We start from the raw sequence: 53,716 nt of genomic DNA on the forward strand, positions 1-53,716 counted from the left end.
GAAAACGTGATAGTGATAGTAGTGGGAGCAACGGTAAACGGCGGGATAAAGAAAAAAAACGAAGCAAAGATAAAAGCCGGGAAAAGGGAAAGTATCATGGAAAAAAAGGGCGTTAGCCTACCCCCACAGCCAACTGCTGAAATTGGGCTAAATCCATAATCCAAGCTGAGGAGGAGCTACTTTGTTAGCAATGGAGAAACAATATGAAAGTACTAATTATCTGGCGCCTGCTAACAGTTGGTGGAGTTAATGCCGGTTGGCGGAATCGCGCCATTTATTTTAAGCAACATGGAATTGAAACGGAATTTCTTTACACCACTGATCACGGTGGTTTGCACATCATGCAGGATGTAGCTCCTGTTTATTTAACGAAGGATGAAAAGTCCATCATTAATTTGATTAAGAAAAATGGGTACGATGCCATTATTGTTGTGGACACAGGGGCTGCTTTCAAATGGATAAAAAAAGCAAAATTTAAAGGGCCCGTCATTGTTGAAGCGCGCACACCAGAACTCATCAAACTGCAGCCGCATTTAAAAAATTTCAGAGGTATCCAACTAGTATCCATTATCGTCCCTTCCCACTATCAAAAGCGATTAGTATCCATCCTGACGGAAGATATCCCCATCCAAGTAATATACAATGGAGTAGATACTTCCTTCTTTCGACCCTTAGCAATAGAGGAGATTGATTATTCCACTCCACCTTTACCGACCACCAATAAAAAAATCATCGGATGGATTGGCCGAGTGGATAAGCGTAAAAACTGGCCGATGCTGCTAGAAGTCGCCAAAACGATTAAAAGCGAACGCGATGATGTAGAAATTTGGCTCATTGGTGGTGCACATAGCGTGCAACGTGAAGAATTTGCAGCGGCATGGCAAGAGGAGCAGCTTACAGATATTATTAAGTGGTTCCCAGTCATCCCATATCAGCAAATGCCTCATGTCTATTCGAAAATCCGCCAATCAGGAGGCTGTACCCTTGCCACCACCAAAACCGAATCCTTTGGAAATACCTTTATAGAATCGATGATATGCGGTGTACCTGTTGTCGCTTCTCATTTCATGCCAATCTCAGAAATCGTTGTCCATGAAAAGACCGGATTGCTCTTTCAAGGGCACAATGTCCAAGAGGCAGTCGAACAGCTGTACCAAATCTTAGATAACCGAAATCTCTATCAACAAATGTCAGAAGCAGCGATTCAGCATGTCCAACAAAAGTTTGCCATTCATGTTGTTGCGGATCAATACGTCGACTTTTTAAAAAAGCTTATAGATAACGATAACGAAACAGATCGTGAGGTGAATTCTCCGTGATCGAACCAATTGCTTATGTAAGGCGGCTGGAGGGGAAATCGAATGCTCACCTGATTAGATTTAATGACGGAAAAGAATATGCAGTTAAATATTTTCAACCTGGTTTCGAAAAATCTCTACCGAATGAGTGGATTGCATACTGCTTAGCGCGATACCTAGGTCTCCCGATTCCCTTCGCCCGATTAGTAGAAATACCAGAAGAATTCTCCTCCGATGTCCCACAACTCGCACAGCTGAATTTTTCTAAAACACAGTTTGCCTCCCTCTTCGTTCCAAACTGTTCTAATGGCCATCAGGTGCGTAAAGTGGCCGAAATTAGCAATCACCGCTCTCTAGCTGCCATCATTTTATTCGACTATTGGCTGTACAATCGCGATCGCACACTCAAAAACATCCTTTTACACGAAGAAAATCAAAATTCCTATCATCTACGAGTCATCGATCATGCAGAAATATTTGGTTCTTACTGTTGGACGCTGCCCTATTTGTCCAAGCTCCCTGCAAAAGTGATGAAAAGCCGTACACACCAACTAATGGCACTATTTATTGAAGACAAGGAAGCCTTCGGCGAAGGGCTTGAAATCATTCAGAGGATTCCAACCTTTTTAATTGAAGAAATCGTTTCCTTAATACCTGAGGACTGGAATGTGCCACAGGAGGAAAAAAGGGCAATCGTTAACGCGCTGGTTCACCGGCGGAAAAAATACCTTCCCCGATTAATCGATAAATTCATCCAAAAGGTCTATTTGCCGCTACATGAAAAAAATGAATGAATTACACTACTTTCCTATTGAGGTAAAGGATTTTTTTTACTAGTGATAGAATTAGATTGAATCCGTACGTATTTTACAAGTTTTTCAAGATAAAATGGGATTTCTTAAAGCAACAGTGCACTTAGCCCTGCTTAGGAAGAAGAAATGGTTGTCTACTTAAAAGAATTAATAAACAACCAAAAATTAATTTGATAGTGTCAGGCACCATTCGTGTGACACACAAAAAAGAGATCCACATCCCCTCTAGGGTTTTGGATCTCTTCTAAATTCTATTGCATAATAATGACTTTTACTGTTCTTCTGCCCCATGCTAAAGCTTGAGATTGGGTTGGCATAAACACGTCGATTTTGTGTCCTTTAATAGCACCGCCCGTATCGCCTGCAATGGCTTCGCCATAGCCTTCTACCCATACTTTACTGCCTAGAGGGATGACACTTGGGTCAACGGCAATTATTTTCAGGTTTGGATTGGCCTTTAAATTGTAGCCCATAGTAGTTACACCTGAACATCCCGCACAGGAAGCAGTATATGCGGATGCCGATACATACATCTCTTTACCCTTGACCGCTGCCGCTGGTTTGCTTTGAGCTGGAGCTGATACTGGCTGCGCTTTTGCCGTTGCTGCTTCGCTGGCAATCTTCGCTTGCATGTCTTTCATCTGTGATTCAATGCCGGCCTTTTCCTGCTCGGCTAGTGCCATTTGCTGTACAATTTGACTTAATTTTTGCTGCATGGCTGTTAAAGCTTGCTGTCTCTTTTGAAGATTTTGATTAAGCTCTGCCTGTTGCTTCGCAAGTACGTTTTGGTCTTCTTCTAATCTCTGTTCTTGTCTATCAATCTCTTTTTTATCGTCTTCAATCTTCTGAAGATCTTCTTTTTGTGCTGTTAAAATATCTTTATCCGCATCCATCAAAGCAGACGCTGCACTTGCACGCTGAATGAATTCAGAGATGCTGTCAGATTCGAAGAAAAGGTTAATCACAAGGCTCAAGCTATCGTTCTGCTGAAGCGCAACTGCCCTTTGCTTCATAATCCCTTTGCGGGCAAGAATTTTATCCTCAAGGGCGACGATTTCTTCTTTCTTCTTTTCAATCAACTGGTTGGTTGCATCTATTTTCTTTTGTGTATTAGCCATTGATTCTTTGTTTTGTGTAATAAATGTATATAGAGATTGCAATTCTTGCTGAATTTGTTCGATTTCTTTATTAACGGTTTGCTTTTCTTGTGCTTTTTGCTCTACTAATTTTTGTTGCTGCTGAAGCTGCTGCTTAGCATTATGTAGGGCTTGGCTATTGGTTTGTGCATATGTAACTATTGTACCAGTTTCACATAACACCAATGTAAGTAACACGAGAATGATACGCTTTATTGTCGTTTGCATACGTTTTCTCCCTTCCTTAGTACTATAGTTATACCAGAACAATGTACCAGTTATGTTACAAATAGATTAAAAGAGTATCACAAATTGTCATAATACAAAGGAAGGTGTCAATTCTGTGTCATAACAGTGTCATCTTTTCGAACTTGGAAATTTAAATAAATGTATCTTCGACTTCCTCCTCCTTCAGTTCCTTCTCCTCCGACAAAACGCGCACCTTTTTTCTCTTTCGTGCACTTGTTTTTTCACTCGGGAAAAAGCTCAAAAAGGACACCTTATCACCTTCTTTGACGGCAAAGTGGTGAAAAAGGTCAAATACTTCTGTTTCAGTTAACTGGCGGTGACAGGAAAAAATTTTTAGTGATTGCTTTTGGTAGATAAGATGAATGTTGGAATCATAGAAGTGGAATTGAATGTTTGCCTTGCTGTCGAGCGGGATAGATTGGTAGGATGGGGCCTTGGGTGATTGCGGTGACTGATTTGAAAGCAGGATGGCATCGTAAAAGCTGGGTTTTCTTGTGAACTGCAGGTTTTTCTTACTCTTTTTTTCTCCGATAAAAATTAATGAATTTCTACTCTTCAAACAAAATCCCCCTAAATATTACATTTGTATACATTATTCGACGATAATTTCTCTCTTTCCTTCCATGTGCCTGCAAAAAGTTGAAAAAAAACATCAAAGAAGCCGCTGACACGTGTTCAGCGGCTTCTTCTAAAAAAACAGGGGGGTTTTTCATTTAGTTTGCCCAAAGGAATATTTTTTATACAAAAAAAATTCCGGCAATCAACGGCTGCCGGAATTCAGAATTGGGGATGGCCTCGAAGACATGATTGATTTTCTTATACTGGGGAAATCGGGTTGGTTAGCTTATGGGAAAAGGAATGTTTTTCGAGCTTTTATGCGGGTAATTGGAGTGGATTCTAAGGGGGCCTCTTTCCCTGATTTCAAGCTGCTCCTCCATAATGAGGCATTCCAGCTGACTAACGCGCTTTTGCAGGCTGTCGACATTTTGATTGGCCTTTCCAACCATTTTGATCAAACTTTCCAGCAGCTGCTCTAAGTTGGCAGCATTTTTATTGTTAAAATCCAATGGAGACTTCCTCCCTTTTTTGCTCTGGCTTAGGTTCATGTCTTTGTTCCGGAACAAACTCATGTCTTGGCTCTGGGGCTGAACCACGGCCTTGATCAGGCACAAACTCATGTCTTGGCTCTGGAACTGTATCGCGCCTTTGTTCCGGCGCAGCTTCACGTCTTTGCTCAGGTACCACCTCATGCTGGGGCTTGGCGCTTAAAAAGCGTACGGACTCCGCAATCACTTCAGTAACGTAGACTTTCTTTCCCTCTTTTTCATAATGGCGGGTCTGCAGCCGGCCGGTTACCCCCAATACGGCTCCCTTTCGACAATATTTGCACGTATTTTCGGCAGCATTCCGCCAAAGGGTGCACTGGACAAAATCGGCTTCAATCTCTCCATTGTGGTTGCGATAGTGGCGATTTACCGCCAGCGTGATATGCGCTACATGCGTCCCTTCCGTCGTCGTCCTTAATTCCGGATCCCTCGTCAGCCTGCCGACAAGAGTGACTTGATTGATCATGCCTTCAACTCCTTCGCATTTGATGGTTTCATCATACGCTCCGGGCCCGCCGACTGTAAAACCGCCTTAAGGGCTTTTTCGAGACTGCTTTTGCTCGAAAAACTGTTTTTCAAGGGGTTTTTTGTCAAGGAAAGCTGTTGGTTTTTCAAAAAAAAATGATATTCCTCATTTCGACAAATATTTTTCGACATTTGCTTTCTTTTAGCGTATGTTATAATTAGGAAAAATAAACACAGGAGGTCAAGATGAAATCGTTTAAGTTATTCTCGTTGGAAGTTGTGGAAGATGACACTTCGGTTGAAGTCCCGTTAGAAGATGGCTTGATTCTCAATAAAGAAGACGACCGCTCCACCTGGCTGATGGAGGCTTATACCGATCTCTCCCTCTATGATTATTTCAAAAACATTTTCGAGCAAAAACGCGACATTATTGTCGAAGCAGTTATCACCAAAAAGGAGAACGCACCTGCGTTTTTCCAAACAAAAATTAGCTCGTTAACGAAATTTGAAAAGCACATCAGCGTCCTATTTGAAGGCCATCTTCGCCGCAATAAAAGCGACTATTCCGAGCTCTTGCTCGAAAATCTGCTCCAAAAAGGACTTTCAGGCCAGGCCCTTCTTAACGAATTCAAGGAAAATATGAAGAGCAAGCCGAAGCTTAAAGTGAAGAGCACCTAGACTAAGACCAGCCCTCGGACTGGTTTTTAAAGGGAAAGAAGGGACAAGCCGCTCGGGCTGTCCCTTCTTCTTATTCGTCTTTATTATCAGCGTCGTGGCGGTCAATATCATCCTCGATTATTTCTTCTCGTGGAGTATTATTGTCCTTGCCTGGGTCTTTGTCCGTAGGTCTGTTTTTATCCTCAGATTCCGGATAGTGATCTCGGTCAATGATATTATTGTCGTTTAAATCATTGTTACGGTTATTCAAGTTATTGTTTAAATTATTGTTACGGTTATTCATATTATTTCTTTCATATCTGTCATTAACCCCATCATTGTCCAAATCGTTATCAATTCTGTTATTGGTTGGCGGCGGAGGATTTATATCATTTTTGGTATTGGTATTACAACCAGTTAAACCAACCAACATCGCAGATAGGATAGACCCTGAAAGCAGTAATGAAATCCTTTTCTTCAAGGCAAAAAGCCCCTTTCAACTAAAATTTGACCTTTCCATGGTCTGCTTTTAGTTTCCCCAAGGGGCCAAAAATCTTTTGTGGGATTTTTTTGAAAAAAAAAGGCCTGGAACCAAGTCCGGCCTATTCCTTTTTGTCCCCCAACGCAAAAGTGATTTCCGCTTCGCAGGCGACTTCGCCATCAACGGATGCAACAGCTTTTCCTTTTCCAATCGGCCCACGCAGACGGATGATTTCCACTTCAAGACGAAGCTGGTCGCCAGGTTTTACCTGCTTTTTAAAGCGGCAGCCGTCTATTCCTGCAAAAAAGGCTAACCGTCCGCGGTTTTCTTCTTTTTTCAACATGGCCACGGCTCCGACCTGTGCAAGTGCTTCGACAATTAAGACACCAGGCATAACTGGATAATCAGGAAAATGGCCATTGAAAAACTCTTCATTGGCGGAAACATTTTTAATGCCCACCGCACGAACGCCTTCTTCCACTTCCAAAATGCGGTCTACCAACAAAAATGGGTATCGGTGCGGAATAATTTCTTTAATTTGATCGATATCAAGCATAGAATTAGTACCTCCTACTAGTAGCTCGTATTTATTTTCTATTCTATACTTAAGGTACACAAAAAGGAAGGGAATTAGCTCCCTTCCTTTCATTTATTTTTTATCAACTAAATCGCGGATATGTGTCCAAGTGGATTCTTTAAATACATCTGCTGCCTTCCCGCCTCCAAGTACGCCGTAACCGACGACCGCTCCAGCCATGAGGCTGATAAAGACGAACACGACCAACAGAACTAGACGAAGCCAAATCGGAATTAGACGGATCCTGACCCGTTCCTTCCCTTTTGGGGCTGCGGCTTTTGTATTCTGCGGTTTCACTTCTGTCTTTTCTTCCTTTACTTTTTGAACCGCTTTTTTATATTCTTCTCTCGTTCGCACTTGATGTTGGTTTAGATTATTTACAGACATGCTTTATTTCCCCTTTAACCGAATTCCGCCATTCGCCTTCGGAATCAGTGAGTTAATACATATTATGTCACATTTATTCTATTATAAAAAATTATTCATCATTACACATTAACTTTTTACAGGAAAAAGTCAATTCATGTTAAAAAAACGCGAAAAATGGGGAATTTAATTATAATTTTCGTTGAATTGCGCTCAAGGCACTTCGCGAACCTTAGGGTGTGCCGGGGAGCCTCCTCGGCGCTTAAGCGCCTGTGTGGTCTCCCCTGCCCCTTACTCCCATAGTAGTCTTCGTGCCTTCCACTCCAATCAATTGTTAAAAATTCAACAAATGACTTTATAAACAAAATAAAAAAGTCCAATGAATGAGGCTTTTTTCCAGCCTGCACATTAGACTTTTCATGGTAAGATGTCATACAACCTAAATTGAAAAAACACCAATTATCGGTCGTGGTCAGTATCCGATTATCCAAATTTCCGGTTCGAAATCCGATCGATGTTATCAAGCATGATGCCCGTTCCGATTGCAACGCAGTCCATTGGATTTTCAGCCACAAGAACTGGAACCTTTAGTTCATCCGCAAGCAGCATATCGATGCCGTGCAGCAATGCTCCACCACCGGTCAGAATGACACCGCGGTCAATGATGTCGGCAGAAAGTTCTGGCGGTGTACGCTCAAGGACACTTTTGGCAGCCTGAACGATAACGGCCACGGATTCGCGCAAAGAGCCTTCAATTTCTTCAGAACGAACAGTAATCGTGCGCGGCAAACCGCTTACCATGTCACGGCCGCGAATTTCCATTTCTTCCGAACGTGAACCTGGGAATACAGTACCGATGTTGATTTTAATATTTTCCGCTGTGCGCTCACCGATCAACAGCTTGTACTCGCGCTTAATGTAGTTGAGGATCTCCATATCGAACTTGTCGCCAGCCATTTTGATGGAGGAAGAAGTCACGATATCGCCCATTGAAAGCACTGCAACATCTGTCGTTCCTCCCCCGATGTCCACTACCATATTGCCGCTTGGCTGGAAGATGTCCATCCCTGCGCCAATTGCAGCCACCTTAGGCTCCTCTTCTAGATAGACCTTTTTCCCGCCGCTTTTTTCAGCAGCCTCACGGATCGCTTTTTGCTCAACACTTGTAATATTGGTAGGGCAGCAAATCAAGATGCGCGGCTTAGATAAAAAGCCTTTTACGTTAAGTTTATTAATAAAATGTTTTAACATTGCTTCTGTAACGTCAAAGTCAGCAATAACGCCATCCTTAAGCGGGCGAATCGCGACTATATTTCCTGGTGTACGTCCGACCATACGGCGGGCTTCTTCACCGACGGCAAGAACCTTGTTTGTATTTTTGTCAATGGCAACGACAGAAGGCTCGTTTAATACGATTCCACGGCCTTTTACGTGAATCAGCACGTTAGCCGTTCCTAAATCAATCCCAATATCCCTTGCAAACATTCTCTTTTCTTTCCTCCTCAGAGCGGAATTCCACATTCTTTTCCTAATTGTCTATTGTATCATATTCATTACAATTTCCATAACAATATAAAAAAATAACGTAGAATTTTGCAGAAATATGACAGCTAGGGGAAGAATACAAGAGAACACCTTGAAATACGTTCGTTTCTTGTGAAAATCTCGTTAGAAAATTTAATCTCCTTTAAAACAAAAGTGATGTTTGAAACGAGGTTCAAACATCAAGAAATTAGCTATTTTCGAAAAGGATCATGGCTTACTTGACAGCCTCTCCTTCCTTTTCTTCTTTTTGATACTTCATTTTTGTCGCCTCGCCGCCCCGGAGATGACGAATCGATTTATGATAATCTAATATTTCCTTTACTTCGTTTGCCAGCTCTGGATTAATTTCAGGTAGTCTCTCTGTCAAATCCTTATGGACTGTACTTTTGGATACGCCAAACTCCTTCGCAATCACGCGAACCGTTTTCCTCGTCTCCACGATATACTTTCCAATCTTGATAGTTCTCTCTTTGATGTAATCGTGCACACTCTCGCCCTCCCTAAATTGGATGTGAGTAGTGTGAAATGAGACCCGCTTATCACTTCGACCAATTCTGCTTCCGCATGTGTGTTTTTTTGTGGTGTCAGGCACCACAAAAAGACATTTTTGCCATTTTGTCCACCTGTGGCGGACGCCCACTTATTAAGAAGAGGCACCATGCGGCAGAAAGTAATGTACCTTCTGATCATACAATGAATAATCATGTCCCCGGCTGAATTCCCGCTAACTTCAAACGACTCTTCACCTCAAACACTCTCTTTGTAAAGGTTTGTAACAGTTTATTAGCTTGGATACGGGTTTATGCACAAAATCCCCAATCGGTACAAGGCTTTTCGGAAATTTTTTGAAAAATAGGACACCTTCCACTTTTTCGACAAACTTGTTGTATTGCCCAAAACCGCTTGTTACCAAGGTTTTTTAAGGAAATACAATTATTGATGGCATTATTTCCTGAGAAATTTGTCGAGAAAAAATTATTCAAAAGTGGCAATTTTGTAGTCAGAAACGGTGTTTCTCTCTAATTTTCTACCCCAAAATCCCTCATTTTTTTTGCCATTACCTTCGACCACTTCGACCAAAATGATAAAAACTCTTATATAATATGTTTATGCTGCCTTAGAAAGGAATATTGCCGTGACTCCATTCACAGAAAATGTCGTAAAAATCATTCGAAATATCCCTGCTGGAAAAGTTATGACCTATGGACAAATTGCCGCGCTGGCCGGCAGTCCCAGAGCAGCGCGGCAAGTCGTCCGCATCCTTCATTCCATGAGTAAAAAACATCGCCTGCCCTGGCACCGTGTCATCAATGCCAAAGGGCAAATCGGCCTGCAGAATGAGGAATCCTACCAGGAGCAATTGTGGTCGCTCGAAGCCGAAGGGGTAGAAGTAGGCTTGAATGGAATAATCGACTTGAAAATATATCAATATAAGCCGGTTGAAACATAGCCCCCAAAAATTCACACAGGTGGTTTCGCCTGTGTGGATATTTCACCGGCATAGCGGCATAGCGGCTTACGGTGCAGGCAACAAAAAAACCAACCCGCAGCACGGATTGGTTTTTGGCCAACTCACTTCATTTTCATAAAAATGTTTTTCACCTTTTTCACCGGCACCTGTGAACCGCCCCGGCCCTGCACTCCCTCAACCAGCATCGCCACCATCAGGCTCGGAGAATTGGTGTTGTAGGCGATAAACCATCCGTTTTCAGTACCAGTTTCGCCTTGCTTCTGCTTGATCTCAGCCGTGCCCGTTTTTCCAGCCAACGGATAGTCGGCCATATCGGCCGTATGCCCCGTACCTCCTGTATCGGTCACAACCTTCCTTAAATCAGCCGCGACCATCCCTGCATGCTCACTCGAGACCACTGCTTCCCGCCATACCTGGCTCCGCTGCTCTTCATCCAATAGAATCGGCTTAATCATATTGCCACCATTCATAAATGGAGTATAAGAAGCCATTAAATGAACAATGCTCATTTGAATCTGCCCTTGTCCGTAGCCCGTATCGCCTAGCGATATGTCGCTTTCAAGCGCACCAATTCTCGAGGTTTCAAGCGGATACGGATATGCTAGTTCTTCCTCAAAGCCAAACTTCTTCAGCCCGCTTGCAAACGCATCCTTGCCCGTTTTCAACGCCGCCTGGGCGAAATATATATTATCCGAAAACACGAACGCCTTCTCCAAATTAATCGGACTGCCCTCGTGCACCCGTGTAACGAAATAGCCTCCCCAAGAGGCATCCTTTTGCCATTTCTTCCCGAGGATTGGCACCTCCTCCTCCGGCTTTAAAGAACCGCTCTCGAGTGCGACAGATGCCGTCAGGGCCTTCATGACCGAACCTGGTGCATAAGCCTGCTTGAACCGTGTCGTCAGCGGTTTTTTGGCATCCTCCTGCAGCGCCTTCCACTCATCCGCTGAAAACCCCAGCGTCGCTTGGTTCGGGTCAAACGACGGGCTGCTGACTAACGCCAGCGTCTCCCCATTAACCGGATTCATCGCTGCGGCTGCTCCGGCTTCCCCGCCCATCTCGTCAAAGATCGCCTTCTGTGTCCCGCCGTCGATCGTCAGCTTAACATTCTTCCCATCCAGCACTGGCTTTTCGGCAAGCACTTCCTCCGGACCTGAGCCGGAGCCCGTGCTGGTACCACCAGTCTTCTTTTTAATCACGATTTTAACACCGCTCGTACCCTTCAACTGCTCATCGAATACCTGCTCGAGCCCTCGCTTGCCAATTACATCACGGCTTGTATAACCTTTGTCCTTTCGCTTCTCCAGCTCATCTGCCGTAATCGGCCCGACATACCCGATTAGCTGTGCTGCAGCCTGCCCAAAAGGATAAATTCTCGCATCTACTTTCCGCGTTTTGACTGGCTCAAGTGCGACCAGCTGGGTAATCCGCTCCGTGTCATCCATCGACACTTTCCTCAGCGGCACAAACAACCCGGGCTTCACCCAGCTCGCACTCATTGCCTTATTGATCTGATCCGGCGTCATTTTCAACAGAGGAGAAAGCTGCGCCATCACTGGCTCAGTTACCTCCCCGGCCATCACGCCCACCTCATACACCTGGCCGTTCATCGCCAGCCCGTTGCCGTTCCGATCGAGAATCTCCCCGCGTTTCGGGGTAACCGTGCTCAGGCCAATCGTGTCGCCGTCCTTTAATTTTGGAAATATATACTCTGTATTCCAGTCTACATACCAGTTGGTTTTTTCGTTTCTGTCTTCCTTCTGCAACTTAGCAGTGTGGGTAAATTGAATAGGTCCGGCAATACTGCTCATTTTAGCGGTAAAAGAATATTGGGCCTTCTCCTTGTCGGCCTGTTTATCCTCTTTTGGTTTTTTGAAGTCAATCTTGAGGTCTTTAATCTGAAGGTCTTGGTAGATTTTTTGATAGCGGCTGGTGAATTCCTCTTTGGTGATTTTCTGTTTCGCATCATTTGAAAGATAATCATACATCTTATCAAACTTCTGCTGATTCCATAGAGCTATGTAGTCGGAGAATCTGTCCTGGGGCGTCGGTTCCTTACTGCAACCAGTAATAAACAGAGCAACGATCAAAAATGCGAGCATGACTCCCACTAATCTTTTCAAAAAAATCCCTCCTTTAACTACTATTCTAACATGGTGTCAGGCACCACAAAAAGACATTTCTACTGATTTGTCCATCACTGGAGGACACGTACGTTCGTATATCAACGATAAGAAAAAAATCCAGTTTTATTCACTGGATTTTGGTTTTGATATGAATAGTAGAAATCCGTAGAGTGAGAGTGCGAAGCTTAGGGTTGTGTACAAAAGTTGCTTGGGTGTAATCCTGGTTAATTTATAAAGCCCTAGTTTTTCAAACAATGTATTGAGAGGATATAAGAGTACTGTATCCATGAAAAGATTGATCAAACCGTATAACCAAAATCTCCCGAAGCTCAAATGAAATATCCAGATCGTGCCGACAAAATACGGACCAAAAATAAAGCTAAAGTCATGGAAGATTTTTTTAGAGACGCCGCCTCTGACTCTCCACCATTTAAACCGAAAGGATAAAATACTTAGAACCAAAACCAATATGGATGAAAAAGTGGCCACCGGTGTATATTTTTTTACTGATTCTTTTGGTAGATAAAAGATGGTCAACCAAGAAATAATGAGTAAACCCAAGCGAATAATTGCTGGCATGTTATTACCGCCATGAAGAAATTCTTCGTGAGGAAAGTTTTTCAAAAAAATGAATTTTTATCCTTAAAAACAAAAAAAAGAGGAGAGTTCCCTCTTCCCCCTTTATAACAAAATTAAGAGTTTTTCTTGTCTTTTGAATCAGTAGATTGGTCTTCTTTATCAGAAGGAGTGTCATCAGAAGCAGGATCGTCAATCATTTGATCATCTTGCTTTTGTTTTGGCATTTCCACTGACTCTGTGCTATCGTTCGATTGTGTATCTTCCTGTAAAGCACTCAACGATTTGTTAAAGTAGTTTGTTGGGTTTACAGCCACGCCATCTTTACGAATTTCAAAATGTACATGTGTTCCAGCTTTTTCATTGAACAAGCTTTGTCCAGCCTTGGCAAGAACTTGTCCTTGTTTTACTTCGTCGCCAACCTTGACCTTAATATCTTTTACGGATTGATATTGTGTTACAACCCCATTGTCGTGCTCGATTTCAATCACGTTACCGAGAACAGCATCTTCTTCAACACGAGTTACAGTTCCGCTTAATGAAGCTAAAACGTCGAACGCTTCGCCATTTTTCACGGTAATGTCGACACCTGTGCTTTGGTTATAGGTGTTATCGTAATATACTAAAGCTGCTTCCTGGTCTTCTGGTTTTGCATTGAAATCATAGAATTTCGTTTTGATAACTGGAGCATTTTCCATGGCCACTGGCATTTTGAAGTTTTCTAAAGCTTTGTTAACTTCAACGGCTGGTGCCTGGTTCTTTTTACCAGCGATATCAGTAGACTTGTAGTCGTACTTATCTGTTTTACTGCCGCTCGCTTGATACCAAAGAACTCCGGTTAAAATGATTGCTGCACTTGCGATATAGATGGCTGGAAAGACCCAACGCTTCTTAAAAAAGCGTTTTGCACTGGAACTTTGAGAAGATCGTTTGTTTTCTTCCTCTCTCATTTTCATCACCTCAGCAATCATTCTGAACAGATAAGTAGAATTATATACACTAGTCTGAAAAAATTTTTAAAACTTATTTTTCGACAATGAAGGAGTTTTTATGCATGAATGGGAGAAATTTTTTTTTGGTATTACTCAGGAGCTTGTCCGCGTTCGGGGAATGCAGCCGTTTTTTGGAAAGTAAATTTTACTCTTCTTCCTCCCTGAAAAAGTTAAGTCCATTTTTTTTAGAAGTTTATTTGCCACACTAGGGGAATTGATATGTAATAATTGCCGAAGTTCCGAGTTTGTAATCGAGGGTTTTATTAGCAAGAAATGATCGTAGATGGCTTGGATGTGAGCGGTCTTTGATTTGAATTGGCAGTTTGGACAAATCCACGTACCATACTCATATTTCATTGGAATAAAGTTGCATGGTGGCGGACATTGAACTCCGGAGGGGATATCATTCGGCAAAAGATGAAAGTGATTTAGTATCTCAAAATCTTCAGGTGTGTGATTTGTTAATATAAGACGTTTCATTTTTCGTATTTCTTTTAAATCTAGTATTTCTTTTTTATTGTAATTTGCGATTTGCGTAATTTTTTCAATTAAGCTTTCACTATTACAGATATTTTGAAGAATTTGTTCGTTCCCTCGCTCCACTCTAATTGTGGCTTTTCCATTACTATTAACAAATAGATGATAAACAGGAATATCAGGACAATTATGCTTCTGCAGCCATTTTTTAAGTTTCATAGCCTGCAGCCTAGCTTGCAGTACCGGATTCTTAACTCTTTCATCCTGCCCATTATATTTTAGGGTTGCTTGATTTAAGTATTTTTCAAAAAAGTACTCTCCTATTCGATTTTTCACTTCAAGAACAAGTACAAATGCCTCGCAGAGGATTAGGTAATCAATTTGGAAAAAATACTTTCCTAATAGAAGCCGGATGTTGTGGAAAATTAGATATTTTGGATCTGGAAGCATACTTAAGTAGAATACAAGTGATTTTTCTCCTTTGTAACCTGCCAGCCAAGTTTTATATTCTGCTAATACAGTTGGCAGAATTGGATGATTAGGTTGTAATCTCGCCAGCAATGCCTCATATTTTTGGATTCTCTCTGAAATCTCGCACTCTTTTGCAAACAATTTTATCAATCCTTTCCTTTTTTTGAAAAACTTCTCCTTTCTAATCTATATTCCTGCAAAAATCGACTTCATTCTATGTCCATTTTATGAATTTAAAGTTACCTTTTTAAAGCCCATTCAAGTTATCGACCGGTTTTTGGGTTTTATCGACGGCTTTGATGGCTTTATCGATCACTTTTTGAAATTTATCGACCGCTTTTCACCTTTTATCAACTACTTCTCCAATCCCCAAGCAAAAACACCAAAAAGCCAGGCATCCGCACGCCTGGCCCCAAATACTATTTCTGCGCCGTAATCGTCGCCAGCATGTTTTCTGCTGAGGTGATTTCGACTCCCTTATAGTAATGCTTCACAATCTCCTTATAATCCGAACCTTCCTCTGCCATTCCATTCGCTCCGTACTGACTCATCCCGACGCCATGTCCGAAGCCCTTTGTTGTAATAACAATGTTATTGCCCTTTCGCTCCCAGGCGAAGTCGGAGGATTTTAAATCCAATTTGTCGCGAATTTCTTTCCCGCTGAAAACCTTACCGTTAAAATTCACCTTGCCTACCCTTTTTCCTGTTGTCCGTTCCACAATTTTACCAATCGTCCCGCTGGAACCAATCTTTACCCCCAGCTTCGCTTCAAACTCCCGAACTGTCATCACCTTCTGGTTATTAAACTTAGGCGAATTTTTATCCCATGGACTCGATACACTTCTTAAATAAGGAATGCTGCCGGACCAGTAGTCCTCAGAGTTTTCCGTATAGCCATTACTGGTGGAGAAAAACAACGCATCAATTGGTTTGCCATCATAAGTCAGAATTTGCCCGCTCGTTGACCGGACCGCCTCTAAAACCTTTTTCTTCTTCCAGTCATAGTCCTTGCCCCAAGATTTTCTCTGCTCATCATCATTCATATAAACTTGATGGTTTTGGGTGTCATTGACCTGAGCACCTTTTGGGACGCCAAGCGTATCCTTCGTTATTAATCTGTGAACGATATAGGTCCTTGCCGTCAACGCCTGGGCCTTGAGTGCCTCCTCCTCGAAATCAGCCGGCATCTCAGCCGCAACAACTCCGACGAGGTAATCCTCTAATTGGACCTTTTCGATTTTTGACTTTGAAAATCGAAAGACTGCCACCTCAACCGCAGGATCTTTAGATGTGGACGTCACATCTGTGACCTTTCCCGGTGACTTGGCCAGATTCTCGCCTAATTTTCCACTTGCCTTATGTTCATCTGAAAAGGGTAATACAAGTACAGCGGGGATAATTAGCGTCAAGGCAATGAGGAATGCTGCTAGTGCGATGAATGGTTTGATTTTTTTCATGATTGTGCCTCCAGTTTGTAATTTGCAGCCGGACACACCGCCCGAATACATCTCACTTAAACATATGGAAGCGGACAAGCATTTATTACAAAATTTTTGGTGCGATCACACAGTGTCCACCACAGGAAACCAAACGTCCACAGGTGGTGCCTCACAGGTGGTGCCTGACACCACAAAAAGACAAATGTCCGCGAACGGTGCCTGACACCACACTAACACCACACTAACACCACAAAAACCATTAAGAACAGAAAAAACCGAAGATTGCCACGGTGGTCAGATATCAGACCACCGTACTCCAATCTTCGGTTTCCACCAAACTCAAACTGAATCTCAATTCAATATAATAAACCTAAGCATTCATATCCGAAACGTATTTCTGAACTTCGATGAAGTTCTCGTCGACTTCTTTCACGCGCTCGATGTCTGCGCCTAACCCAGCCAATTTGCCGTGGAAATCCACGTAGCCGCGGTCTAAGTGCTTCAGCTCAGTCACACGTGTCACGCCTTCAGAAACCAAACCAGTTAAAATCAATGCAGCTGCGGCTCTTAAATCCGTCGCAGACACTTCTGCACCCTGTAAATTCGAAGGACCATTTAAGATAACAGAACGGCCTTCAATTTTAATATCGGCATTCATGCGGCGGAATTCTTCAACGTGCATGAAACGATTCTCAAACACCGTTTCTGTAATCATCGAAGTTCCTTCAGCACGAAGCAATAAAGCCATCATTTGTGATTGCATATCTGTTGGGAAGCCTGGATGCGGCATCGTTTTAATGTCAACGGCCTTCAAACGATCAGGACCGATAACGCGGACGCCATCCTCTTCCTCATGAATTTCTACACCCATTTCTTCCATCTTTGCAATTAAGGAAGATAAATGTTCCGGAACTGCGCCCTTCACTAATACATTTCCACCCGTAATCGCCGAAGCTACCATAAAGGTACCTGCTTCAATCCGGTCCGGAATGATGTTATGGTCTGCACCAAATAACACATCGACACCTTCAATTCGAAGAGTGCCCGTACCAGCGCCGCGTACTCGCGCGCCCATTTTGTTCAGGAAGTTTGCAAGATCAACGATTTCTGGTTCTTTTGCGACGTTTTCGATGATAGTCGTACCAACCGCTAAGGTTGCCGCCATCATAATGTTTTCCGTTGCACCAACACTTGGGAAATCCAAGTAAATCTTGGCACCTTTCAAGCGGCCCTCTACCTCCGCTTCGATAAAGCCATTCCCTACCTTCACTGTTGCACCCATGGCTTCAAAGCCCTTTAAGTGCTGGTCGATAGGGCGAGATCCGATGGCACAACCACCTGGAAGAGCTACACGAGCCCGGCCATTACGTGCCAATAAAGATCCCATGACAAGGACAGACGCGCGCATTTTTCGAACGTATTCGAATGGCGCCTCATCTTTTAACTCTCTGGATGCATCAACAACAACTGTATTATTGTCAAATACCACTTCAGCATTTAAGTTGCGTAAAACTTCATTAATTGTGTATACATCGGAGAGTGTAGGTACATCACGAATTACACTTTTTCCATCACTTGCTAATAATGTTGCAGCGATAACAGGCAGGACGGCATTTTTTGCACCTTCTACTTTAACCGTTCCATTAAGCCTTTGTCCGCCGCGGACGATGATCTTTTCCAAGAGTATTCCCCTCCGCGTCCATTTTCTCTATATTAATATTCAATCGTAATGATTGGTGTGCCAACTACGACGGTAGTTCCTGCGCCCAATCCTTCGGAGCGTATGCCAATTTGTAAATTCATGTTATTTTCTTTATTATCTATGGAGCCTGTAAACATTGGCGATGATGCCGAAACAGACATGAAATTCTCCTCTTTTAACGCTTCGATCTCTGTTGCATTAAAGCTTGACATTAGCCTGTTAGCCTCCACAGGTAAAGCCGTATCAATCTTATCACTGAAAACGCCTTTCATACAAGAGAAAACTGTAGGTTTTCCTCGAAATATGTCAGATATCCTATTTTTGAATTGCTCGGTGGTGAAAAAGGCCTCTGACATCTTATTCCATTCTCTCCCGCTAACTCTATAAACTATATACGCATCGATAGGTTGTTTTGTGTGGGTTGCCATAATTTGAAGCATTTCACTGTGGTGTTTAGATGTTGGAGATACTGCTGTCACTTCCCGATATTCGCTGGTGTTTTTCACGGACCAGTCCCACTCGGGAAACCTTTTTTGAAGCTTATCTACGTATTCCTGAACTTCCTTCTCACTCTTCAGGCCTGCCAGATGTTCTCGTGCATAATACGACCATTCATTGAGCAAAATATTTTCGGCTTGTAAAACAGAGCCGATCTTCGCCAATTCCTGTCCGCCGCTGTTTTGAAAAATGGACGCTCTCCCGTCGTCTACTTTTTCTTTATTAAAAATATCCAGGCCGCCGTTTGCTTCAGTTGTTCGGTTCCCAATTACAACCAGAATAAAACATAAAAATGAAACCATGCCTAAAAAAATCTTACTGTTTCTCTTCATCTCTCGTCTCCCCCTTACTACCATTGTTTCCAAGGAAGAGCAGAGCATACTTGGGAAATGTCGTCACTTTTAGACAAGTTTCATTAATCTATTACGTGAAACAATGTACAAAGGATTCATGTTCACTTTATCACATTAAATCACTGACTAATATTTTTTCCACACAAAGAGAATTGTACTCAAAATATGGACAAATGGGAACATGTACGAAGACCTAAATTTTTTCCATTTTGTCATTTTTATTGTAAAATCAACGGCAGCTGCTGGGACCATTGCAGATAATCAAGGAAAAAGTTACTAACAGATGAACCGATGAAAATGGCTAATAATATGTACAGTAAACGAGCCTGAAACACATGGTTTGGCCGCAGCAACTTCTCAAGGCGGATCGCCTGCAAGGCCCACCACGAAAGCGAGATAAACACTAAGTGCGAGATAATACTGACTAGCGCTATTTGGCCAAAATCATTTATCATGCTGGTACCCCCCTTTTTCAATCCAATGACTATTCTACCATATCGCCGTTGAAAAATTCGAGTAATTTCCTTTTATTGGAGAATTTTTTGAAAATTCAGTGCCATTGATTTCCGTTCTCTCGCTCGTTTTTCGCGAGAGTCACGGGTTCCTCTTCGTCATTTTACCCCAATCAACATGGTTACAAATTAAACTTTGACCTTAAACACAGCCAAAAAATTAACTGCCTAAACACCGTTCACTGCTGTTTAAACGTTGTTTAGGCAGTTAATTATCCTTACACTTCATTCCACACCCTGTGCAAATTTAGTGGTACATATACTTTTTCTCCATGAATCTCACGGTGGATAATTGGTTCCTCATAAGAAGCCTCAAAACGGCGCGCAAGTCTTATTTTTTGTCTTACCATCCTGTGTCCTCCAATTAATTTTTCAAAGTTGATCTTGGAATATTTCATGTTCTTTCTCCTCCCTTTTTAGGTGCAGGCCCCCCATAAGGGAACCTGCGAGACTAGTTAAGCTGTTTTTGAAGCGACGACAACTACTTTTCCGTGGTCCAATTCTTCCTCAAAGCGCTCGGCTTCATTGGTGGACAGACCCAATGACTCAAGCTTTGACCGTAATTCGTCACCACGCGTCCGAAAAACGTTTGCCAGTGAATCCAGAACACCCTCCTCGGCGACACCAATGCTGCTAATGTCCAGTTGATCCGTTAAATCCTCCGATCGATGTTGGTCGTGCGCCAATAAATAAATCTCATCCTTTGTATAACCATCCATGATGAATTGTTCGATTTCTTTTCTTGCCTGTACCCCATTTTCAACTACTTTTACATGTTTCATTTTTCTTCCTCCTTTCGTGTTTACAGGTTATATAACCGCTTTTGAAAAATTAAAACCTATTTTTTTTAGGTTACTAATACAGCTAGCGTGGGTATATAAGAAGCAATTATATGGAGGTGGTATGATGATGAAGAAATTGTTATGCAGGGATTGTGGGAATGCCGAATTTTATATGATTAATGTGAATGAAGCGCTGTGCAAATGCGGATTGCGCTTAACCAAACTGAGCGATTATCGCTGGGAAAAGCCCAAAACGTGGAATGAGCATGTCGCTCAAAAACGCCAGGCTGAAAACATTTCTAACATCATTTTGTTAAGGCGCCAGATTGACAAATGCCTGGATGAACGCGATGAAGAAGGGTTTAAAAAGTTAACGAAAGAATTAAAGGCATGTCATGAATCAATGAAAAAGCATAAGATCGCACCAGCGTCCAATGAGAAAAAATTTCAGGTTTAGCTTTTTATTCTGTGGGTACTTAATTGAAAAGAAAGGAGAGATGCTTCATGGGATTCATTTGGTCATTAATTATCGGAGGAGTAATCGGCTGGCTTGCCGGACTTATTCTTGGCCGTGATGTGCCAGGAGGTATCATTGGTAATATTATCGCCGGCTTTATCGGTGCATGGCTAGGGTCCATCATATTAGGAGGATGGGGGCCGGTAATCGGTGGATTTTATGTCATTCCAGCTCTCATCGGAGCCATCGTGCTCGTATTTATCGTCGGCCTAATTTTTAGAAGTCTTAAACGCTCCGCCTAAAGAAGAAAGACTGCCCTATGTGAGGCAGTCTTTTCTTCTTTAAAAAGCTTTTCGATAGATCCGTTCCTGTGGATTGAATTCCTCGTATTGCAGCCCCTTTGGCATAAACAGAATCGATTCCTTGCTTCCGAGTCCCATGAAACCGCCCTGCGCCAGGCTGTTGTACATCAGGCGGTGCACCTGCTGCTGCAGGTTATTGTCAAAATAAATCATTACATTGCGGCAGAGGATCATATGGAACTCATTGAACGAGCCGTCTGTCACCAAATTATGTTGGGCGAAAATCAGGTTCTCGTTCAAATTCGGCCGAAAATAGGCAAATTGATGGTCTGTCGAATAATATTCGGAAAAGGCCTTTTTACCGCCGGCTTTCAAATAATTTTTCGTATATTGCTGCATTTTTTTTAAAGGAAATGCGCCTTTTTGAGCAGCGACAAGGGCTTTTTCATTCATGTCGGTCGCGTAGATGCGGGTTTTTTCCGCCAGCCCCTCCTCTTCGATCAGGATGGCCATGGAATAGACCTCCTCCCCTGTTGCACAGCCGGCGTGCCAGATCCGAATCTCCGGAAGCTCCCGCAAGAGCGGCACTACTTCGTTGCGAATGACAGCGAAGAAGCTCGGGTCACGGTACATTTCCGTCATCCTGATCGATAAATCATTGAGGAGACGCTCCAAATAGCCTTGCTCATGCAGCACTTTTTCCAATAAAGCTGTAATCGTCGGGAGCCGCTCCGCTTTCATCCGGTTCAGGATTCTTCGTGTCAATGAGGCGCGGACATAGCTGCGAAAGTCGTAGCCGTACATTTGATAGAGACCTTCGAGAAGCAGATTGATTTCGACTTCCTGCCTCTCATTCAGCGCCAATACCTCTGTATCTTGGGATATGATGGGATTCACCGCGGGTTCACCTGCTCAGTCAGCCACACCCGCATCAGCGAGTACAACTGATCGATATTTAATGGCTTCATGATATAATCCGAGGCTCCTGCCTCCATGCATTTGTCGCGCTCGCCCTTCATGGCCTTGGCCGTCAAGGCTATAATCGGCAGATCGTGCATCCCGAGTTCATTTCGGATAATCGTCATCGCTTCATATCCGCCCATGATCGGCATCATGATGTCCATAAAAATCAAATCAAACTCTTGCTTTTGTAAAATTTCAATTGCCTGTTTCCCGTTCTTTGCCACTTGTACAGATACACCCTTGCACTCAAGAGCCGAGACGATGGCGAATACATTTCGTCCGTCGTCCTCCACCAAAAGCACTTTTTTCCCTTTAAACAGCTGATCATTCGTGGTTTTCGTTTGTTCGGCTGGAGTCGATTCTTCTTCTATTCTCTCCTCGTCCTCTGTCGTTACGCTAATGGCAGCTGCCACTTCCTCCAGTGCCAGGATGTCCCGGTCCAGTTTGCTCGGGATATATAATGTAAACGTGCTTCCCTTGCCAACCTCACTCTCTACGTCAAGGGCACCTCCAAGCAGACGGGTAAATTCGCGGCAAATCGATAACCCGAGACCTGTCCCGCCGTATTGCCGATTCGTCGTCCCGTCGACCTGCTGGAAAGCATCAAAAATAATTTGCTGTTTTTCGAGCGGAATCCCGATTCCGGTATCCGTGACAGAGATCGCCAGCACCGGCACTCCTGCAGGGATATCAGGTACTTTTTCTGCGTCAGCGAGATTAATGCATACCGATACAGAGCCCTGTTCCGTAAATTTGAAGGCATTGGATAACAGATTTTTTAAAATTTGCTGCAATCGTTGACCATCCGTCGAAATGACCGCAGGGACATTTGGATGTCTGTGCACCTCAAATTTCAAATTCTTTTTTGCCGCTACCGGGGTAAATAAGCTCTTCAATATTTGCGGCAGCTCGGTCACATTGACTTCATCGGTCAGGATCTCAATTTTTCCTGCTTCAATTTTTGATAAATCGAGGATATCATCAATCAGCCTCAGCAAATCGGCACCGGCGGTATTAACGACGCGGGCGTACTCGCCGACCTCATCTTGATCCAATTCGGCCTTATTCTCCATGAGCATTTGCGACAAAATGAGGATGCTGTTCAGCGGCGTGCGCAGCTCATGCGACATGTTCGCCAGAAAATCGGATTTAAATTGCGAACTCATCTTCAATTTGAGTGAATACTCCTCCAGCTCGTCTTTCGCTTTTTTTAGCTCGGTCGCTCTTTGCTCGGCGTCGTGCTTCTGTTCTTCCAAAAAGTCATTTGAAATCCGGAGCTGCTCCTGCTGCATCTGCAATTCTTCGGATTGTGCCTGAAGCTCTTCTGACTGCGCCTGCAATTCCTCCGTTAATACCTGCGATTCTCCAAGCAGCCTTTCCACTTCCATCCGCCCAAGCACGCTCGTAATCGATGAGCCAAATTTGTCCTGGAGCAGGTCGAGCAAGGTCAGGTGCTGAGAAAGAAACGGCTTGAGCGCGGCAAATTCGACCACGGCCTCCACCCTGCCGTCATAGAGAATCGGAGCCACCAATAAATTTCTCGGCGAGGAATCGCCTAAACCGGAAGTCACTTTGATATGGTCTTCCGGCAGTTTATCGATGAGAAAAATCCTCTTATCAAGTGCCGCTTGGCCGATCAGCCCTTCTCCCAGCTTGAAGCTGGCAGCGGCGCGTTCTTCCTCCGCGACTGCGTAGCCCGCCACCTTGACGAAGTCGATCTCGCCGCCTTGATTTCTGCGTAGATAGACGACTCCGTAAGCGGCGTCAAGCAAGGGTGTAAGCTTAGTTATAAAGGATTTCGCCAAATCGGTAATATCCGTGATCCCCTGATACATGGTGGAAATTTCCGTCATGCTCTTTTCCACCCAGCTCTGTTTTTCGAGGCTGTTCAACAGGCTGTTCATCGCCTCTGCCAGCTCCCGAGTCTCATCCTTGGTATGCACTTCGATTCGTGTTGCCAGGTCGACCTCGGAATCGGTGATGCTTTTAATCGTTTTCACGACCTGTCGTAGCGTCCTGACGATCGAATTGGACAAGAAAATGGCAGTGGCAACGGTAATAACCGTGACCAAAAAGATGATGGCATATATGATTAATTTTAAATTGGTATTGTTTTGTAAAAGCTTGGAGGTACGGTCATCCGTCATTTTTTTTTCCTTATCAAGAAAGGATTCTAGCTGGGTCCGAAGCTGATCGGTCACTTTCTTTCCAGTGTTTTTCGTGAAGTGCTCGTTTAAAGCGGCAGTGTTATTTGCCTTTTTATTATTGATGACATATTCACCGGAGTCTGCCTGCCATTTTTCAATCTGCGGTTTAATCTCCTCGAGGTTCCGCTGCTGAGTGCTGTTGCCCTTAATCAGGGAATGAAGTTTATTGTAGTTGTCGAGCCAGCTGCGGCTCCCCTCGTGATAGGGCTCAAGATATGCCTCATCGCCCGTAATCGCGTACCCTCTCATTCCGGTTTCCATCTCGAGCACATTTTTTTGAATCTGATTGGCGAGATCGTGGACCTCAATATCATGCTGGGATATAAAGTCAACCTCGTTCTGCAGCGCTGTCATCCTATTCATGACCATGAGCAGAGCCAGCACCAGGCAGGCCAGGATGGTCAGGTAGCCTGTGATAATTTTTGTTCGTATGTTGAAGTTGAAGCCCTTCATTGCGATGCAGCCCCCCTCCTATTTTTTGTAAAATCTATCTATATTCTATCATATCGTTTATTTCCTGGTAGCCCAATGGGAATTAAGCCCTATGGGAAAAATTTCATAGTTTCATATGTTTGGCTTGGGGTATTAAATAGGTATCACTAGTTATGGAGGTTATTTATATGGCAAAAACAAAAGATAAAAACATGATGTTGACAGAAACGCTCGATAAACAGGTGGCCAATTTCTCGGTGTTGTATATGAAGCTGCACCATTATCACTGGTATGTGAAAGGCGAAAATTTCTTCACGCTGCATGTCAAATTCGGTGAGTTGTATGCGGAAGCGGCTCTTCATATGGATACGATTGCCGAAAGAATGCTGTCATTGGGGTTTTCACCAACGGCAACTTTAAAGGAGCAATTGAAGCTGGCTTCGATTCAGGAGGCATCGGGCGAAGAGTCGTCGTCCGAGATGGTTCAGGCGCTGGCGGATGATTTTAATACGGTCTGCGGTGAGCTGAAGGAAGGGATCACGGAAGCCGAGGACAAAGATGACCAGCCGACAGCGGATTTGTTTATTGAGATTCGGACTTCGTTGGAAAAACACCGTTGGATGCTGCAGGCCTATTTGGCGGAGTAAGATGGGATTAGCTTTTGTGTAGGAGGATATACGGCTGGGCTGGGGCAAAACAGGTGAGCCCAGTCCCTGTACACGCCTCAGTGACCGGCTGTACTACTTTTTCATGCCAACGGGCACTGTGAACCACGCACATTTTTTTCCACGCCAACAGGCACTATGACCCGTCCACAGTGCCCACCCAAAACATTTCTCGCAAAATCCTCTATCCAGCAACAACACTCAATTCGCCGACACCATCACCAGACACATATCGTCCTTTTGGGCACTCACCAGTTCGGAGCATGGCTGCAGCTGGTGCAGCAGCGACTCCGGATTGTCATTTTCCTGCAAGCAGCTGATCAGCTTCTCGCGCGCATCCGCGTACTCTTCCTCCAGCCACTCCGACAACCCGTCTGTAAACAGCAATATCCGCGCTCCTTCCTTATACGGAATCACGCCTTTCGCCACCTCAATCTCCTCAAAAAAACCGAGCGCACAGCAACCCTTATCCAGCATCCTTACTTCCCCATCCACCAGCGCCATCCCCTGCGGATGCCCGGCATTCACATACTCGATGCTGCGCTCTTCCGTATCCAGGACAAAATAAATCGCCGTAAAATAATAGTTTAAAAGACTATCAGGCATGTGAAGCTGATTCATGCGCCGGTTCAGCTCCTTCATAACTTGCTCCGGATCGGATATCCCCGTAATCGTATCTTTCAAAGCAGAATAAATATACATGCAGATCAATGAAGACGAAATCCCGTGTCCCATCATATCAAGCAAAATAACGCCATACCGGCTCGGACTTATCTTGTACCAAGCATACAAGTCCCCGGCCAGCTCAAAGGACGGCTTATACACCGCAGAAATTGTGACATCGCCTTCCTGAATCGGACGACTAAGCATACTTCGCTGCACCTGCCTGGCCAAATCCAGTTCATATTGAATCCGCTGATCCCGTTCCTTGCGCAAATCCTTCTCATGCTTCAATCGCAGCACCGACCGAATCCGCGCAAGCAGTTCCACTTTATTAATCGGCTTCATCACATAATCCAGCGCTCCCGCATCCATCGCCTCGGCCATCTTATACGAATCTCCCATCGCCGAGACAAATATGATTGGCAGGTCGCAGTACCGCTCATCGGCCAGAATCGTTCGGCAAGCCTCAAGCCCATCAATCTCCGGCATCATCAAATCCATCAAAATCAAATCTACCGGCACCACAGAAGAAGGACCAGCCCCATCCAACTGCAAATATTGATATAGCTCCTTGGCAGATTTCAGCTTAACCAATCTAGGATAGCCCGCCTTCTGCAAGATTTTTTCAATAATCATTAAATTCGTCACATTATCGTCCACAATGGCAATTTTCATAGGCATCCGATAGCCAACCCCTTTTTTGTAAAAAAAATTCCTGCTCCCGAGAAGGCGCCTGACACCTGAGTGTATTAACGTATTAAAGCAAAAAGAGTGGAACAAGTGCCGCTGTGCCCAAAAGACGGCCATTTAAACCGCTTTAAAAGCACACCTTATTCCACCCGCTGATAGGCTTTGTCCTCAACAGCCTTTCGCAGTTTTTCAAGCGCCTTTTTTTGCAGCCTCGAAACATGCATCTGCGAGATCCCCAATCGCTCGCCTGTTTCCTTTTGACTATGGTTGGAAACAAACGTGCAATGGATGATTTCCCTTTCGCGGTCGTTTAAAACCTGAAGAGCATTCTCGAGAAGGAGCCGCTGATCGACTTTTTCAAAGCCCTCATCATCTCTTCCAATAATATCATGGGCCGTGACGGAACTTCCATCCTTACCGGTTTCAATCGATTGATCGACAGAAGTGGCCTGATAGCTTTTTCCCATTTCCATCGCTTCCAATACTTCCTCTTCGGAAATCTCCATATGTGCAGCAATTTCATGGATCTTTGGTGAGCGTTGATAGTGATTCGTCAGCTCGTCCACCACTTTTTTAATTTTCGGCCAGGTTTCTTTAATTCGTCTCGGTACATGTACGCTCCAGGTTTTATCCCGTAAAAATCGCTTGATTTCACCGATGACGGTCGGAATTAAAAACGTTTCAAACGATCTTCCGACGCTTGCATCATACCGTCTGATTGCTGACAACAGCCCGATCATCGCAACCTGCATGATATCCTCGTGAAATTCTTTCCCATGTGAGTATTTCCTCGCCAGGCTCCCGACCAATGCGGTGTAATGTTCCACAAGAATCGTTTGTGCCGATGCGCTCTCGTTTTCTTGGAACTCCCATATCAGGGCATCGATTTCTTCCTTAGTTCGTTTCACGGTTTGCAATGGTTTGGTCATGATTTTCACGCTCCCCACTCAGATACTTCACCATGAAGACCGTAACTCCGGAATGTTCTAAAACCCTGACTTCATCCATAAGCGTCTCAATCAAAAATAAACCTAACCCTCCCTCTGACAGCTGTTCGACCGTACTGGATTCAGTGTAAGGGCCTAGTTCATTTTTTGTCTGGATAAAATTAAAGCTCTTGCCGCTGTCCGCGACCATGATTTCCAGCTTGTCGGGATAGATCCCAAAACCGATAATCACTTCGCCGCCTTCATCCATGGAGTAAGCATGCTGAACCGCATTGGTACAGGCCTCGCTTACCGCGATCTTCATGTCCTCAATCTCCTCATATGTATAACCGATGCGGCTGGCAATTCCCGATAACGTTAAGCGGATAACACCAACGTAATCCGGTTTTGCCGGAATTTTCATTTCAATATAATCCATGACTTCGTTCATGTTCCCCCACCTCTAATTTACTGAAATATTCATAATATGACTTAAGCCTGTTATTTCAAAAAGGCGCTTGAGCCGGTCTGATAAATCCGTCAGCTGTAATTCTCTGCCACTTTTCTTGAGCTGTTTAAACAAACCGACAAAGACACCCAAACCGGTACTATCCAGGTAGGATACATCCTTTAGATTGATAATAATCGATTTATTGTTTCCTTCAGCCAGCAGCAATAGTTCCTCTCGGAGCTTCGTGGCTGTAAACGCATCAATTTCACCTGCCACCAGCACCAATATTCCTTTTTCACTCTGCTGCTTCTCTATCTTTAAGTTCATGCCATTCTCACCTCTGAAACTATTTATTTTTTACATACCCACATTTCTAAAAGTCAAAACCTATTTTTTTAGAAAATTTCAGAATCTATTTTTCTATTATACCAAAATATACTAGCTGGCCTAATAGCCCTTCTGCTCTAGGTGAATTTAGCTAAGGGGGCTGTTTTTCGAAACAGCCCGTTATATAGAGAGCAAGTACACACTTTATTAACCAACCCTTTCTACATCCAAATACATGAGGTGGCAACCGTCCGCTTCATGTATTTTGAACATATATCCATCTGCTTCCACTATTGAGCCTTTACATGCATCAGTGTTTTGGGTTAAATACCATCCGCCAATTGTGTCCACATCCTCGGCGATCAAGTCGGTCCCAAGCAGCTCGTTTAAGGTACGAATTCCTACCTTCGCATTGACAATAAAGTGTTTCCCAGCTGCTAGCGTCCGAATCTCGGCGACTTCATCTGCATCAAATTCATCCCTTACCTCGCCTACGATTTCTTCAATGATATCTTCAACCGTCACCAACCCAGTCGTGCCGCCGTATTCATCCATTAAAATTGCCATGTGGGTGTGATTCATTTGCATCCGAATCAATAAATCATGAATCGGAATCGTCTCAATGACACGAATTACTGGCTGGATGAAGGATTTAATCTTCCAATTTTGATAAGGACCTTGATTCATTATTTTGGCTGTCAAAAACCTTTTTACGTTCATTACACCAATAATGTGATCCTTGTCTTCCTCCATGACCGGATAGCGGGTAAACCCTTCTGTCTTCAACTTTTGAATGACCTCCTCCAGCGTATCCTCTACCGAAAGGCAGCTCATTTCCACCCTTGGCACCATGATTTCTTTGGCCACGCGTTCATCAAACTCGAAAATATTGTTAACATATTGATATTCATTCTGATTGATTTCCCCTTTTTTATAGCTTTCCTCCAACAGCAGCCGCAGCTCGTCTTCTGAGTGCGCCAGCTCATGGTCACCTGCAGCCTTTAAGCCAAACAGGCCAGCCAGCCACCGGGCAGAACTATTTAACAACCAGATAAAGGGATACATCACCTTGTTAAACCAAATGATAGGTCTGGAAAAAAGAAGTGCGATGGTTTCGGATTTTTGGATGGCGACCGTTTTGGGTGCCAATTCCCCTACCACAACATGCAAAAAAGTGACCAAAATGAAAGCAGCTATCAATGACAAAATTCCTGCCGCTGCGTCACCCAAATGAAGCAATTCAAACAATGGATGGAGCAGCTTTTCTACGGTCGGTTCCCCCAGCCAGCCAAGTCCAAGCGCTGTCACGGTGATCCCGAGCTGACAGGCTGATAAATATTCATCCAGATGGGTCACGACCCGTTTTGCGGAAACAGCCCCTTTTTTTCCGCTCATCACCAATTCATCAATCCGCGATGGACGTACTTTGACGATTGCAAATTCAATCGCAACAAAGAAGCCCGTTAAGGCGATTAATAGGGCAACACTTACTAACTTTATAACCATCCACTTCTCCTCCTTTTACAAAATGTGTTGGAGTTAGGATGATGAGTTGCCATGCACAGTCATCAATTCGTCTGCTGTCTGAATTCGTGTATCTCCTCTTGTATTTTGTTTTGGCGTGGAAAATGATTTTTCTTCAAGAAAGCTTATAGCCCCTTTCTTCTCAAACGTTGCTTGTGCCTCTACTGTCCGCTTAGCATAAGGAAGAGCTTCAAGCCTCGCAAACGGAATTCCTTCTCCTGTATCGATGCAGAGTCCATATGTTCCTTCCCGCATCCGCTCCAGTGCTTCATCGACTTCATCGACTATATTTTTGGCTGTCTGCTGGATCATTTTTTGTTTTTCGATTTCATCCAATTCGGTGGCTTGATCGGCAAAGTGGTTGTCATAGCTGGTTAACTCCCCAAAATCCTCGAACGTGATTGACTGGTTCCCCTCTAGCACTTGGAGCATTTCTTGTTTGGTCTGGATTAATTTGTGGTTTAAAAAAATCAGTTGTTGTTCTGTCAGCATATCGGTTCCTCCTCTTCTTTTCCTGCCATTTACATACCCTTATAGTGGAATGGTAAAACCCGTGTTTACGAAGTCCCGTTTATCATTTTTTCCTCCATGGTTTGCTCTTTTCGCAGCTTCCATAATTTCACGCTATGATAGACAATCACCTTCAAGACAGCATATACCGGCACCGCTAGGATTAACCCAAGTATGCCTCCCATACTTCCAGCTGCGAGCAGTAAGGAGATAATCGTGAGGGGATGAATCTCAAGCTTTTTGCCCATCACCTGGGGCGAGATAATATGTCCTTCAATTTGTTGGACGATTACCATGACAAGCAAGACCTTGATAATCATCATTGGAGAATCTAAACCAGCAATAATCAAGGCGGGGATGATGGCAATAATGGGGCCGAGAAAAGGGATGACATTGGTAAACATTGACACTATGGCAACAAGCAGCGAGTAATCAAGACCAATGGTTAAATAACCCAGAAAAGCAAGTGCTCCTACACTGAAGCTGACAAGAATTTGACCATGTATATAGGAGCTGAGGGCTTCATCCAAATCAGCTAAAATTTTTCGTCCGTTTTTCTGCTGCCCTGGCGGCAATAATCGAATCATCTGTTTCGGTGCCTTTTCGCCTTCCTTTAACATGTAATATAAAATAAACGGAACCGTCACAAGAACAGTCACAATTTCCGCAAGCATTCCAATAAAATCAACTATTTTTGTCCCAATCTTAGATGCATTTTCAGCAATCGTATCAGAGCCCGCCTGTTTGTATTGATTCAGCCATTTACCAGCCTGCAAGCCCTTTATTTTTTCTTGAATGAACTCTATTAAGGCAGGACCGCTTTCTACCAAACTCTTAATCTGCCTCTGCAAAATGGGTCCGACGAGATAGGCCAATAAACTAATCAGGGCAGCAGCTATGATATAGATTAAGAATATCGCTAGTGTTCGCGGGATTTGTTTCGACTCCAGATAATGGACTAGCGGTCGAAACAGGTAATATAACACCCCTGCAATTAAAAAAGGAAAAAAAAGAGTTCGGATTAGGATGATTACCGGCTGGAACACAAAATTGATTTTCATCCCGACTAGGACTATTAAGAAAACAAGCAGCAGTCCGCAGCCAACTCGAAATGCTTTTGATTGCAGCAAATCATCACCTCATTTTCATTTTTATAAAGGCTCTTTTCGTAAACTTTGTTGCTTGTAGAACTAATTAAGGGTCATTTACAAAGTTTCTAGGCAATTTTCGCACTTGTCTTTACGAAAAGATGCCACGAAGAATCATGTTAAACGGGTTGATAAGCCTATACGAAAAACAACAATCTTTGCGAAAATTGCCTTTATAAAACACCCGAAAACAAGCGCGCAAAAGATTCCTTCACCCGTTCAGACGTCGGGCGTTTGTAAAATTGAACAGGACGAATCCGACGGCATTCCCTTAGGTCTTCTTCATATTGGACAATCAAGTCTTGTACCGACTCCGTCCCCGTTAAAAATAAATTGACTTCAAAATTTAGATGAAAACTGCGCAAATCCATGTTAGCAGTTCCAATCGAGGCAATATCCCCATCGACGATGATCAGTTTTTTATGTAAAAATCCCTTTTGGTACGTGTAAATTTCGATTCCGGCACGTAATAGCTCTGGAAAATACGAGCGGGAAGCATATTGGGTCAGAAAGCCATCATTCACTTCCGGTACCATCACCCGGACTTGGATCCCTTTTGCAGCCGCAATCCTTAAGGCTGTCAGAATCGCTTGATTAGGGACAAAGTACGGAGAAGCAATCCAAATCGATTTGGCCGCACAGGTAATCATCGCATAAAAATGATCGCTCATCTTGCGTGTTTCTGGACCGGTCGCCACGACATGGACCAAGCCATCCTTAACAACGGAGATTAGTTTCGTATCCGCTTGCCTTGATTTGTCCTCTGGCTGCCTTTCCACCTGCATTGGTTTCCTCTCTTCCATTAACCTCTTCCTGCAAACATACTCCCAATCTGCCAAAAAAACCTTATGCAGCGTCTGAACCGCGTCTCCTTCCAAATAGACATGCGTATCACACCAAAATCCGATGTTTTCATCCTCCCCGAGATATTCCACCCCAACATTCAAGCCGCCGACAAACCCTGATGTGCCGTCGATGACAATGATCTTACGATGGTTGCGGAAATTCCATTTTTGATTCAAAAATCCGCTTTTGATGGGCAAAAACGGATAAACAGAAACACCGGCGTCCTGCATTGCATTAAGATCTGATCTTGAAAGACACATACTGCCTACTGCATCATACAGCAATCTAACCTCTACTCCTTCTTTCACTTTCTCCGCTAAAATCGCGATTAGCTCCTTTCCGAGCCTGTCATAGCGGAATGTATAATATTCCAAGTGAATAAATTCCTTCGCATTCAAAAGCTTTTGTTTGATTTCCCGAAAGGTTTCCTTGCCATTTTTTAAAACTTTTGTTTTCGTATTTGTGTTTGGATGGGTTAAGGTCATCCGCTCCAAGTAGCGGGCAAAACACCTCTGGCGCTCATTGAGCTGAGAAAAGTCGAACATTAATCTGTGGTGACTGGTTTCAAAAATCTCACGATCATTTATGCGCTTTTGTTTAAAGAGAAGACCTTTTAACAGCAACTGACCGGAATACAAATAAAAGATGTATCCGAATATAGGCAATAACACTAAGATGTAAATCCATAAAAGCGTACTTTGTGCGGAGCGATTTTCCATCATTAACGAAAACACCGTACTGAAGATGATGACACCATAAAGAGCGATACATACCGCTTTCCACTGAAAAGAGATGTCTCTGAATAGTACTAAATATCCTAAAGCCAGCATCAAGATTACCAAGAAAAATTCCAATCTATGCTTTTTCATATGCCCTTCTCCCTGCTTATCACTGTTTAAGAGATACATACCCGTTTTTGGCTAAAAAAAACTCTCCCGATTGAAAGAATGGAAAAAGCTTGCACGATGTTGTGCAAGCTTTTTTACAATATCGTTATTCTGATACTTTAGTCGTCATTCCGCTGGTTATTGCGCGATTCTCCGCCTTTTTGACCAATTTCTTGATAGAATTCCTTATCATGATTTTCAGAAGTCGCTTCCCCGCCTTTGCGGCCAATCTCTTGATAAAATTCCTTGTCATGATTCTCAGAAGTGGCTTCCCCACCTTTGCGACCAATTTCTTGGTAAAATTCCTTGTCATGATTCTCAGAAGTGGCTTCCCCGCCCTTTCGACCTATCTCCTGATAGAATTCCTTGTCATGTTTCTCGGCGGTGGCTTGTCCACCTTTTCGTCCTCGTTCTTCCATGCTCATGTTCTGATCATCTTTTCGGTCCATCTTGAATTCCTCCTTCTGATTTTTTATAAGGTTGTTTTAACCTTATACTCATGTAGTACCACATTTTTGGGGATCAAAACCTATTATTTAAACTTAGTTGTTGATTTGCGCTCCAGGCACTTCGCGCACCTTAGGGCGTGCTGGGGAGCCTCCTCGGCGCTAAAGCGCCTGCGGGGTCTCCCCTGCCCCGTACTCTCACAGGATATTGAATTGCATCCTCGAACCCGCCCACGCACGAAGGAAATGCGTTAGCATTTTCGAGGAGTCTTCGTGCCTTCCGCTCCAATCAACAGTGTTATAAATCAACTATGGTCTTTAACACAGCTATTATTTAAAAAAGGAACCTCTTTTTTTTCCCTTTAGGAGATCGCCTGTCCAGCCTTTGACTTTCAAATAACCATACAGCAAGAGAGTCGTAAAGATTACCAGTATAAAGGCAAATAAATAGCCATGCCTCCATCCAAGCTCCGGCATATACTTGAAATTCATTCCCCACAAGGCCCCGTAAGCCATTATCGGCGTGAAGATAATAGTGATGACCGTTAGGGTTTTCATGATTTCATTGCCGCGATGGGAGGAAATCACTTCTTCTAAATTAATAATCGAGTCGATTTCATGTTCATATTCGTTGAGCAGGACTACCGCACGTTCAATCCGCCTGCATGTTCTCGTAAATATTTCTCCTCTTGATACTTCTTCAAAATCCGCTTCCTCGATCCCCATTTTTAATTCGCGTATCGGAATCAGCAGACTTTTCCAAACCAGCAGCTCATGCCTGCGCCGATAGACTTTTTCGAGAATTCCTGTCTCATTTCTATTACGAATGCTCCATATGAGGGTTTTCAGCTCCACTTCGAATTGATCGATCTCCACCAGCATTTCATTCATCAGTTCCCCTAGAAAAATGAGGAATCCATCCACGGCATGTTCCGTTCGATTGATTTGCCTGATAAGAAATTCAAGATTGATATGTTTAAACATAGAAAGGGCAAGGTCCACAGTGATCCATTGATCCTCTGTTACATAAAAATGAAAAATCTTATAATCTTGATCGTCTTCAAAACTTTGCTGATAGATAAGCGATCCATAAACCACCTTTTCCCCGTTTTCGGGGGCTTTCACTCTCAAATAATTGCTGCGATTATCCCGTACCTTTTTGAGCCATTCATTGCCATCTTGTAAAAGGAGCGGTTTGATTCGCTCCATGTCGTTTGCACTGAATTGAGACCATTTCCACTTTTTGGACAAATTATATTTTTTCATAACGTCTCCTTTCGGCAACCATTTTCTATCTAATTCCCCGTTTTTGAAAAAAATAAAACTTATGTTTCATTCGGAATGCAAATGGGTATTTAACTGTTAAATAGCCATTGAAAGCTATTGAAAAGCTAAAGGAGGCCTTGATGATGAAAACAACGCTGCCAATTAAATCAATGATTGTTGTAGGTTTAGGGGCATCTGCTGCATGGTGGTTATCGTCAAAACCCAACCGGATAAAAGCTGAAAGCAAGCTTCGCGATTTGAAACGAAAAGTAAAACCGACCCCCTTTCATAAAAGTGAAAATCTCCCAATCGCAAAAGGAGGGGTCCCGCATCCTCATGATGTGGAGGATAATAAAATGGTAGACGAGGGAGCTTTGTATTCCGTGAAATTCTATAATGAGAAAATGCAATAATCGAAAGTTGAGGCATGCGTGCCTCAACTCATTTTTTGTGGGGTGAAAAATGAATTTACTTTTTTTATTCATCTATTTCATCATCATTCTAGTGGTTATCGAAATTCACGTTATACTATTTCAGCTAACTGGTCTTAAAGTAGAGGTTTCCAGGTTTCAGGTTATTTCGATGATGACCGGCACCGGCTTTACGACAGGAGAATCCGAGCTGATCTTGGGCCATCCAGTCCGAAGGAAACTCGCCACCTTCCTTATCCTCTTTGGAGCCTTCTCCCTGGCCGTTATCATTTCTTCGATTAGCAATTTCCTATCAAATGAGCTGAGTATGGATGAAGTATTGTATGTGGGCGGGGCCATCTTACTGGCATTTGGCGGATTAAAGCTTTCCTGGGTGCAGCAGAAACTGGCGGGGCTGTTTAATCGAAAAATGAGACAGAATGTGGAGCTGGCCGATTTGCCCATACGCGAAGTATTTTTAACAAATAGCGAGGATCTCTTGCTTAACCTTCATATGTTTGAGGAATCTTTTGCTGTTTCAAAAACACTGAGGCAAGCGATAAATGACCTTGACCAGTTGGACTTCGTCGTCTTGTTTATCAAACGAGGCGACTTGATTATTCGAAAAAATGTCTATCATTCCGAAATACACGAAGGCGACCAAATCTTTCTATTTGGCGATAAGGAGGTCATCCTTCAGGAATTTAAACAGGCTATTACTATCATGGAAAAGAAATTGGAGAATACTCCCCTCCCATTGAAAATCAATAAAGAGCAATAAACAGCCAAAAAAATAGCAATCCAATTAAGGATTGCTATTTTTTCTTGAACTCTTATATTCTATTATTTTGATCTATTTTATTGTCCAGCTTCCGCAAATACTTGGAAGCAAAATCTCTGCCGCCAAGACCAAACGCCAAGCCAAATGCTAAGGCTAATCCGCCTAAAACAAGGATGAAGGCAGCATTGACTATTGAATGGGCCAAGCCAATTTGGTCTAATGCCATAAAGACAGTAATCGTGAAAATGGCATATTTGGCGAACGATGCTAAGGTTCTGGAGTAGGTATTCTTTAAAATATTTTGCAAAATGCGTTCTACTAAATTTCCAACATATAATCCAATTCCCAAGATCACAAGCGCGGCAAATAGCATTGGTAAATAGGCAATTACTCCGGTTGCCAGGGTCACCAGGAAGTCCAGGTCGACAATTTGCAGGGCTTCCACCGTAAATAAGAGAACAACAACTATTTTTACCAGCAATCCCACGATTTTCGATAAGCTGTACTTGGATTGCTCAGGCTTAACGGAGCCAATCCCCATTTGCTGGAACAAGTGATCAAAACGTAAACGCCACAGCATTTGCGCGACCAATTTTTCCACCCATTTCCCCAAGGTTATGCCAGCTAAAATCAGCATGACGGCCACTGCAATATTTGGAATCAGTGTGACCACGTTATGAAGCATAGCAACAGCTGGTTCGGAAACCCCTTTTAAATCTAGTTTCTCTAAAGCAGTGATGATCGTTGGAATTAAGATTAAGATAAACGCTATGTTTCCTGCAATAATGGAAAGGCTCGTCCCTTCCATCTTCAGTCCAAAACGTTCACCCAATTTCTCAGTCCCAATACTGCTTAAAAAATTAGTCAAAATATCACGGACAATTTTCGCAATCAGCCAGCCGACCAATACGATAAGTGCGGCTGCAAACAGTTTCGGGATAAAGGAAAGCAGGCCTGACAAAATTCCTGTGACCGGCTCTGATACCCCTTCCAACTGCAATGCACCCAAAACACCAGGCAAGAATAATAAAAGAACAAAATAGAACAGCGCTTTGGCGATACTATTAATCTTATTTTGGGCACTCGTTTCTGATTCCGCCATCCTCCACCTTACTAATCGTTGTTGTAAATGGAACATGGCAGACCCTTTATGAAAAAGCATACGAAGGAGCGTTGCCACCGCCCAGGCAAGCAGTAAAATCAGTGCTGCTTTTAAAAGATTGGGAATCGCACCGGTTATCGCCGATAACATTCCCACCAGCGGTGTCGCAATAAAGCTCAAGCTCAGCATGTTAAAAAAGATAATCCAAACGACAACTAATAAAAGATAGTAAACAATTTTCCCTGCTATTTTTTCAGAAGAGTATTTTCGCTTACTGAAATTAGAAAAAAGTTTATTATCCAAGCTTGTTTTCTTTAGGCCCGCTTCCACCCCTTTTCCTATAAATTTGGCAATGACCCAGCCAATCAACAGAACAATAAGAGCAAATAGCAGGTTTGGAAGCTTGTCCAGGTAGGTATACCACCCTAGCATCATATCGTGTGTATTCATGAATTCATCTCCTTTTATCTTGGTTGATAACTGTAATACCCTCGATATTTTTTTTAAAACCATCGAGTAGAAGCAGCTAAAACTATTTTTTCAGAGACATATAGTCGAAGGAATTTAATTTTCGAAAAAGGGAGGTTTCAAATCTTTTTCCCATGGGAATACAATCTGTGCACGATAAAACCGACAAAAGGAGCTGAAAGGGATGAGTCAGAAGAAGAGATTACTCGTGGGAGGGCTGGCTGCATTATTAACCTTTGGTGGTTTAGCCGGCTGTGGTGATGGAGTGGACCAAGATAATGGGATCAGCGACGGCGAGCAAAAGGACCAGATTGATCAGGATACCAAGGAGAACGCCAAGGGCGCCGTAGAAGATGCGAAGCAAAATGGGAAGGAAGCAATGAAAAATGCCGAGAACAAAATGGAAGAAAATGATAAAAACTAAAGGAGGAAACGTTCGATGAATAAAGATCGGGTAAAAGGAAATTTTGATCAGGTAAAAGGAGAAGCGAAGGAGCAAATGGGCCGATTAACGGATGATCATTCCAAGGTGGCAGAAGGCAAGCTGGATAAAGCAAAAGGTAAATTACGAGAATCTTATGGGAAAGTAAAAGAAAATCTATCGAAATAATGTCAAAGGCAGCTTATTTCTAAGAATCTATATACACATTAATTTAGAGGAGGAACTAAACATGGACAGACATGAAAAAAAGGTTGCAGGTGTTTACGCATCGGAACAAGAAGCGATTGAAGCCGTTGAGGATTTGATTGCGCAGGGATACCGCAAAGATGAAATCTCCGTGATCGGGAAAAATCTTAAAAATGTGAATCACGTTACAGATGAAACAGGAGCGGCGGCTGAAGATGCGGCGGCCACTGGAGCCATTACAGGAGGCACCGTCGGTGGTGTAACAGGTTTATTAGTAGGAGTTGGTGCACTTGCTATCCCGGGTGTTGGCCCAATCATCGCGGCAGGTCCGCTGGCAGCAACCTTAATCGGGGCGTTAACAGGGGCTGGTCTTGGCGGAATAACCGGCGCGCTGGTAGGACTGGGAATTCCGGACGATGAAGCAAAATACTATGGAAACTCCCTGGAAGAAGGAAAAATCTTGATCTTGATTGACAAAAGGCATACCGCTGATATCAATGATCGAAATTATCTCCCTGATAGAGAAATTGAGCATGCTTCAGCATTGAGGGAAGAAAGAAATGGGTCGATGGCACGTAACATGGAGGAAATGCGGAAGCTCGGCAAGGAAATGGACCAGTCACAATCAGAGAGTGAGCTTGAGGAAGCAAATAAAACCCCAGATCCTATACAAAAATAAACATCCGGCTTTCAGCCACAAAAAAAGAAGAGGCTCCCCATCCTCTTCTTTTTCAATAAATTACCCCTTATATTTAACCACTTAAACCTCAGCTAAAAAAATCAGCCAAGATGTCTAAGTTGTTGTTCATAAAATCTAATGCGATATTTGGCATAATGCCGAACAGCACGCTTCCTACAACAGCGACAATCAAGACAACAAGAATGCTCGCTGGAATCTTGAACTTGTCTTCGCTTTCTGCCGGGCGGAAGAAGATTTGTGTCATCACGCCGAAATAGTAGAAATAAGACACAACTGTTGTCGCAATCATGATTGACGCTAATACATAATGTGGATTACCTGCAAACGCCCCGATAAAGATGTTCAATTTGCCGATAAAGCCGGCAGTTCCTGGGAAGCCTGCCAAGGAAATCAATAAGATTCCCAACACAACAGCCAATCCTGGTGAACGGCGGTATAAGCCTGCAAAATCGGTTATCTTCGCCGAGCCAGTCTTTTCTGTTACAATCTGGATTACCGCAAATGCTCCAAGGTTCATGAACAAGTAAGCAAGCAGGTAGAACCAGATGGAATAGAACATATTGGACGATAAGGACGTTAACGCCACCAGGATATAACCGGCATGGGCGATACTGGAGTAGGCAAACATTCGTTTAATGTTCGACTGCTTTAATGCGACCACGTTACCGATGATCATCGTAGCTCCCGCGATAAACGCGATATAGTCCTGCATGTCGAGCAAAATTGGCATGGAGCCTGGACCCTTCGTTGTCGCAGCGCCAAATACCGTTAACAGAATTCGGATGACAATCACAAAACCAGCCGTTTTGGAAACAACGCTAAGGAACGCAGTTACCGGCGTCGGCGCACCTTGGTAGACATCCGGTGCCCACATATGGAACGGCGCTGCAGCCAATTTAAACGCTAGACCAACGAAAATCATCAAAAATGATAAACCAAGCAAGTAAACATGCTGGCCGTCAGTTAGACCTGATAGACTATGCGCAATCGCCAGTAAATTTGTAGATCCGGTTAATCCGTACACATAGCTCATCCCGAACAACGTAATCGCTGTGGAAATTCCCCCGTTGATGACGTATTTCATCGCTGATTCGTTCGACTTCAGGTTATGCTTGCGGATGCCCGCTAAAATATAAGAAGAAACAGATAACAATTCTAATCCGATAAATAACGTGATTAAATCACCGCTGGAGGCCATAAACATCGCACCGAGCAGCGCTGTTAAGAACAGGTAGTAAAACTCGCCGCGGTACTCTTCCATGCCATCCTTTGCTTCATAGCTGACAGCAAGGAACATAACCAGTCCTGCACCGCCAAGAAGCAGCAATTTAAAGGCAATCGCAAAACTGTCCAGGCGGAAAGTATCATCCAAAATCGAAACAACAGCGCCGCCCGCTAAGCTTGCAACAGAAACCATTGCCGCCGCGATTGCCGCGATTCCAATCCAGCCGAGGATGCGGCGATCCTGCCCCTTTGGCATGAATAAATCTAAAAGCGTTAGAAGTGCAGCAACACCAAGGATGATGAACTCCGGCGTCATGACACTCCAGTTAAACTGACTCAATGTCTCAAAACTCATCCTTCATCACCCTCCCAGCCCTGGCATGATAGTCTCAAGTGTGGCTTGAAGCGGTGAGCTTAGAACACTTGGGTAAACACCGATTAACACAATTAACAACATAAGAACGACCACTGGCACGAATTCAACGCCTTTTAGGTCAACAACGCCGGTAAATTCGCGGTGTGACTTGCCAAACGTCATGCCAAGCACGGCGCGAAGCAAGTACGCTGCCGTCATAATGATGCCAATCGTACCAACGGCCGCAAGCCAAGGCATTTCTTTGAAAAGCCCTAGGAACGCCATGAATTCGCTGACAAAGCCGGACATACCTGGAAGACCAAGTGAGGCCATTGCCCCTGCTAAAAGGAAGCCTGCCGCAACCGGCATTCCCTTCGCCATTCCGCCAAGGTTTCCAATCAAAGAGGTATCGGTGCGTTCGTATAACACACCCACTAAGAAGAACAATAAGGCCGAAATTAAACCGTGTGAAATCACTTGGAATATCGCTCCCTGAACCCCGGCCTCATTCATTGCCGCAAGTCCGATGAGGACGATTCCCATATGAGAAATCGACGAGTAAGCCAAAACCATTTTAAAGTCTGTTTGAATGAACGCAAGGAACGCCCCGTAGAGAAGGTTAATCACCCCAAGGACCGCAATCAGCGTCGCAAGAGTATCAAACTGTTCGGGGAATAGCCCCATTCCAAAACGGATTAATCCGTACGCACCAATTTTTAAAAGAATACCAGAGTGAATCATGACGACTGGCGGCGGTGCTTGTACGTGCACACGCAGCATCCAGCTGTGCAATGGGAAAATCGGTAATTTGACTCCAAAAGCGACCAAGAGTGCGATGAGGAGTCCAAGCTTTAAGTCCCCAGATACCGGTGCACTTGGGTCTGCCAAGATGTCTTTTAAAATATTGATATTAGTTGTGCCTGTTTTGGCAAACAGAATCATGATCACGATTAATAGAACCGCAGAGCCCAAACCGTTATAGATCAAGAAGCTGTAGGCCGCTTTTTCTTTTTCAAAATAACCCCATTTACCGATTAAGAAGAACGTCGGAATGAGTGTAACCTCGAAGAAAATGAAGAATAGAATTAAGTTTTCCGCTGTGAATACGCCGAGCATGCCTACTTCTAATAGAAGGAACAGCATGAAGAACCCTTTCCATTCTTTTTTCACATAACGGGCCGCAATCGACGCGAGCGTTGCCACTACCGCTGTAAGCACGACTAACAGCAGCTGGAAGCCGCTTAACGCCAGCTCATAGTTAACAGCGAAGTATGGCGCCTCGACATTCATGCCGCGGAAATGAATCCATTCCACTGACACGGAAAAATCACTCAAATGCTTACCTGCTAGATAGTGAGCATAAGCTGCCAGTGATATCAGCAGTGCCGGCAGGGTGGCCAAGAAGCCGACGATCTTGATCGATTTTTCCTGATTTTTTGGCATGAACGCTAACACGGCGATACCTAGTAAAGGGGAGAATACTAGGATTGAAAGAATTGCATGTAAGTTCATCGTAAGTACCCCCCTGTTAGTGCATAAATGACCGCAAGTAACGCCAGTCCGATAAACGCCACTGCTCCGTACGTCTGCACCTGGCCGGATTGCATTTTTGAACCTGTTGCTCCAAGTCCTTGGACAAAGCCGGTGATGCCTTTGACGATGCCTTCAACAAGGAAGGTATCGATGAAACGCAAGAAGTAGCTGATTCCTTTTGTAATTACGACGATGGTCAGTTGATAGAATTCGTCGACGTAATATTTGTTTAATAGAACGGTATGCATCATGTCGCCGCTGCCGCTCAGCCAGTTGCGGGAAACGGAGCGTTTTCCGTAAATTAACCAAGCTAAGTAGATTCCCAGCAAGGAAACGACGGTTGCTAGAATCATAATCCAAACGGGACCTTCATGGTGTCCGTGTGCCGCTAGGGCTTCGTTTCCGTCAACGAGCCAGTCGCCTAGGAAGGTACCAAACCAAGGTGTGTTCACATAACCAGCAACTACCGCTAGAACACCAAGGATAATCATAGGGAAGGTCATCACAGATGGTGACTCGTGAACATGTTTCTGATTGCCGCGTGCTTCACCAGTGAAGACCATGAAGAACAAGCGGAACATATAGAATGCCGTAAAGAATGCTGCGACTAAAGCAAGGACGAAAAGAACCGGATGTCCCCCTTCCCAGGCCGCTGCTAAAATTTCGTCTTTACTGAAGAAACCGGATAATAACGGCACACCGCTGATTGCAAGTGTTCCGATTAGAAATAACGGTCCAGTGAGCTTAAGCTTTTTCCAAAGCCCGCCCATTTCTTCGATATCCTGCGTGTGTACCGCATGTATGACAGAACCGGCAGCCAAGAACAAGAGCGCCTTGAAGAACGCGTGCGTCATCAGGTGGAACACACCAGCCACATAACCCGCAGAACCGAGCGCGAGCATCATATAGCCAAGCTGGCTGACAGTTGAATAAGCAAGAACTCGTTTAATATCTGTTTGCACAAGACCGATGCTTGCCGCGAAAATCGCCGTGAATCCGCCGATAACGGCAACAGTCATAAGTGCGGTATGGCTTGCTGAGAACAATGGGAAAAGTGACGCAACCAAGTATACCCCGGCGGCAACCATTGTCGCTGCGTGGATTAACGCCGAAACAGGTGTCGGACCCTCCATCGCATCCGGAAGCCATGTGTGAAGCGGGAACTGACCCGATTTACCGACTGCCCCGATGAAAATCAGGATCGCCGTTAACGTAATCATCGTACCTGACACCTGGCCCGCGTCAACAGCCGCAAAAATATCACTGTATTCAAAGCTTTTTGTCTGCCAGAAGAGCAGCGCCATGCCGATAAACAGGCCAACGTCCCCGATACGGGTCATGATAAACGCCTTTTTCGCAGCCGCCTTCGCTTCTTCTTTGTAGAAATAGAAACCGATTAATAGGAAGGAACCGACACCTACAAGTTCCCAGAAGATATACGTTTGCAGCAGGTTTGGCGAAATCACCAGACCAAGCATGGCGAAGGTAAATAATCCCAAGTAAGCATAAAAGACATGAAAGCGCTCGTCTCCGTGCATATAACCTTTGGAATAGGTATGTACCAAGAAACTGACGAGCGATACGATAAACAGCATTAATGCATTTAATTGATTCACTTCAAAGCCCGCTGTTAGATGAAAATCTCCTATTGTGAGCCAGTCAAACTTCGTGACGTAGGTTGGCTCTGAAAAGCGCTCAAATAACACTAAAATCGAATAAATAAGCGATGCCAGCGTAAGCAGAATCCCAACATACGCACTCGCTTCCTTCAATCGCTTACCGAATAGAAGAAGGATCAAAAACGATATTAGCGGGAAAAGCGGTATAAGCCATGCATTTTCCATCATTTTCTCCTATCCGTGCCTGTCACCACCCGAACTTGTCGAATCCGAGGGAAAGCGACTGGCACCAAGGTTTTTTTAATTTTTCATTGTGTCCATTTCATCGATGTTGACGGTTTTCTTAGTGCGGTAGAGTGCGATAAGAATCGCAAGACCGACCGCTGCCTCCGCTGCGGCAACACTGATCGCGAACAGGGCAAAGATTTGGCCTGTAATCGATGGCGCCATGCCGTATTTGCTGAAGGTTACCAGGTTAATGTTCACAGCGTTCAGCATTAATTCGATTGAAATAAGGACGATAACCGTGTTTCTCTTTGTCAATGCACCGTATAAGCCGATGCAAAATAAAATCAGTGCAAGTGCCAAGAAGGCTGAAGCGGGAACTGAACTCATTCCTTATCCGCCTCCTTATCCTCTTTTTTCGCCAAGACAATGGAACCAACCAACGCAACTAAAAGTAAAACAGAGACTAACTCAAATGGAATAATATGTTTTGAGTACAATGCCTGACCGATTTGCATCGTGTTGTTTTCATGCAATGTGGTCGGAACTTGATCAATATCAAAATTGTAAATGCCAAGGTAAACGGCAAAAGCAAAGCCCAGCACACCTAAAAATAAAAGGAACTTTCTCCATTTGCCTGCTTTTGATTCACTTTCATCGTTATGCCTCGTTAACATGATGCCAAACAGCATAATGATCGTAATCGCACCGGAATAAATTAAGATTTGCACAGCCGCGACAAATTCCGCGGAAAGCAGCACATAAATTCCGGCAATAGCTACGAACGTGAAGATGAGGGCAACGACCATATGAACAACTCTGGTAAGGTTCAAAAGAAGCACGCCGCCGATGATCGCCACAAGTGCGAGCCCCATAAAAGCGAGAAATTCGCCTGAGAAGGTCATGCTTTATTCTCCTTCCGTATGTTTTCGTCGTTTTCATCCAACCATTCAAGGTTTTTAAATAACATATCGCGACTGTATTCAGCGAGCTCGAAATTATTCGTCATGATAATCGCTTCTGTCGGGCAAACCTCCGTACATAGGTCACAAAGGATGCAAATCTCGAAGTTGATGTCATACGTATCGATGATTTTCCCCTTTTTCGCCGGATCGGGATGTTTTTTACCTGTCAGGTTGATACATTCAGTCGGACAAATGTTCATACATTGATTGCACACAATACACTTTTCCGGATAAAACTTCTGAATCCCTCGGAAGCGGTCCGGCAGTGGAAGCGGCTTATTTGGATAGTCATAAGTGACTTTTTCGCGTGATAATTGTTTTAGGGTATATTTCAAGCCTTTTGCTATTCCAAGCACGTTTTTCACCCCTTTTACCTTTTAAAAATTGTTATTGCGTCCAGTGTATCGCTAGGCGATACGACCTTCAAACACGATCTAATGATTTCTTTTTAGAAAAATAATGATTTGATCAAGGCTGTCAGGAAGATGTTTCCTAGTGCCACAGGAAGCAGCACTTTCCAGCCGAACTCCATTAAACGGTCCACGCGGAAACGCGGCAGCGTACTGCGGAGCCACAAGTATACAAAGATGACCACGCAGAATTTAAGTGAGAACCATACCGCACCTGGAATAAAGCCAAGGAACGCAAATGGCGGCAGCCAGCCTCCTAGGAAAACGACTGTAATCAGGGCAGACATGGCAAATAGGTACACATACTCGGCAAGCATGAAGAAGGCAAAGCGGAAGCCGGAGTATTCAACGTGAAATCCTGCGACAAGCTCGGATTCCGCTTCCGGCAAGTCAAACGGCGTCCGGTTTAATTCGGCAACCGAAGCAATAAAAAACACAATAAAGCCAATCGGCTGCAACAGGATGAACCAGCCGCCCTTTTGCGCATGGACGATATCATTTAAATTTAAGCTTCCTGATAATAGAATGACACCAAGAACGGACATAACAAGCGGGATTTCATATGAAATCATCTGTGCTGCTGCCCGTGCGCCGCCTAAAAGGGCGTACTTGTTATTGGATCCCCAGCCGCCAAGCAAGGCACCAAAGGTTGTCAAACCAGAAACCGCAATGTAATAAAGCAAGCCCACCCCGATATCCGCAAATTGAAACTTATCAGTAAACGGAATCGTTGCCAGTACCATGAAGGACGGGGCAAAGGCAATGACTGGCGCCAGGATAAATAACGGACGGTCTGCCAGTTTCGGAATAATGTCTTCTTTTAGTAAAAGCTTCAAAACGTCAGCGACGGTCTGCAATAAGCCCCAGTTACCGCCAAGCTGGTTTGGACCGTGGCGGAGCTGCATGTAACCCATGACCTTCCGCTCGGCTAAAATCCCATATGTTACGAAGCCTAATACGACTAACAGCAAGACAACCCCTAGTAAAAAGAAGATTGCAAAGTTGGCCAAACCTGGACTTGAATGGAGTAGATCTTGTACCATTAACCGTCCACCTCCCCAAGGACAATATCAACTGCCCCTAATATAGCAATCAGGTTTGCAATATTTTCGCCTACTAGTAATTTCGGGAGAATTTGCAGATTATAGAATGATGGTCTTCTAAACTTCAGGCGATACGGTTCTTTTTTGCCGTCGCTTGAGATATAACAGCCAATTTCCCCGCGCGGTGATTCGATTCTGACAAACGCTTCACCCTTAGGCGCCTTAATGATTTTCGGTACTTTTGCTAAAATTTCACCTTCCGCAGGGAATTGTTCACATGCCTGCTCAAGGATATTTAATGATTGTGAAACCTCGCCCATGCGCACTTTATAGCGTGCCAGGCAGTCGCCGCTTTCCTCGGTGACCACGTCAAAATCAAAACGGTCATAAATGGAATATGGCTCATCTTTACGAAGGTCCCACTTCACGCCGGTACAGCGAAGGTTTGGACCGCTCAACGAATAATTAATCGCGTCCTCTTTCGTGTATCTTCCTACACCCGTTACCCGGTCAAGGAAAATTTCATTTCCGGTGACAAGATCATGATAGCCTTTTACTTGCTCACGCATATAGGGAACAAAATCCCGTACTTTTTCCACCCAGCCTTCCGGAGCATCCCACTTTACGCCGCCTACACGCATATAGTTGAAGGTCAAGCGCGCTCCTGAAAGTTCATTGAGCATATTGATAATCATTTCACGGTCACGGAATGCATAGATGAACGGGCTCGTCGCACCAAGGTCAAGCAAATAAGTACCCCATGCCACTAAGTGGCTTGCGATACGTCCCAATTCCATTGCCATGACACGAAGGAAGTCTGCTCGTTCCGGAACTTGAATCCCCATCATCGTTTCGACCGCATGACATAGACAATAGTTATTCGTCATCGCTGACAAATAGTCCATCCGGTCTGTATAAGGAATAATTTGTGTGTATTGCAAATTCTCGGCCAATTTTTCTGTACCGCGGTGTAAGTAACCGATGACAGGCTTTGCTTCCGTAATGATTTCACCATCGATTTTAACTACAAGCCGGAATACTCCATGCGTACTCGGGTGCTGTGGACCGACGTTTAATAGCATTTCTTCTGTTCTGATCACCCGTTACACCTCCACATCATACGGTTCATAATCTTTACGCAGTGGATGGCCAACCCATTCTTCTCCAAGCAAAATCCGATGCAAATCCGGATGTCCGGTAAACTTAATTCCTAATAAGTCATATGCCTCGCATTCAGGCCAGTTGGCACCTGCCCAAATCGGCTGCAAGGATTCAATTGTTGGTTCATCGCGGTCTATCTTCACTTTTAACGCCACCGATTGGCGATTTTTATATGAGAATAGGTGAACATATATTTCCATATGCGTCACAAAATCCGTTCCGTGCAGCTCAGAGAGATAGTCAAATCCGAGAAGCTCATTATATTTTAAAAACTGAGCCAGCTTAAAATATGTATCACGCTTTGCCACAAGGGTCGGAACATCTTTGGATAATTTATTAATATAAGAATCTTCTAAAACATCGGCACCGAGATTCTCCGTAATCACCTTCAAATATTTATCTAAATACGGCTGATTGATTGACGGTGCTGCAGGCTCTGATGCAGCCGGCGCTGTATCGCCCGCTTTCCCTGCCGCTGCTGCTTTGGCTTTTGCTGCTGCCGCTGCTTTGGCCTTGGCTACAGCCGCTGCCTTTGCTTTCGCTTTTTCATCATCGGTTGCGTCCGCTCCTGTATCGCCACCCGATACGGCCGCTTTTGCTTTTGCTGCCGCTGCTGCCTTTGCTTTTGCTGCTGCCGCTGCTTTGGCTTTCGCTGCTGCTGCCGCCTTTGCTTTCGCATCATCTCCTGCTGGTGCACTGTCACCCGCATCAGAGGTTGGGGCCTCACCGCCGGCTAGCTCCATGGCTTTTCGTTTCGCCGCTGCTGCCGCTTTGGCTTTCGCTACGGCTGCTGCTTTTTTCTTCGCTAAATCATCAGGGCCGGCTTCTGTTTCTGCCGCTGGCGTATCGCTTGCCGGTGACGCTCCAGCGTCACCTGCCTGCTCCATGGCTTTTCTTTTTGCCGCTGCCGCAGCCTTTGCCTTCGCTACTGCTTCTGCTTTTCTTCTAGCAAGATCATCAACGTCGTTCGATGAGGTCTGCGGTGCGGCCGTCTCTTCTGCCGGAGCTGGTGCTTCTGTTGCAGGAGCTACTGGATCATCCACAATGCCTTCACGCTTCTTCTTCGCTAGTGCAGCCGCCTTCGCCTTCGCTGCCGCTGCTGCTTTTTTCTTTGCTAAATCATCGGCATCCCCGCCAGATGAAGCTGGTTCCGCTGATTTAGGCGCCTCATCCGCTGGCGGCTTTGGTGCTTCGGCTGCCGGTTTCGGTGCCGCTTCCCCTGCCGCCTTCGCCTGACGCTTCGCCAGTGCCGCAGCTTTCGCCTTCTCAGCCGCCTCTTTCTTTAATTGATCGAGATCCTTTTCCCCGCTCATCGGTTAGATCACCTTCTTCCCAGTCTTCGCCTCATAGCGAATCTTTTCCTTTAACTTATTAATTCCATAAATTAATGCCGCTGGGTTCGGCGGGCATCCCGGAATGTACACATCAACAGGAACGATCTGATCGACTCCCTTAACAACGGAGTACGACTTAATATACGGTCCGCCTGCAGTTGCACAAGACCCCATCGCAATAACCCACTTCGGCTCCGGCATTTGATCATACAAACGTTTTACAATCGGCGCCATTTTCTTCGTCACTGTACCAGACACAATCATGCAATCTGACTGTCTTGGCGATGTACGGAAAAAGGAACCAAAACGGTCCAAGTCATAATTCGCACCGCCCACGCCCATCATCTCAATCGCACAACAAGCCAGACCAAATGTCATTGGCCACAAAGAATTACTTCGAGCCCATGCCTTAATTTGCTCCAGCGTCGCGAAAAATACATTTCGTTCTAATTCTTTCATTTCTTCTGGTGAAAGGTCCAATTTTAAATCCATTTTAGCACCTTCTTTTTCCATGCGTAGATTAAGCCAATTACCAGCATAACCACGAAAATTAACATTTCGACTAATGCAAATAGTCCTAACTTATCATAGGCCACCGCCCATGGATATAAAAACACCGTCTCTACATCAAAAATTACAAACATTAGGGCAAAAATATAATAGCGGACATTGAACTGTACACGGGAATCGTGAAATGGCTCAATACCGCTCTCATATGTGGTATACTTCGCATCATCAGGTTTATGCGGACGCAGAAGCTTACCTAAATATAACGCCACCACCGGCAGCAACACCCCAAGACATAGGAACACAAAAACTATCAGATAATTATTCTGATATACATTCAAAAGTTCCATGTCTATCCCCTCCAATGTTGAAAATTTTCATACTTATGAATATTGTAACCGAATTCATTATAGCATTGTTACAAACCCCTGTCGACAAGCCTTATTTATAAAATTTGGAAGTCTGCCGCCGCAGAAATTGCCCATTTTTTGGCCATGAGAACAAGCCTTCAAAAAGGCAGTAAATTGGGCAATTTATACTAGTTGCTTATTCAGCTGAAGCATACTTGAATTCGACAACAACACCTATTAAACACCAAAACAAGATTTTAAACAGTGAGATTTGTCATTAATTGTTCACCTTTTTTCTACGTTTTTAGAACAATCTCCACTCGGCCAACCCTTCCCCTACAATCCTATTCAAAAATCGGCATTTCATGAACAAAAAAATGCCAGGCTAAACGCCTGGCCCGATCCATTCTTTTCCGTCATTTCCTCAATCGCATATTATACACCTTCGACTTGCTTAATCGTGTTTTCCACTGCCGATAAGGTCTCTAATAAAATCGTCATCATTTGTTCCATTTCTTCTTGATTAATAATTAATGGCGGGGCAAATACAATCGTGTCCTGGCCATCAAATACGACGGCACGGACTACCACTCCCCTTTTAGCCGCTTCCGAAACAATCAGTGGAGCGAGCGGAGTGGCGAAACGCTCGTTTGTCTGCCGATCTTTCACAATTTCAATCGCCCCCATAAGACCTAGGGCCCTAACTTCACCAATCATGCTATGTTTGCTTTGCAGCTGCTTAAATCCGGCCAGCATTTCTGCTCCCATTTGCTTGGCATTTTCAACCAAATTTTCACGTTCGATGATTTCAAGATTTTTCAAAGCCACACTGCAAGCCATCGCATGCCCGCTGTATGTATACCCGTGCAATAATGTACCTGTGGAGAGCTCTTTAAAATCCTGGTGCATTTTTTCCGAAATCATCACACCGCCAAGCTGTGCATAGCCGCTTGTTACGCCTTTTGCAAAGCACATCATATCTGGCACAACGCCATAATGCTCGATTCCAAAATAGGTGCCTGTCCGTCCAAATCCGGTTATCACTTCATCGGTAATCCATAATATCCCGTATTGGTCGCAAATCTCCCGGATCTCTTTGAAATAGTGTTCAGGTGCGATATGAACACCGCCGGCACCCTGAACAGGTTCAGCGACAAAAGCGGCAATTGTGTCAGCGCCTTCTATTTCGATTAACTCGCGTAATGCGGACGTTGAAAAATGATCCACATAATAAAAGTCAGGAGCTAATGAGTTCGTAAAATCCCGGAACGGCTTTAAACCTGTTGCGCTCGTTGCCCCCATCGCCACCCCATGGTAGGACTTCGTTCTCGTGATGATTTTCTTCTTTTCCGGCTGCCCTTTTAATATCCAATAATGCCGGGCAAGTTTATAAGCGGTATCATTCGATTCTGAACCTCCTGAAGTAAAAAACGTTGCCGTTAAATCCCCCGGTGCGATTTCTGCCAGCTTCGCCGCCAAGCGGATGGCCGGTTCATTGCTGTAGGTTGAAAAACAAGAGTTAAACGCTAATTTAGACATCTGTTCCATCGCTGCTTTTCCGATTTCCTCCCGGCCATGCCCAATGTTTACATTCCACAAAGAAGACATGCCATCTATAACCCTATTTCCTTTGATATCTTCTAAAAATACACCTTCACCCTTTGTAAAAATAAAGCCGGGACCATCAGCCTGCTGCTGCTGGATTGGTGAAGTCGGATGTAAAAAATGCTTTTTATCTAATTCTTCTAGTTCCTTGATGTAATTTTCCATATTCTAAACTTCCTTCCCCAAAAAGTTGTTTTGCTATTTTATAATGCAAAAAGCATGCCAACTTTTTCAGTCCGAAAAATCGTTGTTTCAGGAAAGATTTGATTTAATTTTTAATCAACATTAATTTAATTATTGATTAATTGTCCGATTTGATTGAAAATTTAATCAAGGAGGGGTTTTTCATGAACTATGAAGTGAAACTCGAGCTCGATAAAATCATTGAAACCTCAAACAACAACATTACGGTCACCGATGAGAATGGCATCATTTTGCGCTCCAATCCGGAACATTGGGTCATGTATGGGCTAGAACCCGGTTTCTATATCGGAAGGTCTGTCTATGAATTAGAAAAAGAAGGAATTCTCTCTCCTTCGATTAATGCCCTTGTCTTAAAAGAGAAAAAAATTGTTCGGATTATGCAGCATACCCAGTCAGGAAAAGTCGTCATGTCGACTGGTTATCCTGTTTTTAATCAGGAAGGACGATTAATCAGAGTGATCAGCTACAGCCAGGACCAAACAGAGATTGTGAAATTGCAGGAACAATACAGCCAGCTGGAATCAAAGGTGGCAGGATTCCAAACTGAAGTAGAGGAGCTGCGCGAAAAAGACGCCAGCGATCGGCCGCTTTTATTCAGAAGCACGAGCATGAAGCAAATCTTTAAGACCCTGCAGCGAGTGGCTCCAACTGATGCGGCGATTTTATTTTTAGGGGAATCGGGTATTGGAAAAAGTACATTGGCCCGATATATACACGATCAAAGCGAGCGCCAAAAAGAACCTTTCATTGAAGTAAACTGCAGCACGATCCCTGAAGCGTTATTTGAATCGGAAATGTTCGGCTATGAGCCAGGTTCCTTTACGGGAGCACAAAAATCAGGAAAACAAGGCTTGATTGAGCTAGCAGACCAGGGAACGATTTTTTTAGATGAAATTGGCGAGCTGCCATTAAACATGCAGGTAAAATTGCTAAAAGTTCTCCAAGAAAGAAAGTTCCTGCGAATCGGAGGAAAAAAGGAACGCCAAGTTAATTTCCGACTGATCACGGCTACGAACCAAAACCTGAAGCGGATGGTCGACGAGGGAAAATTCCGCTTGGACCTTTACTACCGTTTAAATGTCATTCCGATTCACATCCCTTCTTTAAAGGAAAGAAAAGATGACATAACGATTTTGTTAAAGCATTACCTGGAATTACTGAATGCCAAATACAACGAGTCTAAAAAATTGCACACATCTACGTATGACTTGTTAATTGATTATGAGTGGCCCGGAAATGTCCGTGAAATGGAGAATTTGCTGGAACGGCTTATCCTGACGATTGAAGAGGATATGATTTTGCCGGAACATCTTCCTTTTGACTTTAAGAAAAATATGCAGGATTCCACATGGGTTCTTGCGAAGGAGCGTATCGAAAAAAGGAATTTAAAAGAAGTGCTGGAGGAAGTAGAAATCGAGTTGTTAACAAAAGCGTACAGAGAGTGCAAAACCACCTATGAAATGGCGGAATATTTAGGCCTCAGTCAGCCTACTATTATTTATAAATTAAAAAAGTATAAAGAAAAGCTTTCTAATTAATATAAAAAGCCGAGAAGGATCTCGGCTTTTCATTATTTCAGAATATCAAAGCGCTTTCAAATAATTATTGCTTCAAGATAAATTTATAGCTGTCCCCTAATATATACTGTTTTCCTCTATGGACAGGCTGGCCGTTCTCATCAGTGACCGTTGTATCCATGAAAAAGAGGGGTTCGCCGCTTGCGATATTGAGCAGCTCCATTTCTTCATCGCCTGCCCTGACAATCTCCAAGGAAAGTTCGCTTGAACCGGCTGGTTTTACGCCCAGCTTTTCTTCCAATATCTTATAGATGGAGCCATCTAAATTTTCATTTAATAAAGAGTGATATTCTTTATAGGAAAAATAGTTGTTTTCAATCATGATTGGCGAATCGCCGGCATATCGGACTCTCTGGATAAATAACAGCGCATCTCCATCCTCAAGCTGGAGCATTGTTTGATCCTTTGATGTTGGCTGGATAATTTCTTTTTTAATGACTTTACTGCTCGCTTTTAATCCGTTCGCTTTACAAGCATCACTAAAGCTTAAAAAATGGACAATCTTCCTTTCAATTTTCCTTTTATTTACGAATGTCCCTTTACCCTGTCTTTTTACAAGGTAGCCCTCTTCCACTAATTCGACAATGGCTTTTCTTACCGTAATCCTGCTAATTTTATATTCTTCGCTCAACTCTAATTCTGTTGGTATTTTATCACCAAACTTTAAATCTCCATTTACAATCGAACTGCGGATAGACTCCTTTAATTGGATAT

Annotated in this window: 56 protein-coding genes and 1 pseudogene; 13 read left to right on the forward strand and 44 right to left on the reverse strand. The window is 43.9% G+C overall.

The window, feature by feature from the left end; genetic code table 11:
- Nucleotides 1-203 precede the first annotated feature (203 nt).
- A complete protein-coding gene (locus V7161_RS16375; protein WP_335714041.1) occupies nt 204-1,319 on the forward strand; it encodes a glycosyltransferase family 4 protein in 1,116 nt (371 codons plus the stop codon).
- Nucleotides 1,316-2,092, forward strand: a complete 777-nt coding sequence (locus V7161_RS16380; RefSeq protein ID WP_335714042.1) for a HipA family kinase — start codon at nt 1,316-1,318, stop codon at nt 2,090-2,092. Before V7161_RS16375 ends, V7161_RS16380 begins: the two co-directional genes overlap by 4 nt.
- A 269-nt stretch (nt 2,093-2,361) precedes the next feature.
- Here V7161_RS16380 and V7161_RS16385 read toward each other — a convergent pair whose 3' ends face one another.
- The 4 genes and pseudogenes from V7161_RS16385 to ssb all read right to left on the reverse strand — a co-directional run.
- Nucleotides 2,362-3,474, reverse strand: a complete 1,113-nt coding sequence (locus V7161_RS16385; protein WP_335714043.1) for a 3D domain-containing protein — start codon at nt 3,472-3,474, stop codon at nt 2,362-2,364.
- Nucleotides 3,475-3,625: 151 nt separating this feature from the next.
- Entirely contained in the window at nt 3,626-4,054 is a 429-nt protein-coding gene (locus V7161_RS16390; protein WP_335714044.1) for a hypothetical protein, read from the reverse strand.
- Between the two features lie 280 nt (nt 4,055-4,334).
- The gene (locus tag V7161_RS16395) at nt 4,335-4,562 is read right to left on the reverse strand and encodes a hypothetical protein (protein ID WP_335714045.1); all 228 of its coding nucleotides are present in this window, start codon (nt 4,560-4,562) and stop codon (nt 4,335-4,337) included.
- A 157-nt stretch (nt 4,563-4,719) separates the two neighbouring features.
- Nucleotides 4,720-5,067 (reverse strand): annotated as a pseudogene (gene ssb, locus V7161_RS16400) (single-stranded DNA-binding protein); the annotation flags it as partial.
- A 245-nt stretch (nt 5,068-5,312) separates the two neighbouring features.
- Between ssb and V7161_RS16405 the strand changes: the two are divergent.
- Entirely contained in the window at nt 5,313-5,744 is a 432-nt protein-coding gene (locus tag V7161_RS16405) for a YwpF-like family protein (RefSeq protein WP_335714046.1), read from the forward strand.
- A gap of 70 nt (nt 5,745-5,814) precedes the next feature.
- Here the strand turns inward: V7161_RS16405 and V7161_RS16410 are convergent, their stop codons facing one another.
- The 5 genes from V7161_RS16410 to spoIIID form a co-directional block, all read right to left on the reverse strand.
- Nucleotides 5,815-6,204 carry a hypothetical protein gene (locus tag V7161_RS16410; RefSeq protein ID WP_335714047.1) on the reverse strand — a complete coding sequence of 130 codons (390 nt, stop codon included), beginning with the start codon at nt 6,202-6,204 and terminating at the stop codon, nt 5,815-5,817.
- Nucleotides 6,205-6,325: 121 nt separating this feature from the next.
- Nucleotides 6,326-6,760, reverse strand: coding sequence for a 3-hydroxyacyl-ACP dehydratase FabZ (gene fabZ, locus V7161_RS16415; RefSeq protein ID WP_223594799.1), 435 nt, complete (start codon nt 6,758-6,760; stop codon nt 6,326-6,328).
- A gap of 93 nt (nt 6,761-6,853) precedes the next feature.
- Nucleotides 6,854-7,168 (reverse strand): DNA-directed RNA polymerase subunit beta, encoded by a 315-nt coding sequence (locus tag V7161_RS16420; RefSeq protein ID WP_335714048.1) that lies wholly within the window; start codon nt 7,166-7,168, stop codon nt 6,854-6,856.
- Between the two features lie 462 nt (nt 7,169-7,630).
- On the reverse strand, nt 7,631-8,632 hold the full coding sequence (locus tag V7161_RS16425; protein ID WP_335714049.1) for a rod shape-determining protein: 1,002 nt from the start codon (nt 8,630-8,632) through the stop codon (nt 7,631-7,633).
- Between the two features lie 274 nt (nt 8,633-8,906).
- Nucleotides 8,907-9,179, reverse strand: a complete 273-nt coding sequence (gene spoIIID / locus V7161_RS16430; protein ID WP_007086083.1) for a sporulation transcriptional regulator SpoIIID — start codon at nt 9,177-9,179, stop codon at nt 8,907-8,909.
- 648 nt (nt 9,180-9,827) lie between these two features.
- Between spoIIID and V7161_RS16435 the strand changes: the two genes are divergently transcribed.
- Nucleotides 9,828-10,142, forward strand: coding sequence for an MGMT family protein (locus tag V7161_RS16435; RefSeq protein WP_335714050.1), 315 nt, complete (start codon nt 9,828-9,830; stop codon nt 10,140-10,142).
- A 122-nt stretch (nt 10,143-10,264) separates the two neighbouring features.
- On the opposite strand, the gene V7161_RS16440 is transcribed toward V7161_RS16435, so the two are convergent.
- The 9 genes from V7161_RS16440 to V7161_RS16480 all read right to left on the reverse strand — a co-directional run bounded on the left by V7161_RS16440 (nt 10,265) and on the right by V7161_RS16480 (nt 20,091).
- Nucleotides 10,265-12,286 carry a penicillin-binding transpeptidase domain-containing protein gene (locus V7161_RS16440; RefSeq protein WP_335714051.1) on the reverse strand — a complete coding sequence of 674 codons (2,022 nt, stop codon included), beginning with the start codon at nt 12,284-12,286 and terminating at the stop codon, nt 10,265-10,267.
- Between the two features lie 695 nt (nt 12,287-12,981).
- On the reverse strand, nt 12,982-13,815 hold the full coding sequence (locus V7161_RS16445) for a M23 family metallopeptidase (protein ID WP_335714085.1): 834 nt from the start codon (nt 13,813-13,815) through the stop codon (nt 12,982-12,984).
- Between the two features lie 135 nt (nt 13,816-13,950).
- The gene (locus V7161_RS16450; protein ID WP_335714052.1) at nt 13,951-14,946 is read right to left on the reverse strand and encodes a nuclease-related domain-containing protein; all 996 of its coding nucleotides are present in this window, start codon (nt 14,944-14,946) and stop codon (nt 13,951-13,953) included.
- A 278-nt stretch (nt 14,947-15,224) separates the two neighbouring features.
- Complete coding sequence (gene spoIID, locus V7161_RS16455; RefSeq protein WP_335714053.1) at nt 15,225-16,262, reverse strand: stage II sporulation protein D; 1,038 nt, start codon at nt 16,260-16,262, stop codon at nt 15,225-15,227.
- Nucleotides 16,263-16,614: 352 nt separating this feature from the next.
- The gene (murA, locus tag V7161_RS16460) at nt 16,615-17,925 is read right to left on the reverse strand and encodes a UDP-N-acetylglucosamine 1-carboxyvinyltransferase (protein ID WP_335714054.1); all 1,311 of its coding nucleotides are present in this window, start codon (nt 17,923-17,925) and stop codon (nt 16,615-16,617) included.
- 32 nt (nt 17,926-17,957) lie between these two features.
- Nucleotides 17,958-18,776: a YwmB family TATA-box binding protein gene (locus V7161_RS16465; protein WP_335714055.1), complete on the reverse strand. Its 819-nt coding sequence runs from the start codon at nt 18,774-18,776 to the stop codon at nt 17,958-17,960.
- Nucleotides 18,777-19,015: 239 nt separating this feature from the next.
- Nucleotides 19,016-19,252, reverse strand: coding sequence for a DUF1146 family protein (locus V7161_RS16470; RefSeq protein WP_335714056.1), 237 nt, complete (start codon nt 19,250-19,252; stop codon nt 19,016-19,018).
- Nucleotides 19,253-19,527: 275 nt separating this feature from the next.
- Nucleotides 19,528-19,707, reverse strand: coding sequence for a hypothetical protein (locus V7161_RS16475; protein WP_335714057.1), 180 nt, complete (start codon nt 19,705-19,707; stop codon nt 19,528-19,530).
- A gap of 57 nt (nt 19,708-19,764) precedes the next feature.
- Complete coding sequence (locus V7161_RS16480; protein WP_335714058.1) at nt 19,765-20,091, reverse strand: general stress protein; 327 nt, start codon at nt 20,089-20,091, stop codon at nt 19,765-19,767.
- 127 nt (nt 20,092-20,218) lie between these two features.
- Between V7161_RS16480 and V7161_RS16485 the strand changes: the two genes are divergently transcribed.
- Nucleotides 20,219-20,548, forward strand: coding sequence for an IDEAL domain-containing protein (locus tag V7161_RS16485; protein WP_335714059.1), 330 nt, complete (start codon nt 20,219-20,221; stop codon nt 20,546-20,548).
- A gap of 47 nt (nt 20,549-20,595) precedes the next feature.
- Nucleotides 20,596-20,850 carry a GlsB/YeaQ/YmgE family stress response membrane protein gene (locus V7161_RS16490; protein WP_335714060.1) on the forward strand — a complete coding sequence of 85 codons (255 nt, stop codon included), beginning with the start codon at nt 20,596-20,598 and terminating at the stop codon, nt 20,848-20,850.
- Between the two features lie 39 nt (nt 20,851-20,889).
- On the opposite strand, the gene V7161_RS16495 is transcribed toward V7161_RS16490, so the two are convergent.
- Complete coding sequence (locus V7161_RS16495; RefSeq protein ID WP_223594824.1) at nt 20,890-21,747, reverse strand: CheR family methyltransferase; 858 nt, start codon at nt 21,745-21,747, stop codon at nt 20,890-20,892.
- Nucleotides 21,744-24,473, reverse strand: a complete 2,730-nt coding sequence (locus V7161_RS16500; RefSeq protein ID WP_335714061.1) for a CHASE3 domain-containing protein — start codon at nt 24,471-24,473, stop codon at nt 21,744-21,746. Before V7161_RS16500 ends, V7161_RS16495 begins: the two co-directional genes overlap by 4 nt.
- A gap of 167 nt (nt 24,474-24,640) precedes the next feature.
- Here V7161_RS16500 and V7161_RS16505 point away from each other — a divergent pair, with 167 nt between their 5' ends.
- The gene (locus V7161_RS16505) at nt 24,641-25,099 is read left to right on the forward strand and encodes a Dps family protein (RefSeq protein WP_335714062.1); all 459 of its coding nucleotides are present in this window, start codon (nt 24,641-24,643) and stop codon (nt 25,097-25,099) included.
- Nucleotides 25,100-25,318: 219 nt separating this feature from the next.
- Here V7161_RS16505 and V7161_RS16510 read toward each other — a convergent pair whose 3' ends face one another.
- The 10 genes from V7161_RS16510 to V7161_RS16555 all read right to left on the reverse strand — a co-directional run bounded on the left by V7161_RS16510 (nt 25,319) and on the right by V7161_RS16555 (nt 34,801).
- Complete coding sequence (locus V7161_RS16510; protein ID WP_335714086.1) at nt 25,319-26,455, reverse strand: fused response regulator/phosphatase; 1,137 nt, start codon at nt 26,453-26,455, stop codon at nt 25,319-25,321.
- A gap of 155 nt (nt 26,456-26,610) precedes the next feature.
- On the reverse strand, nt 26,611-27,399 hold the full coding sequence (gene sigB / locus V7161_RS16515) for an RNA polymerase sigma factor SigB (protein WP_335714063.1): 789 nt from the start codon (nt 27,397-27,399) through the stop codon (nt 26,611-26,613).
- The gene (gene rsbW, locus V7161_RS16520; protein WP_223594831.1) at nt 27,365-27,847 is read right to left on the reverse strand and encodes an anti-sigma B factor RsbW; all 483 of its coding nucleotides are present in this window, start codon (nt 27,845-27,847) and stop codon (nt 27,365-27,367) included. The genes sigB and rsbW overlap by 35 nt, the downstream gene beginning before the upstream one ends.
- Nucleotides 27,848-27,859: 12 nt before the next feature.
- A complete protein-coding gene (locus V7161_RS16525; RefSeq protein ID WP_335714064.1) occupies nt 27,860-28,174 on the reverse strand; it encodes an anti-sigma factor antagonist in 315 nt (104 codons plus the stop codon).
- 207 nt (nt 28,175-28,381) lie between these two features.
- Nucleotides 28,382-29,680 (reverse strand): hemolysin family protein, encoded by a 1,299-nt coding sequence (locus V7161_RS16530; protein WP_335714065.1) that lies wholly within the window; start codon nt 29,678-29,680, stop codon nt 28,382-28,384.
- A gap of 33 nt (nt 29,681-29,713) precedes the next feature.
- Nucleotides 29,714-30,190: a TraR/DksA C4-type zinc finger protein gene (locus tag V7161_RS16535; RefSeq protein ID WP_335714066.1), complete on the reverse strand. Its 477-nt coding sequence runs from the start codon at nt 30,188-30,190 to the stop codon at nt 29,714-29,716.
- Between the two features lie 65 nt (nt 30,191-30,255).
- Nucleotides 30,256-31,338: an AI-2E family transporter gene (locus tag V7161_RS16540; protein ID WP_335714067.1), complete on the reverse strand. Its 1,083-nt coding sequence runs from the start codon at nt 31,336-31,338 to the stop codon at nt 30,256-30,258.
- A 191-nt stretch (nt 31,339-31,529) separates the two neighbouring features.
- Complete coding sequence (cls, locus tag V7161_RS16545; RefSeq protein ID WP_335714068.1) at nt 31,530-33,071, reverse strand: cardiolipin synthase; 1,542 nt, start codon at nt 33,069-33,071, stop codon at nt 31,530-31,532.
- 137 nt (nt 33,072-33,208) lie between these two features.
- On the reverse strand, nt 33,209-33,538 hold the full coding sequence (locus V7161_RS16550; protein ID WP_420491631.1) for a general stress protein: 330 nt from the start codon (nt 33,536-33,538) through the stop codon (nt 33,209-33,211).
- Nucleotides 33,539-33,865: 327 nt separating this feature from the next.
- Nucleotides 33,866-34,801: a magnesium transporter CorA family protein gene (locus tag V7161_RS16555; protein ID WP_335714069.1), complete on the reverse strand. Its 936-nt coding sequence runs from the start codon at nt 34,799-34,801 to the stop codon at nt 33,866-33,868.
- Between the two features lie 140 nt (nt 34,802-34,941).
- On the opposite strand from V7161_RS16555, the gene V7161_RS16560 reads away from it, so the two are divergent.
- Together V7161_RS16560 and V7161_RS16565 are read left to right on the forward strand one after the other, a co-directional pair.
- A complete protein-coding gene (locus V7161_RS16560) occupies nt 34,942-35,214 on the forward strand; it encodes a hypothetical protein (protein WP_335714070.1) in 273 nt (90 codons plus the stop codon).
- A gap of 49 nt (nt 35,215-35,263) precedes the next feature.
- Nucleotides 35,264-35,992 (forward strand): hypothetical protein, encoded by a 729-nt coding sequence (locus tag V7161_RS16565; protein ID WP_335714071.1) that lies wholly within the window; start codon nt 35,264-35,266, stop codon nt 35,990-35,992.
- A 52-nt stretch (nt 35,993-36,044) separates the two neighbouring features.
- Here V7161_RS16565 and V7161_RS16570 read toward each other — a convergent pair whose 3' ends face one another.
- On the reverse strand, nt 36,045-37,544 hold the full coding sequence (locus tag V7161_RS16570; protein WP_335714072.1) for a mechanosensitive ion channel: 1,500 nt from the start codon (nt 37,542-37,544) through the stop codon (nt 36,045-36,047).
- A 202-nt stretch (nt 37,545-37,746) separates the two neighbouring features.
- Here V7161_RS16570 and V7161_RS16575 point away from each other — a divergent pair, with 202 nt between their 5' ends.
- From V7161_RS16575 to V7161_RS16585, 3 genes are all read left to right on the forward strand, one after another.
- Nucleotides 37,747-37,986 (forward strand): hypothetical protein, encoded by a 240-nt coding sequence (locus V7161_RS16575; protein WP_335714073.1) that lies wholly within the window; start codon nt 37,747-37,749, stop codon nt 37,984-37,986.
- 15 nt (nt 37,987-38,001) lie between these two features.
- Nucleotides 38,002-38,172, forward strand: coding sequence for a CsbD family protein (locus V7161_RS16580; protein WP_335714074.1), 171 nt, complete (start codon nt 38,002-38,004; stop codon nt 38,170-38,172).
- Between the two features lie 61 nt (nt 38,173-38,233).
- Nucleotides 38,234-38,869, forward strand: a complete 636-nt coding sequence (locus V7161_RS16585; RefSeq protein WP_335714075.1) for a general stress protein — start codon at nt 38,234-38,236, stop codon at nt 38,867-38,869.
- 88 nt (nt 38,870-38,957) lie between these two features.
- On the opposite strand, the gene nuoN is transcribed toward V7161_RS16585, so the two are convergent.
- The 12 genes from nuoN to V7161_RS16645 form a co-directional block, all read right to left on the reverse strand.
- Nucleotides 38,958-40,469 carry an NADH-quinone oxidoreductase subunit NuoN gene (gene nuoN, locus V7161_RS16590; protein ID WP_335714076.1) on the reverse strand — a complete coding sequence of 504 codons (1,512 nt, stop codon included), beginning with the start codon at nt 40,467-40,469 and terminating at the stop codon, nt 38,958-38,960.
- 6 nt (nt 40,470-40,475) lie between these two features.
- Nucleotides 40,476-41,981, reverse strand: a complete 1,506-nt coding sequence (locus V7161_RS16595; RefSeq protein WP_335714077.1) for an NADH-quinone oxidoreductase subunit M — start codon at nt 41,979-41,981, stop codon at nt 40,476-40,478.
- On the reverse strand, nt 41,978-43,849 hold the full coding sequence (gene nuoL / locus V7161_RS16600) for an NADH-quinone oxidoreductase subunit L (RefSeq protein ID WP_335714078.1): 1,872 nt from the start codon (nt 43,847-43,849) through the stop codon (nt 41,978-41,980). The genes V7161_RS16595 and nuoL overlap by 4 nt, the downstream gene beginning before the upstream one ends.
- A gap of 72 nt (nt 43,850-43,921) precedes the next feature.
- Nucleotides 43,922-44,236: an NADH-quinone oxidoreductase subunit NuoK gene (gene nuoK / locus V7161_RS16605; protein WP_223594854.1), complete on the reverse strand. Its 315-nt coding sequence runs from the start codon at nt 44,234-44,236 to the stop codon at nt 43,922-43,924.
- Nucleotides 44,233-44,751 (reverse strand): NADH-quinone oxidoreductase subunit J, encoded by a 519-nt coding sequence (locus V7161_RS16610; RefSeq protein ID WP_335714079.1) that lies wholly within the window; start codon nt 44,749-44,751, stop codon nt 44,233-44,235. The genes nuoK and V7161_RS16610 overlap by 4 nt, the downstream gene beginning before the upstream one ends.
- Nucleotides 44,748-45,167, reverse strand: coding sequence for an NADH-quinone oxidoreductase subunit NuoI (nuoI, locus tag V7161_RS16615; RefSeq protein ID WP_223594858.1), 420 nt, complete (start codon nt 45,165-45,167; stop codon nt 44,748-44,750). Before nuoI ends, V7161_RS16610 begins: the two co-directional genes overlap by 4 nt.
- A gap of 92 nt (nt 45,168-45,259) precedes the next feature.
- Nucleotides 45,260-46,264 carry an NADH-quinone oxidoreductase subunit NuoH gene (gene nuoH / locus V7161_RS16620; RefSeq protein ID WP_289987446.1) on the reverse strand — a complete coding sequence of 335 codons (1,005 nt, stop codon included), beginning with the start codon at nt 46,262-46,264 and terminating at the stop codon, nt 45,260-45,262.
- Nucleotides 46,264-47,364: an NADH-quinone oxidoreductase subunit D gene (locus V7161_RS16625; RefSeq protein ID WP_335714080.1), complete on the reverse strand. Its 1,101-nt coding sequence runs from the start codon at nt 47,362-47,364 to the stop codon at nt 46,264-46,266. Before V7161_RS16625 ends, nuoH begins: the two co-directional genes overlap by 1 nt.
- 3 nt (nt 47,365-47,367) lie before the next feature.
- Complete coding sequence (locus V7161_RS16630) at nt 47,368-48,738, reverse strand: NADH-quinone oxidoreductase subunit C (RefSeq protein ID WP_335714081.1); 1,371 nt, start codon at nt 48,736-48,738, stop codon at nt 47,368-47,370.
- A gap of 3 nt (nt 48,739-48,741) precedes the next feature.
- A complete protein-coding gene (locus V7161_RS16635; protein WP_223594862.1) occupies nt 48,742-49,251 on the reverse strand; it encodes a NuoB/complex I 20 kDa subunit family protein in 510 nt (169 codons plus the stop codon).
- Nucleotides 49,242-49,616 carry an NADH-quinone oxidoreductase subunit A gene (locus V7161_RS16640; protein WP_223594863.1) on the reverse strand — a complete coding sequence of 125 codons (375 nt, stop codon included), beginning with the start codon at nt 49,614-49,616 and terminating at the stop codon, nt 49,242-49,244. The genes V7161_RS16635 and V7161_RS16640 overlap by 10 nt, the downstream gene beginning before the upstream one ends.
- A gap of 435 nt (nt 49,617-50,051) precedes the next feature.
- Nucleotides 50,052-51,386, reverse strand: a complete 1,335-nt coding sequence (locus V7161_RS16645) for an aminotransferase family protein (RefSeq protein WP_335714082.1) — start codon at nt 51,384-51,386, stop codon at nt 50,052-50,054.
- 182 nt (nt 51,387-51,568) lie between these two features.
- On the opposite strand from V7161_RS16645, the gene V7161_RS16650 reads away from it, so the two are divergent.
- Nucleotides 51,569-52,963 (forward strand): sigma-54 interaction domain-containing protein, encoded by a 1,395-nt coding sequence (locus tag V7161_RS16650; RefSeq protein WP_335714083.1) that lies wholly within the window; start codon nt 51,569-51,571, stop codon nt 52,961-52,963.
- 64 nt (nt 52,964-53,027) lie between these two features.
- On the opposite strand, the gene V7161_RS16655 is transcribed toward V7161_RS16650, so the two are convergent.
- Nucleotides 53,028-53,716, reverse strand: a 689-nt coding sequence (locus V7161_RS16655) for a GntR family transcriptional regulator (RefSeq protein WP_335714084.1), incomplete at its 5' end; no start/stop codon positions are given.

Source organism: Neobacillus drentensis, assembly GCF_036965425.1.
Taxonomy (GTDB): domain Bacteria; phylum Bacillota; class Bacilli; order Bacillales; family Cytobacillaceae; genus Neobacillus; species Neobacillus drentensis_F.

What these genes read in the sequence shown, in the direction of transcription:
- V7161_RS16375 (WP_335714041.1), top strand. Translation starts at nt 204, where the DNA reads ATGAAAGTACTAATTATCTGGCGCCTGCTAACAGTTGGTGGAGTTAAT.
- V7161_RS16385 (WP_335714043.1), bottom strand. Translation starts at nt 3,474, where the DNA reads ATGCAAACGACAATAAAGCGTATCATTCTCGTGTTACTTACATTGGTG.
- V7161_RS16405 (WP_335714046.1), top strand. Translation starts at nt 5,313, where the DNA reads ATGAAATCGTTTAAGTTATTCTCGTTGGAAGTTGTGGAAGATGACACT.
- fabZ (WP_223594799.1), bottom strand. Translation starts at nt 6,760, where the DNA reads ATGCTTGATATCGATCAAATTAAAGAAATTATTCCGCACCGATACCCA.
- V7161_RS16420 (WP_335714048.1), bottom strand. Translation starts at nt 7,168, where the DNA reads ATGTCTGTAAATAATCTAAACCAACATCAAGTGCGAACGAGAGAAGAA.
- V7161_RS16425 (WP_335714049.1), bottom strand. Translation starts at nt 8,632, where the DNA reads ATGTTTGCAAGGGATATTGGGATTGATTTAGGAACGGCTAACGTGCTG.
- V7161_RS16445 (WP_335714085.1), bottom strand. Translation starts at nt 13,815, where the DNA reads ATGAGAGAGGAAGAAAACAAACGATCTTCTCAAAGTTCCAGTGCAAAA.
- spoIID (WP_335714053.1), bottom strand. Translation starts at nt 16,262, where the DNA reads ATGAAAAAAATCAAACCATTCATCGCACTAGCAGCATTCCTCATTGCC.
- V7161_RS16465 (WP_335714055.1), bottom strand. Translation starts at nt 18,776, where the DNA reads ATGAAGAGAAACAGTAAGATTTTTTTAGGCATGGTTTCATTTTTATGT.
- V7161_RS16470 (WP_335714056.1), bottom strand. Translation starts at nt 19,252, where the DNA reads ATGATAAATGATTTTGGCCAAATAGCGCTAGTCAGTATTATCTCGCAC.
- V7161_RS16475 (WP_335714057.1), bottom strand. Translation starts at nt 19,707, where the DNA reads ATGAAATATTCCAAGATCAACTTTGAAAAATTAATTGGAGGACACAGG.
- V7161_RS16480 (WP_335714058.1), bottom strand. Translation starts at nt 20,091, where the DNA reads ATGAAACATGTAAAAGTAGTTGAAAATGGGGTACAGGCAAGAAAAGAA.
- V7161_RS16485 (WP_335714059.1), top strand. Translation starts at nt 20,219, where the DNA reads ATGAAGAAATTGTTATGCAGGGATTGTGGGAATGCCGAATTTTATATG.
- V7161_RS16490 (WP_335714060.1), top strand. Translation starts at nt 20,596, where the DNA reads ATGGGATTCATTTGGTCATTAATTATCGGAGGAGTAATCGGCTGGCTT.
- V7161_RS16500 (WP_335714061.1), bottom strand. Translation starts at nt 24,473, where the DNA reads ATGAAGGGCTTCAACTTCAACATACGAACAAAAATTATCACAGGCTAC.
- V7161_RS16505 (WP_335714062.1), top strand. Translation starts at nt 24,641, where the DNA reads ATGGCAAAAACAAAAGATAAAAACATGATGTTGACAGAAACGCTCGAT.
- V7161_RS16510 (WP_335714086.1), bottom strand. Translation starts at nt 26,455, where the DNA reads ATGAAAATTGCCATTGTGGACGATAATGTGACGAATTTAATGATTATT.
- sigB (WP_335714063.1), bottom strand. Translation starts at nt 27,399, where the DNA reads ATGACCAAACCATTGCAAACCGTGAAACGAACTAAGGAAGAAATCGAT.
- rsbW (WP_223594831.1), bottom strand. Translation starts at nt 27,847, where the DNA reads ATGAACGAAGTCATGGATTATATTGAAATGAAAATTCCGGCAAAACCG.
- V7161_RS16525 (WP_335714064.1), bottom strand. Translation starts at nt 28,174, where the DNA reads ATGAACTTAAAGATAGAGAAGCAGCAGAGTGAAAAAGGAATATTGGTG.
- V7161_RS16530 (WP_335714065.1), bottom strand. Translation starts at nt 29,680, where the DNA reads ATGGTTATAAAGTTAGTAAGTGTTGCCCTATTAATCGCCTTAACGGGC.
- V7161_RS16535 (WP_335714066.1), bottom strand. Translation starts at nt 30,190, where the DNA reads ATGCTGACAGAACAACAACTGATTTTTTTAAACCACAAATTAATCCAG.
- cls (WP_335714068.1), bottom strand. Translation starts at nt 33,071, where the DNA reads ATGAAAAAGCATAGATTGGAATTTTTCTTGGTAATCTTGATGCTGGCT.
- V7161_RS16550 (WP_420491631.1), bottom strand. Translation starts at nt 33,538, where the DNA reads ATGGACCGAAAAGATGATCAGAACATGAGCATGGAAGAACGAGGACGA.
- V7161_RS16555 (WP_335714069.1), bottom strand. Translation starts at nt 34,801, where the DNA reads ATGAAAAAATATAATTTGTCCAAAAAGTGGAAATGGTCTCAATTCAGT.
- V7161_RS16560 (WP_335714070.1), top strand. Translation starts at nt 34,942, where the DNA reads ATGATGAAAACAACGCTGCCAATTAAATCAATGATTGTTGTAGGTTTA.
- V7161_RS16565 (WP_335714071.1), top strand. Translation starts at nt 35,264, where the DNA reads ATGAATTTACTTTTTTTATTCATCTATTTCATCATCATTCTAGTGGTT.
- V7161_RS16570 (WP_335714072.1), bottom strand. Translation starts at nt 37,544, where the DNA reads ATGAATACACACGATATGATGCTAGGGTGGTATACCTACCTGGACAAG.
- V7161_RS16575 (WP_335714073.1), top strand. Translation starts at nt 37,747, where the DNA reads ATGAGTCAGAAGAAGAGATTACTCGTGGGAGGGCTGGCTGCATTATTA.
- V7161_RS16580 (WP_335714074.1), top strand. Translation starts at nt 38,002, where the DNA reads ATGAATAAAGATCGGGTAAAAGGAAATTTTGATCAGGTAAAAGGAGAA.
- V7161_RS16585 (WP_335714075.1), top strand. Translation starts at nt 38,234, where the DNA reads ATGGACAGACATGAAAAAAAGGTTGCAGGTGTTTACGCATCGGAACAA.
- nuoN (WP_335714076.1), bottom strand. Translation starts at nt 40,469, where the DNA reads ATGAGTTTTGAGACATTGAGTCAGTTTAACTGGAGTGTCATGACGCCG.
- V7161_RS16595 (WP_335714077.1), bottom strand. Translation starts at nt 41,981, where the DNA reads ATGAACTTACATGCAATTCTTTCAATCCTAGTATTCTCCCCTTTACTA.
- nuoL (WP_335714078.1), bottom strand. Translation starts at nt 43,849, where the DNA reads ATGATGGAAAATGCATGGCTTATACCGCTTTTCCCGCTAATATCGTTT.
- nuoK (WP_223594854.1), bottom strand. Translation starts at nt 44,236, where the DNA reads ATGAGTTCAGTTCCCGCTTCAGCCTTCTTGGCACTTGCACTGATTTTA.
- V7161_RS16610 (WP_335714079.1), bottom strand. Translation starts at nt 44,751, where the DNA reads ATGACCTTCTCAGGCGAATTTCTCGCTTTTATGGGGCTCGCACTTGTG.
- nuoH (WP_289987446.1), bottom strand. Translation starts at nt 46,264, where the DNA reads ATGGTACAAGATCTACTCCATTCAAGTCCAGGTTTGGCCAACTTTGCA.
- V7161_RS16630 (WP_335714081.1), bottom strand. Translation starts at nt 48,738, where the DNA reads ATGAGCGGGGAAAAGGATCTCGATCAATTAAAGAAAGAGGCGGCTGAG.
- V7161_RS16635 (WP_223594862.1), bottom strand. Translation starts at nt 49,251, where the DNA reads ATGGATTTAAAATTGGACCTTTCACCAGAAGAAATGAAAGAATTAGAA.
- V7161_RS16640 (WP_223594863.1), bottom strand. Translation starts at nt 49,616, where the DNA reads ATGGAACTTTTGAATGTATATCAGAATAATTATCTGATAGTTTTTGTG.
- V7161_RS16645 (WP_335714082.1), bottom strand. Translation starts at nt 51,386, where the DNA reads ATGGAAAATTACATCAAGGAACTAGAAGAATTAGATAAAAAGCATTTT.
- V7161_RS16650 (WP_335714083.1), top strand. Translation starts at nt 51,569, where the DNA reads ATGAACTATGAAGTGAAACTCGAGCTCGATAAAATCATTGAAACCTCA.